This window comes from Duganella sp. Root336D2, from assembly GCF_001425005.1.
Classification (GTDB): Bacteria; Pseudomonadota; Gammaproteobacteria; order Burkholderiales; family Burkholderiaceae_D; genus Rugamonas.
In genome coordinates, this window is sequence record NZ_LMDB01000037.1 from 111,189 (window position 1) to 168,859 (window position 57,671).

A 57,671-nucleotide genomic window follows, 5' to 3' on the forward strand; every position below is an offset into this window, starting at 1 on the left:
ACGATCGTGCTTTTATTCGATAAGTGATATCGAATTCCAATATAATCTAGCCCACTAATTTTACTTATCTCTTTTTCAAAGGCACACCTATGAAAGTCCTGGTACCTGTCAAGCGCGTCGTCGACTTCAACGTGAAAGTGCGCGTCAAATCCGACGGCACTGGCGTAGATATCGCCAACGTCAAAATGTCGATGAACCCGTTCGACGAGATCGCACTGGAAGAAGCGACCCGCCTGAAAGAAGCCGGCAAAGTAACCGAAGTGGTTGCCGTATCCGCCGGCGTGACCCAGTGCCAGGAAACCCTGCGCACCGGCATGGCGATTGGCGCCGACCGCGGCATCCTGATCGAAACCGGCGTTGAGCTGGAGCCGCTGGCTGTGGCCAAGCTGCTGAAGGCTGTTGCCGATAAAGAGCAACCGCAACTGATCATCCTGGGCAAGCAGGCAATCGACGACGACTCCAACCAGGTTGGCCAGATGCTGGCAGCGCTGCTGGGCTGGCCGCAAGCGACCTTCGCTTCGAAGGTTGAACTGGGCGACGGCAAAGTCACCGTGACGCGCGAAGTGGACGGCGGCCTGGAAACCCTGGCGCTGCAACTGCCAGCTATCGTGACCACCGACCTGCGCCTGAACGAGCCACGCTACGTGACCCTGCCTAACATCATGAAGGCGAAGAAGAAGCCGCTGGATGTCGTCAAGCCTGAAGACCTGGGCGTTGACGTGACCCCACGCCTGAAAACCCTGAAAGTGGCCGAGCCTGCCAAGCGTTCCGCTGGTATCAAAGTGCCTGACGTAGCGACCCTGGTGTCCAAGCTGCGCGCCGAAGCTAAAGTCATCTAATTCACCGAATACTCTAGGAACTCAATCATGGTCGCACTCGTCATCGCAGAACACGACAACGCATCCCTGAAGGGCAGCACCCTCCACACCGTTACCGCCGCCGCCAAATGCGCAGGCGAAGTACACGTGCTGGTCGCTGGCTCGAACGCCGGCGCCGCCGCCGCTGCCGCCGCGAAAATCGCCGGCGTCACCAAAGTGCTGCACGCTGACGCAGCCCACTTCGCCGACGGCCTGGCAGAAAACGTCTCCGAGCAGATCCTGGCGATCGCTGGTGGCTATTCTCACATCCTGGCTCCGGCAACCGCCTACGGCAAGAACATCCTGCCACGCGTAGCTGCAAAACTGGACGTGGCCCAGATCTCCGAAATCACCAAGGTTGACGCGCCTGACACCTTCGAGCGCCCAATCTACGCCGGCAACGCAATCGCCTACGTGCAATCGTCGGACAAAGTCAAAGTCATCACCGTACGCAGCACCGGCTTCGACGCTGCTGCTGCCGAAGGCGGTTCCGCTGCCGTGGAAACCGTGGCTGCCGCTGCCGATTTCGGCAAGTCCGCTTTCGTTGGCCGCGAAGTGGCCAAGTCGGACCGTCCGGAACTGACCGCTGCCAAGATCATCGTTTCCGGTGGCCGCGGCATGGGCTCCGCTGACGCCTTCAAGATCCTGGAACCGCTGGCTGACAAGCTGAACGCCGCCATGGGTGCATCGCGCGCCGCGGTGGACGCAGGCTTCGTGCCGAACGACTGGCAGGTAGGCCAGACCGGCAAGATCGTTGCTCCTTCCCTGTACATCGCCGTCGGTATTTCCGGCGCGATCCAGCACTTGGCCGGCATGAAGGATTCCAAGGTCATCGTGGCCGTGAACAAAGACCCTGAAGCTCCAATCTTCTCCGTTGCCGACTACGGCATCGTAGGCGACCTGTTCGAGGTTGTTCCTCAACTGGTCAAGGAACTGGGTTAATTAAATAAATGTCCTGAAAAAGGACTGAGTACCGGGGCCACGCAAGTGGCCCTTTTACTACCTTGGAGAGGTGTCATGAGCTATCAAGCCCCAATGAAAGACATGCTGTTCGTGATGAACGAACTGGCAAACCTGGCAGGCGTATCCGCGCTGCCAGGCTGTGAAGATGCAAATGCGGAAACCGCGGAAGCCGTACTGGAAGAAAACGCGAAATTCGTGAGCGGCGTGATCGCCCCGCTGAACCACGCAGCAGACAAAGAGCCAAGCTCCTGGACTGACGGCAAGGTCACCACTTCGAAGGGCTTCAAGGAAGCCTTCAAGCAGTTCGCTGAAGCCGGCTGGCAAGGCCTGCAGCACCCGACTGAATTCGGCGGCCAGGGCCTGCCGAAGCTGATCGGCACCCCATGCGTGGAAATGCTGCACGGCTCGAACCTGTCGTTCGCGCTGGTGGCGCTGCTGTCCGACGGCGCGATTGAAGCGCTGCTGACCGCTGGTTCCGACGAGCAGAAGGCAACCTACCTGGAGCCGCTGGTGACCGGCAAATGGACCGGCACCATGAACCTGACCGAGCCGCAAGCCGGCTCCGACCTGGCAGCCGTGCGCACCCGCGCCGTACCGCAGGGCGATGGCACCTACAAAGTATTCGGCACCAAGATCTTCATCACCTACGGTGAGCACGATATGGCCGAGAACATCGTTCACCTGGTGCTGGCGCGTACGCCTGATGCGCCGGCTGGCGTGAAGGGCATCTCGCTGTTCATCGTGCCGAAGTTCATGGTCAACGCCGACGGTTCGCTGGGCGAGCGCAACGATGCGCACTGCGTGTCGATCGAACACAAGCTGGGCATCAAGGCTTCCCCGACCGCCGTGCTGCAGTTCGGCGACAACGGCGGCGCCGTGGGCTACCTGGTGGGCGAAGAAAACCGCGGGCTGGAATACATGTTCATCATGATGAACGCAGCCCGCTTCGGCGTCGGCATGCAGGGCGTGGGCCTGGCGGAAAATGCGTACCAGCAGGCGGTGACCTTCGCCAAGGACCGCGTGCAGTCGCGCGACCTGAACGGCTCCCCGGCTGGCGTGGCGATCATCAACCACCCGGACGTGCGCCGCATGCTGATGTCGATGCGCGCCCAGACCGAAGCAGCGCGTGCGCTGGCTTACGTAGCTGCCGGCATCCATGACGTGGCACACCACCACGCAGACGCGGAAGTGCGCGCGGCAAACCAGGCTGTCTACGAATACCTGGTGCCGATCGTGAAGGGCTGGTCGACCGAGATGTCGGAAAACGTGGCCCGCGACGGCGTGCAAGTGCACGGCGGCATGGGCTTCATCGAGGAAACCGGCGCGGCGCAGCACTACCGCGATGCCAAGATCCTGACCATCTACGAGGGCACCACCGCGATCCAGGCCAATGACCTGATCGGCCGCAAGACCGTGCGTGATGGCGGCGCGCTGGCCAAATCGATCATTGCGCAAGTGCGCGCGACTGCCGAAGAACTGGCTGGCGTGAACAGCCCTGATTTCGCCGCAATGCGCAAGCACCTGGCGCAAGGCGCCGACGACCTGGAAGCGGTGGTGGAGTACGTGGTCAACCACGTCAAGTCGGATATCAAGGGCGTATTCTCGGGTTCCGTGCTGTACCTGAAGCTGGCCGGTATCGTCTTCGGCGGCTGGCAGATGGGCCGTGCTGCGCTGATCGCGCAATCGAAGCTGTCGGCAGGCGGGGGCGATGCATCGTTCTACCACGCCAAAATCGTGACCGCGCGCTTCTTCGCGGATCACATCCTGTCCGGCTCCACCGGCATGCGCGCCGCCATCGTTGAGGGCAGCGCAGGTGTGCTGGGCCTGGAAGTCGAGCAGTTCTAAGTTGCAGCGGGGCGGCCCTTGCGCCGCCCTTCATGCGCAAGGAGCCATTCCTTGCGCGCCAATCCCCCGCCGTAGCCCGTCAGCGATCCATCCTTGCCGATAACCCGTGGCAGGGAATGATGATCGCAATCCGGTTTGCCCCATTCGCTCCAGCTACTGCCCGCACCGAGTTGGGCGCCCCCAGGCGCGCTGCCAGGTCGGCGTAATGCGTCACTTCCCCAAACTCCATTGCGCGCAGCGCATTCCAGACGCCGCGCTGGAAGTCGCTTCCCGACGCATCGAGCGCCACGCTGAATTGCCGGCGTTTGCCTTCGAAGTATTCTGCGATCTCTGTCTCGGCCTGGCGCGTATGCGCGTTTTCTCCGGCCAGGCGGAAGCCCAGCGCCAGCGCTTCCTTGATGTCGGAGAAGAAGTCGACATTCTCCGCCTTCGGCTCGCGTGCACGGCAGGTTGGCAGGCAGAAGATGCCGTGGTCTTGACCGCCGCATAAAATGCGCCGACATGTTCAGGCGAGCGTGCGACCAGTGCCTGGTAGCAGCGCTGGATGTCGGTGGGATCAGTGAATTTCATCGTCGAGGAGGGAAGCGGAGGATTGATGGCAGGAGCTTAACGAGGCTCCTGCCTGGGCTGCAACCGAAAATCGGACGACAATTTTTTGGCCTTACAGTCCTTTTTTCGCGAGTTCAGCGATCTCGTAGTCCCCATCATCCACCAGGCGCTCGCCGCCAGGCATCATTCCCAGTCCCAGTGTCCGCCCAAGCGACAGCAGCAAGCTCTGGCCTGCAACCTTGCGCACCGGCTCCAGCTGGTAGACCGGGTCGGCAAAGGCTTCTGCCGGCGTGACGATCTTCCAGCCCATCTGCCCGAATTGCGCCAGCACGTCGTCCAGCCATAGTGCGTTGATCAGGTTGTGGTGCAGCAGCAGGACCTGAGAGATATCGCGTCCTTGCAGTTGCTGCGACAGCTCGCGGTAAGCCAGTGCGCGCTGCTTGATATGGGCCAGGTAGGCAGTGCGGATCGCGCCGACATCGGCCTTGGGATCCTTCGCCAGTACCTGTTCCAGCTTTTCGTTCAGGCGCCAATCGCTGGTGTCCAGGCTCACCTGCGCATTGCGGTAGCCATGGTCGCGCAGGAATGTGCGCATGCCATCGATCTTTTCCGGAGTATTCCCTTCGCGCAGATAGGTAAAGCGCAACCATTTCCGGTAGCCGGGCTGGGTGCTGATCAAGCTGTCGCACTCCATCACCTGGCGCTGGTATTCGGCCAGCGGGACTTTTTCCAGGTCCGGATGCGTCACCGTGTGGTTGCCGATCGCGTGGCCGGCCTTGCTCCAGGCTTGCAATAGCGGCAGGCCTTGCTGCGTGTTGGCGCCGTAGCTTGTGGTGACGAACAGTGCCGCCTGCACGCGGTGCTTGGCAAGCGCAGCCAGGATAGCCTGGTTGCGTTCCTGCGCAGACATGCGGGGCGTGTTGCCGGCGTTGGGGCCGTCATCGATGGTGATCGCTACCGATTGCGCTTGCGCGGCACTGGCTGCGGCCAGGGCTGCTGCGGCGAGAAGGCGGCGCATCATGCCGCACCCAGGGCGTCAACGACCGCCTGGTAGACGCGGACTGGTTCTTCGGAGATGCGGTTCAATACGTACAAGAAGTACTCCTTCCCAAAAACTGCGTACTCGCGCGTGGCGAAGCCGCCGTCGCGCAGCTCGGAGATATTCTGCTCGCCCAGGCCGATCAGCGACTCGAATTCGTAGTGGCCGGCTGCGATGCCCTCGGCGCGAATCATGGCCGCCAGCTCGTCCTGGACCGGGCGGTCATGCGTCGCGATCGAGCATTTGTGGCCGCTGCGCAGCAGTACGGCTGCGTAGCGGCGATAGGCCGCAGCCAGTTCGGGGCTGTTGCGAGGATAGGCGATCTGCACCGGTTCGAACATGGCGCCCTTGACCAGGCGGATGCGGCCCGGATGGCGCAGCAGGGCAGGGAGGTCGTTCGCGGTGCGGTGCAGCTTGGCCGGCACCGTGATGCCGACGTTCGCCAGTCCGTCCTGCTGGTGCAAGCGGCTATAGGTCTCGTAAATGCCGGAGGTGCGATCGGAAGCCTCCATCGAAATCATCACTTCCTGGCCGATCTCCTGCGCTGCCCGCGCGATGCGGCGCGCATTGCGATAGCCGAGCTCCGGATCGACCAGCGAGCCGATATGCGACAAGTCGAACGAGATCGAACAGTCGAGGTGCTGCTCGCCGATGGCCTGCACCAGCTGCAGGAATACGCTGGTTTCCGCGTTGGCGAAAGCTTCGTCGCGTACGCTCTCGCCCATGTACTCGGCGGAAGCGCGGTGCCCGTTCTGGTTGATCATCGCGGCACGCACGATGACGTCCGCTACCGTGCTGCCCGCAACATAACGCTGCGATACGCGCTCCATGTAAGGGCGCAGCATCGGGTCCTCCAGGAAGCGGGCCTTGGCGTCCTCATTGACGGCCAGTTCGCGCAAGGCGCTGGCTGCGCGGTCCACCAGGGGTTGCCACTGGGGCGGGAAGTGGGGCGGGAAGTGGGGCGGGAAGTGGGGCGTGGTATTGTCTGTCACGGTGTCTCCTTGCGCGTTTTGGCGTTGTATATTAACTAAAATTTCCATATGGAGCCGGCCATGGATGCTTCAACCCTCATGCTGTTCGTGCCCGCCTGTTTTGCATTGAATATGGCGCCGGGGCCGAACAACCTGCTATCGGTCAGCAATGCCACGCGCTATGGCTTTCGCCGCTCGTGCCTGGCGGGTGCCGGACGGCTGGTCGCATTTGCAGGGATGATCGCGCTGGCGTCGGCCGGGCTGGCAGCGGTGCTGCATACCTCCGAGCTGCTGTTCTATGGGATCAAGACCGTTGGCGCGATCTACCTGTTCTACCTGGCGTGGCAGCTCTGGCGTGCGCCGCCGGGTGGGCAGGTGGCGGGCGCTGCGCCAGTTGCGGGCTGGTGGCAGTTGGCACGCCAGGAATTCCTGGTCGCTTCGGGCAATCCGAAAGCAATCCTGATTTTCACGGCTTTCCTGCCGCAATTCGTCGATCCTGCCGGGCCGGTAGGCGCACAGTTCTTCGTGTTGGGCGTATTGTTTTTGCTGCTGGAGCTGGTGGCGCTGGCGGCTTACGCCTGGATGGGCGCGCGCATGCAGAAGTGGTTCGCGCAACCGCGCGGCAAGAGGACGTTCAATCGGATTTGCGCCGGCCTGCTGGCCGGCGCGGGGATGGGGTTACTGCTGTCGCGGAGGGCTTAGTAGCGTTCCAGGCCGCCGTGTTCGCGGCGAACGTGGTCGCCATTGCGCAGGTTAGGATCGTTCTTCAGTACGACGGTGCCGACCTTGCCGGTTTCGTACTTGACGGTCACGTGCCATTCCTTGACCTTGTTCATTTTGCCTTCGATCTTCTTGCCAGCGTAGGCGCCGCCGGCAGCGCCAGCAACGGTGGCCAGGGTTTTGCCGGTGCCGCCGCCTACCTGGTTGCCCAGCAGGCCGCCAGCGAGACCGCCGGCAATAATGCCGGTCGCGCCGCCTTCGCCATCTTTTTCGACGACTTTAACAGCGGTCACAGTGCCGCAATCGGCGCAAACAGAGCGTTTCGGTTGCGCATTCGCGCCGGTAACCGTTACGGCCAGGATGGCTGGCAAGAGGAATTTAATTACTTTCATATGGGTTCTCCAAAAACGGTTGTAGTGTGGTGAGTATAGGTCAATAGTTGCCGAATGGAATGCAAATTTGTGACAAGACGTTAGCCGTACATGAGCCTGTGTCCCACCATGGGGTCAGCCGTAGATGCCGCCGGTGTAGAGCAGGTCGAACAGGCGGGCGATGGTGGCGATCAGGCTGAAGGCGCCGAACATCAGGCTGGCGACCAGTACGATCGCCAGCGGCCAGCGCGAACTCGATTGCTTGCCGGAGCCGGGATTGAAGGCGGCATCCCATTTCTCATCGGGCATGAGGCCCAGGACCAGGGCCTCGAGCACGCCGACCAGGATCGACACGATCAGTGGCAGCAGCAGGAAGTAGGGATCGGCTTTCGGCCACAGCGCAAACACGGCGGCGCAGCCGAGCAGGCTGGCCGCGTGCAGCCAGCCCCATTTGTCGGCCAGGCCGCGCAGGTAGAAGCGGTGCAGGCCGAGGCCGCCGGCGACGGCGGCGAGCAGGGCGGCAAAGGTTTTGTTTTTGTGTAAAACAGACATGATTGCTGCCGAAAAGTCCGAAAAACCGGCAGTATCGCACAACAAAGCTGTTGCCGCCGTGGCTAGTTCAGGGGATAATTTCGGATTGTCCAAGTCCCCACCAATTTGATTAATCTTGCAGGTCGGATTGAAAGCGCGCTATAATTTGCGGCTTTATCCGACTCAGCACTCTTTTTTGGAAATATTATGGTCGTTATTCGTTTAGCTCGTGGTGGCGCCAAGAAGCGTCCTTTCTACAACATCGTTGCAACCGATTCCCGCAATCGTCGTGACGGCCGTTTCGTAGAGCGTATCGGCTTCTTCAACCCAATGGCTACCGGCCAAGCAGAAACCTTCCGCGTTGCTGCTGACCGTCTGGCTTACTGGCAAGGCGTTGGCGCTCAGCTGTCCCCAGCTGTTGCCAAGCTGGTTGCTACCCAGAAAGCAGCTTAATTCAAGCTTTGAGCAGCAAGACCGCATCTGGGGTGCAAGCCCCGGCTGACCTGGTTCAGGTTGGCTTTGTTTTCGGTGCCTACGGCATCACCGGCGGGGTCCGTGTCCGACCCTTCAACTCCGAAGCAGATGCGCTGCTGCATGCCACCACTTGGTGGCTCGACAAGCCAAGCCTGCGTGACGTGGAAGTCAAGCGGGCTAAGCTGCATGGTGGCGATGTCGTCACCACTATCGTCGGGATGACGGACCGTAACGAAGCAGAAGCGCTGAAAGGCGCGGCCGTATTCGTCTCGCGCGCCGATTTCCCGCAGCTGCAAGAAGACGAATACTACTGGGGCGACTTGCTCGGCCTGGCAGTTCAGAATCAACAGGGCGAAAGCCTTGGAATAGTCGCGGACATGATGAGCAATGGGCCACAATCCATTTTGCGCGTCGAGTACGAGGCTGATGGAAAGGCGCAAGAGCGCCTGATCCCGTTTGTAAGCCAGTTTGTCATCAGGGTGGACAAGGACGCGAAGCAGATCATCGTGGACTGGGGCCTGGATTACTAATCCGGAACCGCACAATGCAATTCGACGTCATTTCCCTGTTCCCCGAGATGTTCGCTGCCTTGACGCAGTCCGGCGTAACCCGCCGTGCGTTCGAGCAGAAGCGCTGGGGCCTGTCGCTGTGGAATCCGCGCGATTTCACCACTGACAACCACCGCACCGTGGATGACCGCCCTTACGGCGGCGGCCCGGGGATGGTGATGCTGGCCAAGCCGCTGGAACAGACCATCGCGGCCGCTAAGCAGCGCCAGGTGGTTTCCGGCTTGCCGGCGCCGCGCGTGGTGTACATGTCGCCGCAAGGCAAGCAGCTCACGCATGAACGCGTGATGCAGTTGAAGCAGGAGCCCGGCCTCGTGATCCTGTGCGGCCGCTACGAAGCGGTGGACCAGCGTTTGCTGGACCGTTGCATCGATGAAGAAATCAGCCTCGGCGATTTCGTGCTGTCCGGCGGCGAGCTGCCTGCCATGGCCCTGATGGATGCCGTGGTGCGCCAGTTGCCAGGCGTGCTGAATACCGATGCTTCGGCAGTCGAAGACAGTTTCGTCAACGGCCTGCTGGATTCGCCGCACTATACGCGGCCAGAGATTTATGAAGGCGAGGCAGTGCCACCCGTGCTTTTGGGCGGCAACCACGCCGAGATCGAGAAGTGGCGCCGTGAGCGCATGCTGGAAGCGACGGCGCGCAAGCGTCCCGACCTGCTGGCAAAGGCGCGCGAAGCGGGCCTGCTCTCGAAGAAGGACGAAAAGTTTTTGGCGGGTTTGTAAACCCGTTGTAGTACCGTGGCAGGCATGTTGCCTGCCGTGTTTCAACCCCATCCTCTACCGGGCATCCCTGATCGCGCCGGCAAGATGGTAATAGGAGTCATACAATGAACCTGATCCAGCAACTGGAACAAGAAGAAATCGCTCGCCTGGGCAAGAGCATCCCTGAATTCGCACCTGGCGATACCGTGATCGTCAACGTAAACGTAGTTGAAGGCACCCGCAAGCGCGCCCAGGCTTACGAAGGCGTTGTTATCGCTCGTCGTAACCGCGGCCTGAACTCGAACTTCATCGTTCGTAAGATCTCGTCCGGCGAAGGCGTTGAGCGTACCTTCCAGCTGTACTCCCCGCTGATCGCTTCGATCGAAGTGAAGCGTCGTGGTGACGTTCGCCGCGCCAAGCTGTACTACCTGCGCGAGCGTTCGGGCAAATCCGCACGTATCAAGGAAAAACTGCCAAACCGCAAAGTTGCGGCAACCGCAGCGTAATCCATACTCCGGTATCGGATTCGGAAAAGGACGCCTTCGGGCGTCCTTTTTTTTCAGCTTGGTACAATGCCGCCTATGGCCAAAACTCCTTTCGACCCGACCCAGCTACCGATTGAAGCAATTGCCGGTGAAGCCGCGGTGCTGCTGGAGCGCCTGGCGCCGGATTGGCTGCGACGCCGCTTTGCCGAGCCGCCTGATTGGACGCCGGAACCGTCCGAGCCGCCGCTCGGCCTGCATCGCGGCGAACCGACGCCGGCTGCCGTGCTGGTGCCGCTGGTGCTGCGCGAAGATGGCGTCCACCTGCTGCTGACAATGCGTACCGCGCACCTGAACGACCATGCCGGGCAAGTGGCGTTCCCCGGCGGCCGCGCCGAGCCGACTGACGCCGATGCGATCGACACCGCCTTGCGCGAAACGGAGGAGGAGATCGGCCTGGATCGCCGCCATATCGACGTGATCGGCACGCTGCCCTTGTACTACACCGGGACCGGCTATGCCGTGACGCCGGTGGTGGGTCTGGTGACGCCGCCGTTCGACATGAAGGCCGACCCGTTCGAGGTGGCCGAGATCTTCGAGGTGCCGTTCCAGTTCCTGATGGATGGCGCCAACCACCAGCGCCTGGCAGCCGAGCTGCCGAATGGGCGCCGCACTTTTTACGCAATGCCTTACCAGAACTATTTTATCTGGGGCGCAACGGCCGGCATGCTGCGCAACCTGTTTCATTTCTTGCGCGCATAAGCTATCGTAGCGGGCATTGTGGTACTGCTAATCAAAGGATTTAGATGACTTTTCTCTCCATTCTCGTGGCCTTGCTGTTCGAACAACTGAAGCCCCTGCGAGCGGACAACCCGATCTGGGCGGAAATCAAGAGCCTGGCCGTACGCATGGAGCAATGGTTCAATGCCGGGCATGCGAGCCATGGCCGCATGGGCTGGTTCCTGCTGATCGGCGCGCTGACGCTGCCTGCCGGCCTGGTGTACTGGCTGCTGCTGCGCTACAACCTGGTGCTGGCGGCCTTCGCCTGGAACGTGCTGATCGTCTACCTGACGCTGGGCTTCCGCCATTACAGCCATTACTTCACCTCGATCCAGCTGGCCTTGAGTGCCGGCGATGAAAGCCAGGCGCGCTCGCTGCTGGCCGAGTGGTGCAAGATCGATACCGTGGGCATGGAAGTGAGCGAGATCTCCCGCATCGCGGTGGAGAAGGCGCTGGTGACCACCCACCGCAATGTGTTCGGCGTGTTTTTCTGGTTCCTGATGCCGCTTGGCCCTTGCGGCGCGATCCTGTACCGGGTGTCCGAATACCTGGCCCGCGCCTGGAACGAGCCGGAGCATATGCGCCAGGAAGCCTTTGGCATCTTCGCCCACAAGGCGTTCTACTGGATCGATTGGGTTCCGGCGCGCCTGACGGCTGTGGCCTTCGCCGTGGTCGGCAATTTCGAAGATGCGATCTACGCCTGGCGCAATTTCGCCCACCGCTGGAAGGATGAGGCGATCGGCATCATCCTGTCGGCCGGCGGCGGCGCCATGGGCGTGCGCCTCGGCACGCCGAATGAAAACGCGGCCAAGATCATTCCGTCCGACGCGGCAACCGTCGACATCAGCGACATGGAAGTGGACCAGCTGCCGGGCGATGAGCCGGGCGTGCGCGCCCTGCAAAGCACGGTCGGCCTGGTGTGGCGCGCACTGCTGCTGTGGATGATGCTGCTGTTGCTGCTGTCCGGAGCGGTGTGGCTCGGCTAAAATGACCTGAACCCGGAGCCCCGTTCAAGTCTTCTATAAGATATAATACTGGGGTTCCTCACAGCAACCGGGTTTCAGGTATATGGCCAGCGAGTTCTTCATTCTTGGGCTTACGACCGACGGCAAACAATTCCGTCCAAGCGACTGGGCGGAACGACTGGCCGGTGTACTGGCGTGCTTCCGCCCGGAAGGCTCCGGCGGGCGCCATGCCCACCTGCAGTTCTCACCCTACGTCACCCCGACTGTCGTCAACGGCATCAAGGCCGTTGTCGTCAACGAAGGCCTGCGCGAAATCCAGCCGATGGCTTATAACTTCGTTAAGGAATTCGCCAAGGATAACAAGCTGCAGGTGGTCGAAGCCTGCCTGATACCTGACGAAAAGGCTTAAGTGTCGTAGGATAGGGTTTTGCCAACATGAGCAGAACCCCATGCACATCAGATACGTCGCAGCGCTGCTGCTGACCACTTCTTCGGCTCTCGCCCAAACCTTGCCCGCCGGCGTCGCCAAAGGCCCCTCGGTCGAAGGCATTACCGAATACCGCCTGCCCAACGGGCTCAAAGTCCTGCTGTTCCCCGATGCGTCGAAACCGACGGTGACCGTCAACGTCACCTACCTGGTCGGCTCGCGCCATGAAAATTACGGTGAAACGGGCATGGCGCACTTGCTGGAGCACCTGATGTTCAAGGGCGCACCCAAGCATCGCAATATCCCGCAGCAGTTTTCCGAGCGCGGCATGGAGTTCAACGGCACCACGTCGCTCGATCGCACCAACTACTACGAAGTCTTCCAGGCCAGCCCGGAAAACCTGCAGTGGGCGCTGGACATGGAAGCCGAGCGCATGACCAGGTCCTTCATCTCGAAGAAGGACCTGGATTCGGAAATGACCGTGGTGCGCAACGAGTACGAAAGCGGCGAGAACAGCCCGTTCGAAGTGCTGTACAAACGCCTGGAAAGCGTGGCCTACGACTGGCACAGCTACGGCCGCTCCACCATCGGCAACCGCAGCGACATCGAAAACGTCAAGATCGAGAACCTGCAGGCGTTCTACCATACCTACTACCAGCCGGACAACGCGGTGCTGCTGGTGGCGGGCAAGTTCGATCCCTCGCAGACGCTGGCCTGGATCAGCAAGAAATTCGGCGCCATCCCGAAGCCGAAGCGCAAGCTGCCGCAGTTCTGGACCGTGGAGCCGACGCAGGATGGGGAGCGCCAGTACGCGGTACGCCGCAAGGGCGATGTACAGATCGTGCTGGTGGGCTACAAGATTCCATCGGGCCTGCATAACGATGCCGATCCGCTGGCTTTCATGGGGCAGGTGCTGGGCGACACGCCAAACGGCCGCCTGCACAAGCAACTGGTCGAAAGCGGCAAGGCAGCGCAGGTGTTTGCCATGAGCCAGCCTGGTTTCGCGCCAAGCCTGCAAGTGTTCGGCGCGGTGGTGAAGATGGGACAGCCGATCGAACCGGTGCGCGATGAACTGATCGCGGCGGTGGAGGGCTTTGCCAAGGCCCCGCCGACCGAAGAGGAAATGGAGCGCACGCGCCGCGAGTACGGCAACTCGATCGAAAAGGCGCTGAACAATCCACAGCAGGTCGGCGTGGCCTTGAGCGAGCATATCGCGCTGGGCGACTGGCGGCTGCTGTTCCAGGGCCGCGACGGCCTGGCGGCGATCACCTCCACTCAGGTGGCGGAAGCGGCGGGACGCTATATGAAGCGCGACAACCGCACCGTCGGCACCTTCATCCCGGACGACGCGCCGCAGCGCGCGGACATCGGCGCGGCGCCGACCGCGGCCGAACTGGTCAAGGATTACAAGAGCAAGGCCAGCGCCCTGACCTCGGAAAACTTCGATCCGAGCCAGGACAACATCATGGCGCGCACGGAGCTGAAGGAAATCGGCGGCCTGAAGCTGGCGCTGCTGCCGAAGAAGAATCGCGGCGAGACGGTGGCAGTGGACCTGCGCCTGCATTGGGGCGACGAGAAGAACCAGTTCGGCAAGCAGATGCTGGCAGCGGCCGCGGACCAGATGCTGGCGCGCGGCACCAGCAAGTATTCGCGCGCGCAGCTGGCCGATGCAATGTCGAAGCTGAAGATGTCGGGCAGCCTGTATCACTTCGAGACCACGCGCGAACACCTCTCTGCCGCGCTGCGCCTGGTGGCGCACGTGCTGAAGGATGCTTCGTTCCCGGAGGCGGAATTCGAGCAGATGCGCCAGCAGTGGATCGTCGCCATCGATGCTTCGCGCAACGACCCGCAGGCGATGGCGGGCAGGAAGCTGGCCGAGTACTTCGATCATTGGCCGAAAGGCGACCCGCGCAGCGTGATGACGCTCGACGAACAGATCGAGGCGGTCAAGGCGATGCAGCTGGCGGAGGTGAAGGCCTATCACGATGAGTTCTACGGCACTGCGCGCGGCGAGCTGTCCGTAGTCGGGGACTTCGACAAGGCGGAACTGGTCAAGGTCGCCAGCGAGGAGCTGGCCGGCTGGCAAAGCAAGGCCGCATACGCGCCAATCCTGGATAAACATGCGGAGAAGGCTGCGACCCGCCTCACGCTGGATGCGCCGGACAAGGAAAACGGCATGTTCGCCGCGCGTATGAATATCCCGCTGCGCACGGACGATGCCGATTATCCGGCGCTGGAGCTGGCGAACTACATCTTCGGCAATGGCGGCCTGAAGTCGCGCCTGATGGACCGGATCCGCCAGAAGGAGGGCCTGTCCTATGGCGGCGGTTCCTCGCTTGATGCCGGCGACCGTGACGACGCGGGCGGCTTTAGCGTTGAAGCGATTGCAGCGCCGCAGAATATGGTCAAGCTGGAAGCGGCTGTGCTCCAGGAGCTGGAGCGCGCGGTGAAGAACGGTTTTACCGCGGCCGAAGTGGCCGGTGCCAAATCGGGCCTGATGCAGCAGCGCGTGCAGAACCGCTCGAAGGATGACGTGGTAGCCGGCGCCTGGTCGCACTTCCGCTACCTGGACCGCACCTTTGTGTGGAGCAAGGAATATGAGGCGAAGCTGAAGGCCTTGACCGCGGAGCAGGTGAGTGCAGCCTTCCGCAAGCATATCGATCCGGCCAAATTGTCGGTGGTGATTGCCAGCGACGCTTCGAAGGCCAAGCGCTAAGTGGAAAACATGGAGCTGCAGCCACTGGCCTATCACGCGCAGGTCGTTGACCACTTGCGCCGCCACGAACCCGAGGTATGGCGTTGGGCCAGCGAGCGCCGCTCCGACGCGGAGCAGCGCGAGTCATTGCGCGCGCTGTTGCTGCGCGACACTTACCGCATCGAGGAACAAAGCCACGCCAGCGTGCACCGCACGCTGGCCCAAGCCATGGTCAGGCTCGGCATCCTGGCGCCGGCGACGCTATACCAGTCGCCTGGACAGGAAATGAACGCGGCGCTGGTGTTCGTGCCGGACGAGGTGCACATCGTCCTGCAAGGCCCCGTGCTGGAGCGCCTGTCGCAGGAAGAGCTGCTGGCACTATTCGGGCACGAGCTCGCGCATTACCTGCTCTGGTCGATGGACGGCGGCAGTTTCCTGATTGCGGATCGCATCCTGGCCGACACGCTGGCATCGCACAATGCCAGCGCCAGCCAGCGCGAGACCTATCGGCGCTATGCCTTGCATACCGAGTTGTTTGCCGACCGCGGCGGCGCCATTGCCGCGCAAGCCGTGGGGCCGGCAGTATCGACGCTGGTGAAGGTGCAGACCGGCATCGGCAGCGTCGATCCGGCGGCTTACCTGCGCCAGGCCAGCGAGATCGAATCGAGCGAGGCCGGCGCCAGCACGGCGCACAGCCATCCCGAGACCTTTATCCGCGCCCGCGCGCTGTCGCTATGGTGGGAGGGCGCGGCGGAGCTGGACAGCTGGATCGATTCGCGCCTGCATGGCCGCTTGTCGCTGCCGCGGCTGGATTTGCCGTCGCAGTTGCGTATGCAGGAAATGACGCGCGGCTTCCTCGCCTATTTCCTGGGCGGCACCGAGCTCGCGAGCGAAGCCGTGCTGGCGCAAGTACGCCTGCTGTTCCCCGACTGGAGCGGCAGCGAAGCCGTGATTGCGCCCGAAGCATTCGGTGAAGATGCCGTTGATGACGGCGTGCGCGATTACCTGAATGCGCTCATGCTCGATATGGCGCTGGCCGACAGCGAGCAGAGCGAGCAGGCGCTGCTGCGCGCCGGACTGGTGGCGCAGCAACTGGGCAGCCTGGAGGGCCTGCGCCGCAACTTGTGGCGCGACGCCGGCTTTGGCAAACGAGAACTGGACCGCTATAACCGTCAGCTGGCCAAGGAGTTGAATCAATGAGCGAGCATGACGTGCGCACCCTGCGCCAACTGATCGAGGCGCAAGCCGGGGCAGCACTGTCGACTGACGATGTGCTGGTCTTGCTGCTGCCGCTGTTTAACCAGGTCGCCGCCTTGCATGGGCAAGGCAGGGTCGCGGCCCTCGACCCTGGCGACGTGCTGGTCGACGGCGAGGGCGCACTGCGCCTGCGGCTGGCGGAAGGCCAGCAGCCGCGCATGGACCTCGCCGCGATTCATAACCTGCAGCCGCACCCGGCGTCGGGCCTGAATATCTTAGGGACGCTGGAGCAGCGGCGTATCGATGGCGGCGGGACCGAAAGCAACGACCTGGAAGTCCAGCTCGACCTGGCCGCCGCCATTACGCGGCCGGTTCACCTGCCGGGGCCGTGCAGCTGGGAGAAACTGGCCGGGCACCACGACGAAATCAGTGACGTCTACATGCTGGGCATGCTGCTGGCCAGCCTGGCCTGCGGCCTTGACTTCCAGGACGGACAGGACCTGCAGCAGTTTGCCGGATCGCGCCGCAACCTGTTCCTGGTGCACGACCGCCTGCATCCGATTGTCGCCGCGGTCATCGTCGAAATGACGGAAGTAAACCGCCATGAACGCGCTACCGACGTCGCCGCACTGGCTGCACGCCTGCGCACCTGGCGCGACCAGCCGCAAATACTGGACGTGCAGCGTGCGCTGGCAGGCGCCAACGGCGCCGCGCCGCGCCGCACGGCGGTGTTGAACCACTTGCGCGATCGCCTGTTCGATTTGTCGCGCCGCAACCGCCTGCTGTACTTCCGGCCGACCGCTGCCACGGTTAACCTGACTGTGGCCAGCGTTCCGCTGATGCTGCAGGTCGAAAGCATCGACGCGGAGCAGATCTGTACCTGGGGCGGCCCGTTCGCGGCCGAGCTGGTGGCGGGCAAACCGGTGGCGCTGCAAAGCTGGCTGCGTTTTGACGACCAGCCCTACCTGCCTGCGGCGCTCGACCAGTTGATCAGCGAGACGCGGCGCGACCGCGCTGAATACGGCTTCAGCAACCTGCGCCTGGTGATCGCCTTCCTGCGCTGGCACAACCTGAAAGAGGCGCCCGATGAACGCATCACGACGCCTCTGTTGTGGCTCCCGGTCGAACTGGTCAAGCGCAAAGGAGTACGCGACCAGTATGTGATCCAGTGCACCGGCGGCGAGGCTGAATTCAATCCCGTGCTGCGGCACCAGTTGAACCAGCTGTACGGCATCCGCCTGGGCGAAACCGTGGACCTGTCACGCACCTCGCTGGCCGAGGTGCACGCCGATATCCTGGCGCAGATTCGCCAGTCGGAACCGGCAGTCGAGTTGCGCCTGGTTGAAAAGGCTGCCGTACGCCTGGTGCGCCAGAAGGCCTTGCAGCGTTTGCAGCAGTACCAGCGCCGCCGTCCAACGGCTGGCGCAAAGCGCAGCGATGGCTGGCTGCCGCCGTATAGCTATGCCGCCGATGACTACCGGCCGCTGGGGCGGGCCTTGTTCGAACACTGGGTGCGGCCCAGCGTGTTGCCGCAGCGGTTCGAGGCTGGGGCGGCGCCGATCGCCGCGCCTCGTCTGGCGCACATGGGCGAGCCGGTGGCGCAAGCCGAGGAGCGCGCCGGCTACATGCTGGAAGAAACGGAAGGCCACCGCTATGCATGGGACCTGGACCTGACCCAGGTAACCTTGGCCAACTTCAACTACCGCAAGATGTCGCTGGTGCGCGATTACGCCCAGCTGCTGGACGATCCCGCGCCCAATCCCTCGTTCGACCGCATCTTCTCGATCGAGCCGCGGGCGCTGGAGGCCGGCGTGCCGCCGCCGCTGGGGCCGGCGGAACAATGGAATGTGGTGGCGGCTGACGCGACGCAGAATACTGCCGTGCGGCTGGCCCGCGCGCAGGGCAGCTTCATCATCCAGGGGCCGCCGGGCACCGGCAAGTCCCAGACCATCACCAATTTGATTGCCGACTACGCCGGCCGCGGCAAGCGCGTGCTGTTCGTATGCGAGAAGAGGGCGGCGCTCGACGTGGTGTTCCATCGCCTGAAGCAAAGCGGGCTGGATTCCCTGTGCTGCCTGATCCACGACTCGCAGGCGGACAAAAAGGCGTATATCGCCGACCTTCGCGCCTGCTATGAGAAATGGGTTGCCGGGGCGCCGGCCAGCGCAGCGCTGGCTGCACGCCGCGCGCAAATCACTGATGCCCTGGCCGGGCAGCAGGCCACCATCGATGCCTTTGAAGCGGCAATTGCGGGGGCGCCTGCGGAGTTGGGCGTTGCTGTGCGATCGCTGCTGCGGCGCCTGGCGCAAGCGCTGGCCATGCCGGAACTATCCCCGGCATGGCGCGAACGCCTGCCGTCGCTGGCGTCATGGGACCAGCAGCGCGAACTGGTGCAGCGTCTGCACCGCGCCATGCGCGAGCGCTTCGGGCTGGATAGCCTGGCGGCGCACCCGTTCGCACGGCTGGCCGCTGCAGTGGTGGCTGACGAACGTGCATACGGCAGGCTGGAGCAACTGTGCCAGGAGGCAGAAGTCCTGCTTGACACATTGGAGCCAGGTTCCGATGCGACGCTGCAGCAGGCGCTGCGCGACGCGACAGACAGCCAATGGCTGCTGGACACCGGTGTGGCAAACCATCTCTCGCTGCTTGAGCATGGATCGCCGCAGTTTGCGGCGCTGGGGGCGTTGCGCAGCACGCTGGCCGGCCATGTCCAGTCCCTGGCGACGGCGCAGGAGGCCACGGCAAACTGGCGCGACAAGCTTGCGCCAGGCGACACGCTGGCAGCCCTGGAACTGGCAGGACGCCTGGAAGGTTCCATCCTGCGCTGGCTGCAGCCGGCATGGTGGCGCATGCGCGGCGAGGTGCAGCGGCGCTATGATTTCAGCCGCCACGCCGTCCGTCCACGCTACCGGCAGGTGCTGGAGGCGCTGGCGGCTGAGCATGCTGCCCAGTCGAACCTGGCCGCTGCCACCGCGGCCGGCCAGCAGCAATACGGGGTGGGCGACTTGCAGGGCTTCCTGCGCGCACTGGATGACATCGAGCAGCGGCTCAGCGCGCCCGACGGCCTGTCGTCGCTGGTGGCGCGGCTGCGCCAGTCGGCCGATCCGCTTGCCCTGGCACGTGCCGGGGCTGCCTCGCGGCAGGCCCTGGCCCGCCTGGCGCAATGCCTCGGGCAAGAGCTGGTGCTGGACGCTGGCATGCGATTGGACGCGCTGGCCGAACTGCTGCGCGACTTGCGCGAAGCGCTGGATGATTTGCCGGACATGCTGCCGTTGCTGCGCGCAGTGCATGCCGCCGACCCGGCCTGCGCGCTAGCCCTGCAAGGCCTGGATTATGCGCCGCAAGGCCTGGACGCGCTGGTCGCCGACGAAGCGCTGCGCCGGGTCCTGCGCGCCGACCCGGTGCTCGCCCGTTTCAATGGCGCGGCACTGGCGCAGGCAGTACATGCCATGGCACTGCAGCAGCGCGAATTGCTGGCGCTGAATGCGCAGGTGGTGCAAGCCACGCAACACGCGCGCTTCAGCGAGCATGTCCGGGTGTCGGCCACGTCGGCCACCCAGCTCGATGACGATGCCAAGGCGTTCAAGAAGCTGTATGCAACCGGGCGCCGCGAGCTGGAACACGAGTTCGGCAAGAGCATGCGGCACCGCTCGATCCGCGACCTGAGCGATGACGAGACAGGGCTGGTGGTGAACGACCTGAAACCGATCTGGCTGATGAGCCCATTGTCGGTGTCGGATACGCTGCCGCTTTCCGCCGACCTGTTCGACGTGGTGATCTTCGACGAGGCCAGTCAGATTCCGACCGAGGAAGCGGTGCCGGCGCTATGCCGCGCGCGCCAGGTTGTAGTGGTGGGCGATGAAATGCAGTTGCCGCCCACCAGCTTCTTCAGCGCCAGCGCCGGCGAAGGCGATGACGAGATCCTGGTGGAAGAAGGCGGCGAACGCATCGCGATCAACCTCGATGCGGACAGCCTGCTGAACCAGGCGGCGCGCAACCTGCCGGCGACTTTGCTGGCCTGGCACTATCGCAGCCGACACGAGTCCCTGATCAGCTTCTCCAACGCCGCATTCTACGAAGGGCGCCTGGTAACCATTCCGGACCGTATGCTGGAGCAGGAATCGGCAACTGCCACGCCGCGCCGCTCAGACGACGAAGGTGTCGGCATCGCGGCGGCCGAGGCGTTAATGGCGCGCCCGGTCAGCTTCCACCAGGTGGCCGATGGCGTCTATAGCGGGCGCCGCAACGAAGCGGAGGCGCGCTATATCGCGCTTACCGTGCGTGAAATGCTCTTGCGCGAAACAGGCATGAGCCTGGGCATCGTGGCGTTTTCCGAGGCGCAGCAAGGCGCCATTGAATCTGCCCTGGAAGCCCTGGCAGAGGAGGATGCGGACTTTGCGATGCGCCTGGAGCGCGAGTATGTGCGTGAGGACGATGACCAGTTCAACGGCCTGTTCGTCAAGAACCTGGAAAACGTGCAGGGCGACGAGCGCGATGTGATCATCCTGAGTATCTGCTATGCGCCGGGCCCGGATGGCAAGATGCTGATGAATTTCGGCCCGATCAACCAGCGCGGCGGCGAAAAGCGCTTGAACGTGATTTTCAGCCGGGCGCGCCATCGCATGGCGGTGGTGTCGACCATCCACGCCGAGGCCATCACCAATGTCCACAACGACGGTGCGGCGGCGCTGCGCTCGTTCCTGCAGTTCGCACAGGCCAGCGCCATGGGCCAGTTCGAACGCGCCCAATCGGTACTGGGAGCGTTGAACCATGGGGCGCGCCATGCGTTCACCCGCGATATTCCGCAGGACAGCATCCGCGACGCGCTGGCGGCAGCTTTGCGCAAGCGCGGCCACCAGGTGCACTTGAATGTCGGGCGCTCGCAGTTCCGTTGCGACCTGGCCATCGTTGATGAATCGAGCGCAGGCTATGCGCTGGCGATCCTGCTGGATAATCCGGCGGAAACGGTCAGCGACAGCGTCGAGCGCTATGTATTCCGCCCCGGCGTGTTGCGCAGTTTCGGCTGGCGTGTGCTGGATATCCCGGGCAAGGACTGGCTTGATAATCCTGGCGCCGTCGTGCAGCGTATCGAGGCCATGCTGTCCGCGGGAGAGGACAGGGCGCTGGAGCAGATGGTTGATCCGGTGCCGTTCGCACCGTCTCCTGCGCTGGCGGCCGCCGTAGACGCGGCGCCGGTGGCCGAAGCGGCAACGGCCGTCGAGGGCGGGGGCCAGGCACGCAACCTGCATTTCGAACAGGGCGCGTCACGCAAGTTCTGGCGCGCTTCGCTGCGCGGCAGCGAGCTGACCGTCAGCTACGGCCGCATGGGCAGCGCCGGCCAGTCGCTGCTCAAGCAATTCGAAACGCCCGAGCGCGCGATGCGTGAAATGGCGAAGCTGGTCGACGAGAAGCTGCGCAAGGGCTACGTGGAAGGCTAAGGCGTAGAGAGTTCCGCGACGAAGTCGTACATGTCGCCGCGGAAGATCGAGCGGCAAAATTCCACTGCGCGGCCATCGCGCACGAAACCAAGGCGCTCGACGGCCAGCCCGGCATCGCCTTCCTTCGCCTGCAGCAGCTTGGCCTGTTCGCCTGTCAGCAGCAGGGCGGACAGGCGCTGCAGCGCGCGCACGGGCCGCTGGCCGGCCGCTTCCAGCGCCTCATACATCGACACGTCCACTGATTCCAGCGATGGCAGCGCATCGGCCACGATGGTGGCGTACTCCACGCACATCGGCATTTCGTCCGCAAAGCGGATGCGGTGATACCGATACACCGGCGCACCCGGGCTAAGCCGCAGGCGCAGGGCTTCTTCCGGCGTCACGGTTCCTTCCGATTTCTTCAGCCAAACGCTGCGCGGAGTACGCCCGCGCGAACGCATGTCTTCCGAGAAGGAAGTCAGTTTGGCGAAGTTCTTTTCGATGCGCGTGTTGATGAAATTGCCGGAACCCGGCCGGCGCACCAGCATGCCTTCTTCCACCAGGCCGTCGATGGCCTTGCGCACTGTGATGCGGGAAATTCCCAGGTCGGCCGCCAGCATACGCTCGGCGGGCAGGGCTTCGTCGGGACCAAACACATGCAGGTTGATTGCTTCACGCAAGGCGCGTTGCAGAAGCTGGTAAAGCGGCTGGCTACTGGTCTGCACCAGGTCTTCCATGATCTGAGCGAGCGATGCCATTTAGTCTCCCTTGTGGTGCGGCTGATAATACCAAAAAAAGACCTTCGGACCAGCGGTATGCTGCCACTCGCATTCCGCCGCCCCATAGGATAGCGCTAACAGTAGGCTTTTGTGCATGAAGTGGTATGTCTTTTCAGTACAACATGTGAAAAAAATATGTAAATTGGTAGTGATCTGGTATTCGATCGGGGTATATTGGCGTCCAATTGGTTTGAACGTGGTTTTAGGAACTGGTAACAATAGACCGGGCTTTGAGACAGCCCATACTTAGGGGGAGTAAATGAACCGCAATATGACACCGATCGCGACTGCAGTCGCCATCCTGACCGCAACCGCTGGCATGGCGCAAGCACAGCAGGCTGCTCCAGCCGAGCAGAACGTCGTGGTCGTGACCGGCGTGCGTGCCGCGCTGGCACAGTCGATCAACCAGAAGCGCAATGCCGACTCGCTGGTAGAAGTGATTACCGCTGAAGACGTGGGCAAGATGCCGGACAAGAGCGTGGCTGACTCGCTGCAGCGCGTGCCAGGCGTATCCGTTGCCACGGCCGGCGGTTCGGAAGGCGGCTTTGGCGAGAATGACCGCGTCAGCCTGAAAGGCACTCCATCCAACCTGGCCCTGACCACCCTGAATGGCCACACCGTATCGAGCGGCGACTGGTACATTTCCAACATCACCAACGGCGGCCGTTCCGTCAGCTACTCGATGTTCCCGTCGGAGCTGATCGGCCGCGTTACCGTGCACAAGTCTTCCCAGGCCAACCTGATCGAAGGCGGTGCTTCCGGCAACGTCGACATCGAAACCCGCAAGCCGCTGAGCTTCAAGGATCCGCTGACCGTGATGGGCGCCGTGACTGGCGTGTACAGCGAAGGCTCCAAGAAAACCGATGCGCAGTTCAGCGCCCTGGGCAACTGGAAAAATGAACAGAACAACGTGGGCGTACTGGTCCAGGTGTTCGACGAAAAACGCACCCTGCGCCGTATCGGCCAGGAATTCCTGTGGTGGGACAAGCTGAACGCAGGCTATGCGCCGCAGTGGGTGGCCGCCAATCCTGAAGTGGCAGGCAAGTACATCTCCCTGCTGACCGGTACCGCCATGTTCAACCAGGAGCGCGAGCGCAAGGGCGGCATGATCGACGTGCAGGTCAAGGTCAACAAAGAGTTCGACTTCGACATCAACGGCTTCTACACCCGCCTGGATGCGGACAATATCAATGCCAACTTCATGCTGGCGCCATACCAGCCGCTGACCAACAACTGGTCCGGCGTGGGCGGCGTCATCCCGTCCAAGTGGACCGTCACCGGCGATACCATCACCTCGATCACCTTCCCAAGTGCCTGCCCGGTGGCGGACTGCTCGAAGATGGGGCCATCGGTGCAGGACATCATTGCCCGACCTGGTTCGTATAGCGATTCGAAGTTCGTCAACTTCGACTTCAACTACCGTCCTTCCCAGGACCTGAAGTTCAAAGGCCAGATTGGTACCACACGCGGTACCGGCTACGCCCGCGACTACGGTTACGAAGCCTGGCTGGCTTACGCGGGCAACAGCCTGACCACCCATGGCCTGGATTCTCCTGCCACCGTGATCGTGGATAACGCCGGTACCTTCAACCCGCGCACCGGCGCCGACTTCTTCGGCGGCTGGGCCTCGGACGTGACCGCAAAGGACAAGGAAACCTACGGCCAGGTCGACGGCCAGTACAAGACCCAGTGGAACGGCGTGCCGACCCTGCATTTCGGCTTACGCAGCGCGAACCACGAGCGTGCCCTGACCTGGCTGGGCGGCACTGTCGCTGCTGCCGGTTCGCAGCTGGCCAACCGTCCAACCGGCCTGACCAACTTCCCGGACAGCCCACTGCCTAACTTGCTGAACAAGGCGTGGACTTTCGACGCCGAGTCGATGAAGGCCTGGGGCGACAAGTATGTCAGCTTCGCCAACCACGCCTACCAAAGCGAATTCCTGATCAAGGAAAAAGCCACGGCAGCATATGTGATGGGCGACCTGGAGTTCGGAAACTTCGGCGGTAACGTCGGCGTGCGCTTCGTGAAGACCAAGATCGATGTCGACAATGGTTCGCCGAACAACGTTTGGAATCCGACCCACAGCTCCAACACCTATAACGATTTCCTGCCAAGCATCAACCTGTACACCAACCTGACGCCGGACCTGAAACTGCGCGGTGCCGCCAGCCGCACCCTGGCTCGTCCTGACTTCGGTTCGCTGGGTGCACTGAGCCTGAGTGACCTGACCTTCTCCGGTTCCGGCGGTAACCCGAACCTGCGTCCGATCATGTCGAACAACGTCGATGTGGGCCTGGAATGGTACTTCATGCCGAAGTCCCTGCTGGGCATGAACATCTACAACATGCACATGGGCTCCTACGTGACCTTCGGTTCCTCGCAGGCTGACTTCTTCAACCAGTCGGCCGGCAGGGTCACCACGTACAACATGAGCTCCGCAGTGAACACCAAGGCCCGTGTACGCGGCGTGGAGCTGCAATATGTACAGGACCTGGGCAACGGTTTCGGCTTGAACGCGAACTACACCTACGCCGACGGCAAGGAAACCGAAGCGGCACCGAAATCGGCTTGTGCCGACCTGGGTGACTGCAGCATGATCGGTACTTCGAAGAATTCCTATAACCTGGGCGTATTCTACGAGACCAGCAAGTTCAGCGCACGTATCAACTACAGCTTCCGTTCGGCTTTCCTGAATGGCCTGGACCGCAACAGCGCAATCTACCAGGATGATGTAGGCACCCTGTCCGCCGCCTTCAACTACAACCTGACCGACAACCTGACGCTGTCGCTGGAAGGCAAGGACCTGAACGATCCGACCCTGAAGTCGTACGCTTCTTCCCGTAACCAGCCACGCGCGTTCTACAAGAACGGCAAGCAGTTGTTCTTCGGCGTGCGCGGCAAAATGTAACTGATCCCGAAGTGAGAGTGTTATGGCAGGGTTCCTCCGGGGCCCTGCCTTTTTTGTATCCGGAGTTTGAATGCGTAAAATAATGCTGGCGGTGCTCGCCGCCCTCTCGACTGCAGCCGCCGCGGCGCCGCCGGTTGTCCAAAGTCCTTATAAGTACCTGTCGCCGTGGGACCCGGCGCAGGGCGTGCAGACCTGGGCATTTGCCCGCGGCGAATGCGGCCAGGAGCGCTGGGGCGAGGCCGATGGCGCTGCGGTCGCTGCCGCCAATGTGCCGCGTTTCGTCCAGGCCGGTGTCGGCTATATCGTTTCGACAGGAGGGCAGGGCAATATCTTCACCTGCGCCACCGACGAAGGCATGGAAGCATTTGTGTCGCGCTACCAGTCGCCGCAGCTGATCGGTTTTGACTTTGATATTGAACACGGCCAGACGGCGCAGCAAATCGATGCGCTGGTCGGGCGCATCGCCCTGGCACAGAGGGCGCATCCGCACTTGCGCTTCAGCTTTACCATCGCCACCCACGCCGCCTCTGACGGCAGCGGGCGCAGCCTCAATGAGACAGGTGAACAGGTGCTGGCGGCGTTGCGCAGGCATGGCGTGCAAGAATTTGTGCTGAACCTGATGGTGATGGATTATGGGCCGGCAAGCCGAAAGGTATGCGTGGCGCGGCGCGGACGCTGCGATATGGGCGCTTCTGCCGTGCAGGCCGCGCACAACGTGCATCGCAAGTACCAGGTGCCGTATGCGCAGATTGAACTGACGCCGATGATCGGCGTAAACGACGTGTTGGAAAACGTGTACAGCCTGGAGGATGCGCGCGCCACTGCCGCAGCGGTGCGCAAGTTGGGCATGGCGGGAATCCATTATTGGTCGCTCGACCGCGACCAGCCGTGCAGCAAGCCGTCGAAGGCGGCGGAGGCGGCCTGTAGCTCGATGGGAGATGTACCGGCAGGCGCCTACCAGCGCATCCTGGCACCGGCTGATTCGCGCGTGCGCGAGGCGGCACAATGACTGCTGCCGCACGCTACCAATCGCTGGACGTCCTGCGCGGCCTGACGGTCGCCCTGATGATCATCGTGAATACGCCGGGCAGCTGGAGTCACGTCTATGCGCCGCTGCTGCATGCGCCCTGGCATGGATTTACGCCGACGGACTGGGTCTTCCCATGCTTCCTGTTCGTGGTGGGCAATGCGCTTGCGTTCACACTGCCGCGCTATGAAGGCATGGGTGGCAGCGCCGTACTGGCCAAGATCGCCAGGCGGACCTTGACCATCATCGCCCTCGGCCTGCTGCTATGCCTGTTGCCCAAGCTGGGCGGCCCGTTGGGCGAGGTACGACTGCCCGGTGTGCTGCAGCGCATTGGACTGTGCTTCGGCATTGCGGCGCTGGTGCTGCATTACCTGGGTGAGCGCGGCGCCGTGGTATTCAGTGTCGCCGCGCTGTTCGGCCATTGGCTGGTCATGGGGCTGTTCGGCGACTACACATTGGAAGGCAATGCTGGACGGGCCATCGACTTGTGGGTATTTGGCGCCGCTCACCTCTACAAAGGGGAGGGCATTCCCTTTGATCCTGAAGGCTTGCTCGGTACTTTGCCGGCAACGGTGAATGTCATCGGCGGTTACTTCGCCGGCCGATATCTGCGCGAGAGCAAGGCGACCAAGCGCACGCTCGGCATAATGGCCGCTGCCGGCGTGGCGCTGTCGGTGCTGGCCCTGTGCTGGGCGCCCCTGCTGCCGGTCAATAAGAAGTTGTGGACCGCTAGCTATGTACTGCTCTCGACCGGTAGCGCACTGCTCGTGCTGGTAGCCCTGGCGTGGCTCATCGAAGTGCGCGGCGTGCGGCGCTGGACGTATTTCTTCGAAGTGTTCGGCAAGAACACGCTGTTGATCTACATGCTGTCGCAGGTTGCCGTCGTAGTGCTGGACAAGACCGGCTCATACGCACCGCTGGCCGCGGCGCTGGAGCCGCTCGGCAGCCCGAAAGCTGCCTCGCTGGCCTTTGCGCTGCTGTTCATGCTTGCTTGCTGGCTGGTGGGCTACGGGCTGGACAAGCGAAAGATTTACATCAAGGTGTAGAGTTCTGGAACTCGATGCGGTTCGCGTCGTACGTCCATTTGTCGTGTGTGCCGAATGCGCGTACGTTGTCCGGATCTACGTAGCTCTTCTCGGCGCGCTTCAGGCGACGGATTAACGCTGCATCTTCCGGTGCGCCGTTGGCGGGCCCGTACACGTCGCGCCGGATGCTTCCTTTTCGATCGGAACCGCGCCAGATCACGGTAAAGATGCGGGCGGCCGGATCGAAATACATGCGGAAGAAGCCGTCGGTGTTCATATCCTGCAAGTAAAGGCTATCGTCGCGCCATTTTGCAAAGTAATAGTTATCGCACTTGGCTTTGGGTTCGTCCTTCCATTCGCATGACAGCAGGATCACCACGTGCTGTTCATCCAGCTTTCTGATCGAAATGTGGGCCTTGGTGAAGCCCCATTTGCTCACCGGTACGGCGGTCGATGAAGTGAGTTTGTATTCACCTTCGATAGCCGCTATCGGCGACTGTGCGGAGGCTGCGGTGCAGGAGGCGAGAAATGCAAGGGCAGCGAGGTTCATTTTCATGTTGAGTTCTACTGTTCTGACCAAATGGTCAAGTGAAGCAATATTCGGTCTGCGCGGGAGCAAACGAATCCTTCGAGCGGCTCGCCCGTTTTCTTAAGCGTGGTGGTGAACTTTCGGCAGTTGGCCTTGTTGGATAGGTCTACTTTGCCGCCCCTATCTTTATCCAGAATTTGACGGAGGTCTTCAGAGAGCCATGTTCGTGCCGATTCCGGTGCGATATAGATAGAGCCTGTTGGGTCCTTTTGTTCCTCGAACCAGGATTTGTCCGCCTGCAGTTCGGCGACGAGCGTAATGAGAAAGGTCGGTCCCGGCACGCCCCCTGTGTATTCAGGCGTGCCAAAGGTTTCCCAGCGCACGGACTTTGCCGGAATTTGCAACTCAATGATCCCGCGCAGCTTGCCCAGATCATCAGATACGCCCGGCTTTGAAACGTCGGGGCTACACCCAGCAAGAAGGAGAAGGGGCACGGCGATAAGATGGCGGCCGAAAGTCCCGATCATCACTGCTTGCCCTGTCCAGGCAGGACCGCGAAAGGATTTCCTATGTCGCGCGTGTTTATCGGGTTGGAACCCGCTGTCAGGGATACCAGCAGCGATACGGAAAGGACCAGGGTTTTCAATGTTCGGTTTCTTGGAATTCAAATTGGCGAAAATCGCTCGACAGCACGCCTGTCGGACGTCCCTCGATTTCCGGGTAATGACGGAAACTGACCGCCAACCTGCCGTCCACGACCGAGTATTCGGAGAAGGCCGTTTCCTGCTCCATGTTGGCAGGGACGATCGATAGTGAGCAGCTCTCTACCTGTACCTTACCGAGCACTCTGGCTTTTGCACCGCTGATGCTCATGGCATTCACAAATACCTCGCCCCCTGATCCGCACTGGCCCATGCCTTCGCCACCGCTGCTGCGCACAACGGAATTGAACAGGACCACGTTGCGCGACAAGTATGGCTGCAGTTCCATTGGCAGGAAGCGGATGTACTGTTCCATCCCGATCAGCTCCGGGCCAAAGTTCCTGTCAATCCGCTCGACCACGTGCGAGCTGCCGTTGATTGTGATGCTGACCGTGCGCGCTTTCGACCGATAGTCAATCGTCAGCGTCTTGCCGGGCAGGCATAGCGAGGCTCCTGGACGCTGGGTGCCTGGCTGGCAGCCGAAGTCTCTCGACCCGGCGGCCTGCGCAGAAAAGACCACGCAGCATGCGAATACTGCGAGGATATGCGCCAGAGACTTCGCAAAATGGATTGCAGTCATGGTTCGATGCGGGTTAGTCGCTGGATGGCGCAGGCGCCGGTGGAAATTACTTTTCAGGGAAATGTTAATAGACCCGAGCGACGACAAGCCGCTTCATCGATCGTTCACCTCGACATAGACTTGCTGCCAGACTTTATCCATATGGCGCTTGAACGCTGCTTTATCGCTTTCCAGCAGCGCTTTATCGGCTTTGTTCGTGCCGCCCATCGGTTCCTGGCCTTTGAATTTGATCAGGGATTCGCCGCGGATGGCGAACTTCTGCTTGCCTTGGCGCAGGATCACCTTGACGATCGAGGGATCGACGCCGCCGCCGCAGAAGGTCTTGTAGGCGACGGTGACTTCCGCTTTGCCGTCCTTATCCAGGTCGGTGATGGTGGTTGCGCCGGCGAAGAAGGAGGCTGCAATATCGAGCCCGGGGCAATCCACGCCGTCCTTGATGGTCCAGGAAGGCGCCCATTTGCCGTCGGCCTGATCGTAGTAGGCGGCGACCAGTTCGATATGCTCGATACGGCCGTTAGGAGAGGCGCGCGGTTTCTCGGTCAGCAGGAGGATATGCTCGCCAAGCGAGTCGTTCACCTTTTTCCCCAGTACGACCTTGCCGCTGGTTTCGAGGTGGAACTGGCCAATGTCTGACGCAGGTATGGTGACGGAAGCCAGCTCGCTGGCCTGGCTGCTTTGGCAGGCCAGCAGGAGCAGGAAGCAAGCGGAATAGGTGAGGGTGTTCGCAGATCTGTTCATCGTTATTTCCTAGCGAGTCGCGTCGCCTTCCTTCTTGTGCAGCGAGATACCGAAGGCCTTGTTCAAGTCAGCGCAGGAATGGTTGACCAGGCTCTTGCCATCCTTGATTTCCTTCTTTGCAAATTCCGAGTACGCGATCGGGACGAAGAAACGCAGGCTTTTCTTGAATGGCGTGAAGTTGACCTGGTCGGACTGGTTGCCGCCAAGGCAGGCGTAGCTGTCGCCGTCCTTGGCATAGACAAAGGCAACGTGGTGGGTACCCTGCAGCATGATCGCGCCGTACACCGGTTCTTTGATCTCAACGAAGGTGGCATCCAGCGCAACTGCACGGGCGCGGAATGAGTTCTTCCATTTCGAATAAGCCGGCTGGGCGTTGGTCAGGCAATAGGTGACGAACGATGCGCACCAGGCGTTGTCCTTGCCTTCCAGGGAAGTCAGGAATCCGGCACCGGTCAACTTGTGATAGTTGCTTGTCTTGGTAATCGTGCTTTCTGTTTTGCCTGCCCACTTCTTCGCTTCTTCGATAGCGACAGCCATCCACGGCGCGCGCTTCTGGTCAACCGGTATCAATGCCAGCGGTGCGCCGCTGCCTTCCTTGCTGCGTGCCGGCTCGGCAGGCTTGGCCGGGGCTTGCTTTGGCGGCTCAGGTTTCTTTTCCGGTGCACTCTTCTTCGGCGCCTGGGGCAGGGGCGCAGGCTTGGTGGCGCCACCAGCTTTGGCCTGCTTTGCGGACGCCTTGCCATGCACGGAAAGCTTATCGCCGGGGAAAATGCGAGCGATATTCTTGATGTGCGGATTGTCACGCTGGAGTTCGGCGACGGTTGTTTCAAAGTCCTTGGCAATGCGGCCCGCGGTATCACCCGGCTGGACCACATACTGGGTCGGTGTGCGTGCTGCCGGAGCTGCAGGGGCCTTGGTTTCCCCCTTCTTCTTGACTTCCGTCGTGCCCGAGAAAATGTCGAGCGAGTGGATCAGCGCCAGCGTCTTCGACTCCTGCGCCATGACGAACTCGTGTGCCTTCTTCCATTGCCCGTCGACTGCGGTCAGGAAAATCTTGACCTGTTCGCCGGGCGTCAGGTGGACGATGGTCGGCACGCGGCCGCTCTTGTCGGTCTTGGTCTCATGCGCCTTGCCGGCGATTTCCACCTTGACCGGAAGGTCGGCCTTGGGCTTTGCCCCATCGGTGACCACGATATTCGTGGCGGGAACTTCTTTTTCCTTGCGCGTCTCTTTCTTGCCGTGGAAGCCTTCGTGCTTCTCCATCGCATCCATCATGCTTTCGAGCTGAGCGTCCGTCATGCTGGACAGCTTGGTCGTCGTCGGCAAGCCGGTATGCTTGGAAATCACCGTGGCGTACTTTTCCGGATCGTTGCTGTCGGTCTTCGGGGCATAGCCGTAAATGAGCTTGCCCTTGCCGTCGTCGATACCGGTCAGCATGGTGTAAATCGTGCGGTCGTTATAGCGGCTGCGCAGCAAGGCTTTCTTCTGTTTCCGGCCTTCTTCGTAGCTGGAGAAGATCAGGAACGACTTGTTGGTCTTGGTGTCGCCGATGCCGATCGCGCCGTAAATCAACACCCCTTTCTTTCCGGGGCGCAGGTTGCCGGGATTGTTGAAGCGCCAGGCAACGGTGCCTCCGCTGCGAAGCAGGTGGCTGCCGTCGCCGGCGACATAGTCAACGGTCAGGGTGTCGGCGTCGTACTTCGCGCTCAGGAACTCTTTCGTCATGATGGTGCTCTCAACGCGCTGGCTTCAGGAGTGCTTCCTTGGCGAGTATCTCCTCGACGCCATTTTTGACCTTGCCATACGGGCGGGTGAATACCGGCTGCAGCGAATACGCCGGCTGGCCAGGATCGCTGCCATCGGTTTCGACGAATTGGTACCAGGTCGCGTTGGCCGCGCCTGCGGCGCTGTATCCCTTGTCGGAGTTCCTGCTGGCGACGACGAAGTAGGTCCCTTCCTGGCGCGAGACGACAATGCCATCGGCCAGGAGCACGTCGCCTCCGCTTGCGCTTTCCCAGGTAAATTCCATGCCGCTGTTTTTCGGCATCAGCGGAACCTGGTTCCAGTCCTGGTCGCCGTTGGTCTTGAAATAGAAGCTGTAGCTGCGGTGGAAGGAGGTCACATCCTGGTAGCTGCCGACCACCAGGATCAGCTTGCCGGAACTGGTCTGCCATTCATGCAGGCCCTGGCTCATTGGTACTACGTTTTTTGCGGCATATGCCGGCATCGTCATACTAAGGGCTAACAGGGCGCCTAAGAAAAGGCGTTTGATCATTCATCATCTCCAATTGGGGTGCCCATCAGGTGGGCAATCATGTCGGAGTCCAGGAACTGGACATCATCGTCATGCGCCTGCGAGGTGTAGCTCACCAGCAGTTCCGGGCTGTTGTGCATTTCGACGTAATGCTCGAAAGGCGTCGGCGGCACGCCGGCTGCAGCGAAATTAGGCTGTTCGCGCCAGGAGTCGTCGCCGATCAGCAGTTGCAGGTCTTCCTGCTGCGGGAAGTCCTTGCGTGGCAGGCGGCCATCTTTTGGCACCGTTCCTTCGGCCACGACCTTGCCTTTGCCATCCACCAGCTTGTACGGCTGGCCGGTAATTCCCATCAGGTCGCCCAGCTTGTCGCTGCCGGCGAAGGCGAAGCGCAAGCTGTGCGGGCCCGCCTCCGACTTGAATGCTTCCGGCATGCTGACCAGGCCATTTGGCAATGGGGGCAGTTCGGCAGCAGCGGAGCCGGCACCCTGGAAGTCATGCTTGGCCGCTTTGACGGTGAAGTTGCCCGGGCAGGCGAAAGTGATGTTGCCGCCCTCCAGCACGATCGAGGATTGGCCGGCATGCAGCACGATCTTCCTGTTGGCCTTGATCTCGATGCCGTCGTTGACCGACAGGACCACGACTTCCTTGTCGGCCAGGATTTCCAGTTCGCCGGCGTGGGCTTGCAGCGAGACGTCGCCATTGCCGGCAATGGCCTTGATGCCGCCTTCGCGCGTGAACAGGGTGGCGGCATTGCCGGCCACGCTGGAATAGGTCTGGCCGGCAGTCAGGTGCAGGTCGGAGCCGCTGGTCCAGTGCAGCTGCTTGCCGGCGAACAGCAGGGTGGAGGCGGGCGTGGCGAGGTTGATGCTGTCCACGCTGTCGATCACGGCGACCGCGCCACCGAAGCGTTCCACCGGCTTGGCGGGATCGAGGTCGCGTGCGCCATCCTGCGCGCGCTGGGCGGCGTGGCCGTTGACCGCACCGTCGTACTTGCCGTCCTGTTTCGGATCGAGCTGCTTGAGCATGTCCTGCTGCGCCTTGCTTGCTGCCGCGCTGTACAGGGCTTGCTGCTGCGCGGCGGGCTTGGCCAGGCTGTCGGCCAGCTTCTGGCCGGCGCGCAGGCGTTCCACCGCGTCCTCGGCATCAAGCTGGGTCGAGCTGATGCCGCTGCCTTGCGCGCTGCGGCGGCTGGTGGTCAGCAGCAGGCCTTCGCCCGAACGCAGTACGGCCCAGGCGTCGGTGCGCAGCTCGAAGCCGGTGCCGCGGTGCGCGCCGCGCGTGGCTGAATCGGGTGCCTGGTGCACGATATGGCCGAGGTTCAGCTGGCTGGCAGCCGTGCTGCTGGCTAGGCGCATGCGCAACTGCTGGCTGGTGTCGTCCAGCACCCATTGGTTGTAGCCGCCGCCGTCGAGGGCGTGACTATGGATGCCGGAGATGACGCCGGCGTGGTTGGCGGCGGAATCGACGCCGGCCGGGAAGGGCGGCCGGTCACTGCCGGTGTAGAGCTGGGCCACCACGATAGGGCGGTCGATATCGCCTTCGATGAAGTCGACCAGCACTTCGGTGCCGATGCGCGGCGTGAACTGGCTGCCGAAATTCGGCCCGGCCAGTGCTTCCGAGACGCGCACCCAGGTGCCCGAGCTATCGTCGCCCGGTGCATTGCCGTCGGTATCGGTATTGTGGCCGGCGCCGCCCGGATTGGCTCCCGGACCGCGCTGCCATGGGAACTGGATGCGGATTTGCTGGCCGCGCTGCGTGGTGTTGGCAGCGCCGGGCAGGCCGACCACCAGGGCCGTTTGCGCACCCAGCGCCGCGCCTTGCACGCGCAGGGCAGTGGCGGGCGGCACCAGCGGTACGGCGGAGCGCACGCAGGCAAAGCGGTTGCGGTAGGTGCCGGGGGCCACGCCGGGGCCGGCCGTCAACGAAGGCGTGAAGTTGTTGCGGGCTTCGTGTTCGACCCACAGCGCGGTGAATTCGTCGCCGTCGAAGCGGTCATGGCCGGTCAGCGCGAAATCGCTGCCGGCGGCCAGGCGGCGTGCCGAGCCTTCACCGGTGAATTGCTTGTTCGCCAGTTCGGCCGCCTGCAGCATCAGCAGGCTATGGCCGTCCGCCTCACCGCTGGCGGTGTAGCTGCGTTCTTCGCTGCCATCGTAAATCGACATCGATGGCAGTTCGCCGGCATCGAGGTTGCTGGTTTGCTCGGCGGCCGGCGCCGAGACCTGGGCCGGATCCCAGCTGGCGATGCTGATGGCGTTCGGCGCGATGGCGCGGCGCGCGGAAAACTGGTCGATCGAGTCGTCGCGTTCAGTAGCGCGCACGCCGTGGAAGCGCAGGGCTTGCACCACAGGGCGCTCTGCCTGGCTGTCGAACACCACCACGCGGTGGCGCGACTGGCCGTCCTCGCTGGCCTGCTCGTCCTGGTCGTGTTCGAAACGCCAGTTCAAGCCTTCCGACGCCAGGATGCGGCACAGGAACGCGAAGTCGCTTTCGCGGTACTGCGTAATGGTGGCGCGCGGCGCCAGTTCCTGCACCGCGTCGAAATCAAGCCGCACCTGGGTATAGTCGGCCAGCAGCTCCTGCACGACGTCGCGTACCGACTTGTCCTGGAAGATGTAGTTGTCGCGGCGCAGGCGCAGCAGGCCGAGCGCCGGTTCCAGGCGCAGGCGGTAGCGGGCCACGCCGCCATCGGCGCCCAGCCAGCTGGCCTGCGTGCACAGGCCGTGCCATGAACGCTGGCTGCCATCGGGCTGCAACAGGCGGATGGTGAGTTCTTCGCCGATGAACTGACCGAGATCCAGGTTGGTGGAAGTGCTGAGCGCATCGACGTCGAAGCAGAACAGCTCGTTCACGCCTTCGCGGCCGGTAAAACGTTCCGCCATCAGGCTTTCCGGCAAGCCGGATTCCTGGGCGCAGGAGAGCGTCAACAGGCGGCCGTGCTGGGCCAGGCCTGTCCCGAACAACGACCGCATCACGGCAGGGTGATAGTGACGTGGGCCTGGCGCGGCGCCATGCGCACCACGTCGTTATAGGCGCTCACTTGCTGCGCCGTATGGCTGGACAGCGAGGCGCGCAGGCCGATATAGGCCAGCGCCGAGATCAGTGCGAACACGGAGCACAGCACCCACAGCGGCAGGTCGCTGCGCAGCTTGTGCATTACCTGGTCGGGACGTTCGGCATGCGGCGCGAAGCCGGGGCGGCGGCCCTTCATATGGGCGATTTCGTCGCCCAGGCGGCTGGTCAGGTAGCCCAGTTTTTCCGAACCTTCCAGGATGTAGCGGCCCTGGAAGCCAAGCAGCAGGCACATATGGAACACTTCCAGCGCTTCCACGTGTTCGCTGCTGCGGGTGCGCAGCGCGTCCAGGCGGTTGAAGAAGTTCTCGCCGGCGAGCTGGTCGCCGAACAGCGTCAGCTGCAGCGGCTTGAGTTCCCATGCGTCGCGAATCGAGAAGTGGGAGCGCAGGATGATCTCGTCGACTGCGGCGCAGAAGGCGTATTTGGCAGCGTCGATATCGTCGGCGGAAACGTTCTTCTTGCGCGCATTGCGGCCGAAGTCGTCGAGGAAACGCGCCATGCGCGACTGGAATTCGGTGTGGTCTTGCGGGGCGCTGCCGTTTTTCAGCATGAAGAGGGCGTAGAAGCCGTCGTACATCATGTCCAGCAGGGAACCGTTGGCGGCCGGTGCGGCGACTGCTTCGGCGATCAGTGAAGGTGGGGCGATGGTGTTCATGTTCTGCTCTGGTTCAGGAGTTCACAGCGATCAATTCAAGGCGCAATTCGCGCATGCCGGCAGGGGCGTAGATTTCAATGGACTGGGCCTGCAGCATGCGCTCGTACAGCGGGCCTTTGGCATCGAGCGTGAAGTAGCAGGTGTCGGGGCGCACCGGCACTGCAGCCGGCACTTGCGGCGCGTGTGCCAGGCGCACGCCCGGCATGGCGGACAACACCAGCTTTTCCACGTCGTCCGGCGCGCCGACCTTGAAGCGCAGCGGCACCACTTCCACCAGTTCCACAGCCGGCATTTCGGCGCCGACGGCGAGGTAGAAGGTGGTGTCGTCGCTGATCTTGCCGGAATCGAGCATGCCGCGGTGGTGCGCCGGTTTCGGCTGCGACAAGGCGATGGCGAAATAGCGCGAAGAAATCACGGTATCGAGCAGTTCGCGCACGATCATGTAGAGCTGCGAAAACGCCGGACCCGGATCGTCGTGGCGATAGGGCGGCAGGTCGGACAGCGACCAGCTGCGCGAATACGTCATCAACGCGCCGGCCAGCGACAGCAGTTGTTCGTACAGGCGCTCCGGGTGCAGTTCCGGATTATGGTAGTAGTGCGACAGCGATGCGAAGGCGGTGCTGGCCGTATGCAGCAGCCAGAAGGTGGACATGTCGCCGCTGCGGAATTCGATCACGTTGCGGCTTGGCTCGCGATGGTGGCCGTACAGCGCATTGACCTTGGCCTGCAGTGCGTCGAGCAGGCGGCGCAGTTGCAGGTACAGGGGCTGGGCGGTACGGATCGTCAGGCTGGGCGGCACGAAGCTCGGGTCGAGTTCGAAGCCGCCGGTGGACAGGCGGCGCAGGCGCAGCAGCGGCAGGCACACATAGCCTTCGCGCGGCTCGGCATCGGACACCAGCCGCAGCGATTTTTTCAGGAAGGCCAGTTCGGCCTGTGCGGCTTGCGTGTACAGGTCGGGCGTGTCGGCATTGGTTTGCGAGAAGCGCGCGCCATTCGATGGCTGGCCGGCCTGCGCAAAATTGCCGCCGAAATGCTTGAACACGGGCAGGGCGGCATACCAGGTGACGCTGTGCTGCGACTGTGCGAGCTGGCCCAGGTCGATCGCTTCCGGCAGGTTGTCGTGGCCGGGCGCTTCGATCAGTTCACCATCCGGCAGTACCAGCGACAGGTCCAGCAGGCGCAGTGTGTTATGTGCCAGGGCTTCCATGTCGATCGTCAGCCGGTCGACGCCCCATGCATACGGGTGCACGGCTTTTACGCTGCGATGCAAACGGTGCTCGTGATAGCGGTCCTGTTGCTGGAAATGCTGAGGGCGCAAAAACAAGCCTTCGCCCCATAACACCTTGCTGGCCATCTGTGATCCTTCTGATAATTGTTTTCTGGTAAGTGCCAGAACAATAACACCTCCTTGAAAAGCCTGTACTAAAAGGCTCAATCGTGCGCGGGGGTGTGAATATTGGTGAGATTCAATTGTGCGTGGGTAATATTTTTTTTCTGCTAACGTTCGTCGGACGCAACTATTGTAAAAAAGCTATTTGTCCGTTTGATGAGGTTAGTTATGAAAAAAATCACTGTTATCTCCCGCGTTTTGTGCATCGCAGCAATCGCTGCTTCCCTGTCTGCTTGCCAGACCATGGATCCTAAAGTCGCCGCTCCGGTCAAGCCGAAGCTGGAAGACATGCTGGCCCGGGCAACCGAAGCCAAGGTCGCCGGCAAACAAGAGCAGGCCATCTCCCTGTGGAAGGAAACCGCCACCGCCTATCCTGCCGACAAATCGCCCTGGGTGAACATCGCCCAGTCCCGTTATGACGCAGGGCAATATGGCGAAGCGATCGTAAGCGCCCAGGAAATCCTGGTGCGCGACCCGTCCGACCAGCTGGCCAACAGCATCATTGCCATTTCCGGCCTGCGCCTGTCCACCCGCGCACTGGGCGACTTGAGCCGCCAGAACAACCTGTCCGGTTCGATCCGTACCGAATCGCAGGACCTGGCCAAGCTGCTGCGCGAGAGCCTGGGTGAATCCGTGCTGGTGCCGAATGCCGATAAAAAGCAGCAGGTTCGCACCAGCAGCAATGCCGGCAGCAACAGCAGCAACAGCACCGCCAACGCCGGCGGCCGTCGCGGCCAGACGGCAAAACCACCTGTAGCAGCCCCTAGCGCCGACCCGTTCGGCGCACTGAAATAACCACCAAGTCCAAAGAAGGAGAAGCCATGTCCAAAAACGAAAGCGTCCAGAAGCGCCTGCAGAAAATCCGTCCGCCACGGGTCCAGATGACCTATGACGTGGAAATCGGCGACGCAATCGAAAACAAGGAACTGCCCTTTGTGATGGGGGTTGTCGGCGATTTCGGCGGCAATTCCGAGGTGGAGAAGAAACGCCTGAAGGATCGCAGCTTTGTCCAGATCGACCGCGATAACTTTGACGAAGTGATGAAGGGCGTGGAACCGCGCGCCGCCTTCCGCGTGCCGAATGAGCTGGGCGGCGAAGGCCAGTTCGGCGTCGACCTGAAATTCAAGGCCATTTCGGATTTCCGTCCGGAGTCGGTGGTGGAGCAGGTGGAGCCGCTGCGCCAGCTGCTGGAAGCGCGCAACAAGCTGGCCGACCTGCGCAACAAGCTGGCCGGCAACGACAAGCTGGAAGACCTGCTGAACGACGTGCTGCGCAGCACAGAAAAACTGGCCGAACTGGGCCAGAAGCCTGAACAAGGAGAATGAGATGTCGGCCCAATTGAACGCCGCCGGTGCATTGGCCACCGCAGAAGTAAACCTGCTCGACCAGATCGTCGAGCAGAGCAAGGTCGCCAAATCGACCAGTGAGCACGCCCGTGCGAAAGACATCATCGCCGAGCTGGCGCAGCAAGTCATGGCCGGCACCGTGGTGGTGTCGGACAACCTGGCCGCCACCATCGACGCCCGCGTGGCGGAGCTGGATCGCCTGATCTCCTCGCAGCTGTCGGTCATCATGCACGCGCCGGAATTCCAGAAGCTGGAAAGCAGCTGGACCGGCCTGCATTACCTGGTCAAGAACACCGCCACCAGCACCGGCCTGAAGATCAAGATGCTGAACGCGACCAAGAAGGAGCTGGTCAAGGACTTCCAGGGCGCGCTGGAATTCGACCAGAGCTCCATGTTCAAGAAGGTCTACGAAGAGGAGTTCGGCACCTTCGGCGGCGCCCCGTTCGGCGCCTTGCTGGGCGACTTTGAAATCACCCGCCAGCCGGAAGACATGTACTTCATCGAGCAGATGTCGCACGTGGCCGCTGCCGCCCACGCGCCTTTCATCAGCTCCGCTTCGCCCGAGCTGTTCGGCCTGGAGACCTACGCCGACCTGGGCAAGCCGCGCGACCTGTCGAAAGTCTTCGACACCGTGGAATACGCCAAGTGGAAGTCGTTCCGCGAGTCCGAAGATTCGCGCTACGTCGGCCTCACCCTGCCGCGCTTCCTGGGCCGCCTGCCGTTCAACCCGGCCGACGGCGCCACCGTTGAAGGCTTCAACTACGTGGAAGACGTGGACGGTACCGACCACGAGAAATACCTGTGGTGTAACGCAGCCTACGCCTTCGGCGTGCGCCTGACCCGTGCTTTCGAGGACTTCGGCTGGTGCGCTGCCATCCGCGGCGTGGAAGGCGGCGGCCTGGTGGAAGACCTGCCAACCCACACCTTCAAGACCGACGAAGGCGAAGTCGCGCTGAAATGCCCGACCGAAATCGCCATTACCGACCGCCGCGAGAAAGAGCTGAGCGACCTTGGCTTCATCTCGCTGGTGCATTGCAAGAATACCGACTACGCGGCCTTCTTCGGCGCGCAGTCCGCGCAGAAGGCGCGCAAGTACAACACCGACGCTGCCAACGCCAACGCCGTGCTGTCGGCCCAGCTGCAATACATCTTCGCCGTGTCGCGCATCGCCCACTACATGAAGGCCATGATGCGCGACAAGATCGGCAGCTTCGCAGCTGCCGCCAACGTCGAGGATTACCTGAACCGCTGGCTGACCCAGTACGTGCTGTTGGACGATAACGCCAGCCAGGAGCAAAAAGCGCAGTTCCCGCTGCGTGAAGCCAACGTGCAAGTGTCTGAAGTGCCTGGCCGTCCAGGCGTGTATCGCGCTGTGTCCTTCCTGCGTCCCCACTTCCAGCTCGACGAGCTGTCCGTCTCACTCCGTCTGGTCGCGGAGCTGCCGCAATCGACCAAGTCTTAATTTTTATTTTTCAACACAGAAAGGAATACCATGGCAATCGACGTCTACCTGCAAATCGACGGTATCAAAGGCGAGTCCACCGATACCTCCCACAAGGATTGGATCGAAGTCAAATCCGTCCAGTGGGAAGTCCTGCAGCCAAAGTCGGCCACCGCATCTACTGGCGGCGGCCACACCGCGGAACGCACCGAGCACCGCGATATCGTTGTTTCCAAGCTGGCCGACCTGGCTTCGCCGCTGCTGCTGCAGAATTGCTCCTCGGGCAAAACCCTGCCAAAAGCAAAAATCGAGTTCATGCGTGCTGACGGCCAGGGCGACCGCGTCAAGTACTTCGAAATCGAACTGGAAAACGTGCTGATCTCCAGCGTGGCTCCAGAAGTCAAGCCAGGCGACATCCTGGCCGAAGACGTGGCTCTGAAGTACTCCAAAGTAAAATGGAAGTACACCCAGCAGAAAGTTGGCGGCGGCTCCGGTGGCAACACCTCCGGCGGCTGGGACCTGTCGTCCAACAAAGTAGCTTAAGCGGGGACTGAATGACGGTAAGGGGATTTGCACCGGGGCTGATGGACCGGTTGCTCCAGCCTGGCGACGGCTCCGGCAGTGCGGCCGTCTACCGGATGTCGCTCGACGAGATGAAAGACTCCGTCGCGCGCGACCTGGAAGCATTGCTGAATACCCGCACCGTCATCCCTGAGCACCTGCTCAAACGCTTTCCGGAGTGCGGTCGTTCCATCGTCACCTATGGGCTGAACGATTTCGCCGGCATGTCGCTGGCGAGCCCGGACGACCGCGCTGCCATTTGCCAGGGGCTGGAACGTGCCATCGCACGGCATGAACCGCGCCTGCGCAATGTACGGGCATCACTTGAAATGCAAGAGGGCGGCATCGACCGCCTGAATTTCGCCATTACGGCGCTGCTGGTGCTGCACGCAGCACAGGAGCCGGTCAATTTCGACGCGGTCCTGACACCATCCAGCCTGCAATACACGATTAGCAAGGCACGCCGCGCGCTGCCGGGAGCATGATTTGGAAGAGTTACTGCCGTATTACGAGCGCGAACTGGGATTCCTGCGGCGCTATGCGCGCGAATTCGCCGAGCGCTACCCCAAGATTGCCGGCCGCCTGCTGATTGGCGGCGAGGTATGCGAAGACCCGCATATCGAACGCATGATCCAGTCCTTCGCGCTGCTGAATTCGCGCGTATCGAAGCGGCTGGACGACGATTACCCCGAATTTACCGAAGCACTGTTCGAAGTGCTTTACCCGCACTACCTGCGCCCGTTTCCATCGTGCTCGATCGCGCGCATGGACTATGCCGCCACCGCCGCCCAGTTGACTGCGGCCAGCGAGATTGCGCGCGGGACGGTGCTCAATACGCGGCCCGTCAACGGCGTTGCGTGCACTTTCCGTACCTCCTATCCGGTGACGGTGGCGCCCCTGGCGCTGAGCCGCGCCTCGTTCACGGCCGCATTGGCTGCGCCGGAAGCGGTGCAGCTGCCGCCGGGCGCCGGCGCCGGCCTGGCGATCACGATCGATTCATTGTCCGAGCAGGTCGGCCTGCCGGCGATGGACGTGTCCAGCCTGCGCGTCTTCATCGACGGCGAGCCTTCCTTCTGCGCCGCCCTGCGCGATGCGCTGTTCATGCGCAGTGCCAAGGCCTGGGTCGAGTGCGACGGCAACGGCCGCTGGCTGCCCCTGGCGCGCATTCCGGTCGCCGCCGCCGGCTTTGACGAGGAAGACGCGCTGATCGATTTTTCGGCGCGCTCGCACCAGGCTTATCGCCTGCTGACCGAATACTTCTGCTTCCCCGAGAAATTCAATTTCTTCGATATCGACCTGGCGGCCCTGTGCGCGCTGCTGCCGCTCGGCGCCAAGCGCCTGACGCTGCATATCGCCATGGGCGGGATACGTCCTGATTCGCATGCGGCGCGCATGCTGTCGACGCTGTCGACCAATAACCTGCTGCTGGGCTGCACGCCGGTGGTGAACCTGTTCCGCCAGCGCGGCGAGCCGATCCGCATCTCGCATACCTCGGCCAGCTACCCGGTGCTGGCCGATGCGCGCCGCGCCTACGCCTACGAGGTGTATGCCATCGATGCGGTGCGCATGGTGCGCCAGACGCCGCAGGGCGAATCGATCATTGAATTCCGCCCGTTCTATTCGCTGCGCCACGGCGAGACGCCGGAAAAGCATGGCCATTACTGGGTCATGCGGCGCGATGAACAGATGGCGCACAAGAGTCCCGGCTATGAAACCGAGATCACCATTGTCGATATCGATTTCGATCCGGCGGCGGTGGAAACCGACACCCTGAGCCTGCAACTGACCTGCACCAACCGCGACCTGCCGGCTTCGCTGGCCTACGGCCTGCGCGGCGGCGACCTGTTCCTGGAAGGCGGTTCCAGCGTGCGCAGCATCAATTTCCTGCGCAAGCCGACGCCGTCCCAGTGCTTCGAACGCGGCCACGGCGCCCACTGGCGCCTGGTATCGCACCTGTCGCTGAACCACCTGTCGCTGTCCGGCGGCGGCCTGGAGGCGTTCCAGGAAATGCTGGGTCTTTACGACCTGCCGCGTTCCGCCGCTACGCAGCGCCAGATCCGCGGGCTGCAGGCGGTCGAATACAAGCCGGCCAACGCCTGGCTGGCAGGGAACCCGTTCGCCTGCGTGGTGCGCGGCATGGAGGTAAGGCTGACCATCGAGGAAGAGGCTTTCGTCGGCAGCGGCATCCATGCTTTTGCCCAGGTGATTGAGCGCTTCCTGGGGCTGTACGTACATGCCAACAGCTTTACGCAACTGGTCGTCGTGGCCGAGAGGACTGGGGAGGAGCTGTTGCGATGCACACCGCGAAGCGGCGATTTGAGCCTGCTGTAATCGAGCGCCTGTTCGCCGAGCCGTTCCGCTTCCAGTTCTTCCAGGCGGTGCGGATGGTGGAGCTATGGCTGCGCCGCAACGGCGTCGCGCAGGAAGGCGCGGTGGCGAACTTCATGCGCTTCCAGAACTCGGTGACGCTGCGCTTCCCGGCCAGCCAGCTCGAGACGCTGCACCCGGAACCGCGTGAGATCCTGCCGACCGCGGCGGCGCTGGCCGATGCCCTGCAAAGCAAGCAGCTGCGCTACCTGCGCATGACGCCCAATTTCATGGGCTTCCTGGGCAGCGCAGGCGCCTTGCCGGCGCATTACACGGAATCCATCGCATCGCACCAGCTGTACGCGAAGGACGAGGGCCCGCGCGCCTTCCTCGATGCCTTTTCGACCCGTTCGCTGTCGCTGTTCTACGAAGCATGGCGCAAATACCGGCTGGAGCTGAAATACCAGGTCGATGGGCAGGACCGCTTCCTGCCATTGCTGCTGGCACTTGGCGGGCTTGGCAACAAGGGCTTGACGCAAAGGCTGGCCGGCCGCGATGCGCAGGCATGCGGCGCCGTGCGCGACGAGTCGCTGGCTTATTTTGCCACCGCGCTGCGCCAGCGTCCCGCCTCGGCATCGACCATGGCGCGCGTGCTGGGCGAATACTTCCGCGTGGCGATCGCGGCCACCCAGTTTGTCGGTTGCTGGTGCGCGGTGCCGGCGCTGCAGCAAACCGTGCTTGGCGGCGAACAGGCGCAACTGGGCGCCACCGCCATGATCGGCTCGCGCGTCTGGCAGCGCGACTTGCGCATGCGCCTGACCATTGGCCCGCTGCGGCGCGCTGATTTCGATGCCTTCCTGCCCGGCGGCACCGCTGCGCGGGCGCTGGAAAAGCTGCTGTCGATGTTCACCGGCGTGACGCTGGAATACGAAATCTGCCTGGTGCTGCGCGCCGAAGACGTCGCCGGGGCGTCGCTTGGCGCGGGGGCAAGGCTGGGCTGGGACAGTTTTATACCGGACGAGGGTGCAAGCGAAGACCGCACCGATGTCCGCTACTTCATCCATGGATTAACAATGTGAGGACCGCTCGATGAGCATCAACCTGAAAACCCTGATCGGGAAACTGAATGACACCTGCCGCAATGCGGCGACCCGCGCGGCCAGCATTTGCGTTGGCCTTGGCCAGTATGAGGTGGACCAGGAGCACCTGCTGCTGGCGTTGCTGGAGAATCCGCGCAGCGACATGGTGGCGCTGGCGCGCCATTTTGAAGTCGACACCAGCCGCCTGCAATCGGACCTGCAGGCCGAGATCGCGCGCTTTCGCAGCGGCAACGCGCGCACGCCGGTATTCTCGGCGCGCCTGCCGAAACTGTTTGAAAATGCCTGGCTGATCGCATCGCTCGACCTGCAGGCCGGCCAGCAGGTGTTCATCCGCAGCGGCCACCTGCTGCAGGCCATGCTGACCGATCCGGAGCTGTCGCAGCTTGCCTACCGCAGCTCGGCCCTGTTCCACCGCTTTGAAGCGGACGATATCAAGCACCACCTGGACAAGCTGACCGCCAACTCGGAAGAAGCCGAGGCGGCAGCCGCCACGCGCGCCGCGGTTACCGGCGGCGAGGGCGGCCTGGGCGGCGACCCGGTCGGCGAAATGCAGCAGCCGGCCGGCAAGACCCCGGCACTGGACCAGTTCACCACCAACCTGACCGAGCGCGCGCGCGCCGGCAAGGTGGATCCGGTGATCGGCCGCGATGCGGAAATCCGCCAGGCCATCGACATCCTGATGCGCCGCCGCCAGAACAACCCGATCCTGACCGGCGAGGCCGGCGTCGGCAAAACCGCCGTGGTGGAAGGCCTGGCCTTGCGCATTGCGCAAGGCGACGTGCCGGACGTGCTGAAAGGCGTGGCGATCCACACCCTGGACATGGGCCTGCTGCAGGCCGGCGCCAGCGTCAAGGGCGAGTTCGAAAACCGCCTGAAGAACGTGATCGACGAAGTGCGCAAGAGCCCGACCCCGATCATCCTGTTCATCGACGAGGCGCACACCATGATCGGCGCCGGCGGGCAGGCCGGCCAGAACGACGCGGCCAACCTGCTCAAGCCGGCGCTGGCGCGCGGCGAGCTGCGCACCATCGCGGCCACCACCTGGGGCGAATACAAGAAGTACTTCGAAAAGGATGCCGCGCTGGCACGCCGCTTCCAGGTGATCAAGGTCGAGGAGCCGAGCGAGGAGCTGGCGTGCGCCATGCTGCGCGGCATGGCGCCGCTGATGGAGCAGCATTTCAACGTGCGCATCTTCGATGAGGCGATCACCGAAGCGGTGCGCCTGTCGCATCGCTACATCATGGGCCGCCAGCTGCCGGACAAGGCGATCAGCGTGCTCGATACCGCCTGCGCCAAAGTCGCCCTGGGCCAGAGCGCCACGCCGGCCCTGATCGAGTCGCTGCAGCGCCGCCTGGAGCGCATGGCGGTGGAAACGGGCGCGCTGGAGCGCGAACTGGCTGCCGGCGGCGCGCACCAAGAGCGCCTGCAGGAGCTGGCCGGCTTGCGCGGCGCCGCGCAGGAAGAGCTGGCGGCGCTGCAAGCGCGCTGGGAGCAGGAAAAGGCGCTGGCGGCGCAGATCGGCGAGGCGCGCGCCAGCGTCGAGGCGGCATCGGCCCAGCAGGACGGCGGCACCGCGAGCCAGGCGCACGACATCCAGGCCCTGCTCAAGGAACTGCGCGCACTGCAAGGCGAAGCGCCGATGGTGCCGGTGCAGGTGGATGGCAACGTGGTGGCCGAAATCGTCGCCGGCTGGACCGGGATCCCGCTCGGCAAGATGGTGAAGGACGAAATCCAGGCCGTGCTGAAGCTGCGCCCGGCGCTCGAAGAACGCGTGATCGGCCAGCCGCACGCCCTCGAAGCGGTGGCGCAGCGCGTGCGCACGGCGCGCGCCAACCTGGACGACCCGAACAAGCCGAAAGGCGTATTCCTGTTTGTCGGCCCATCGGGCATCGGCAAGACCGAGACCGCGCTGGCCCTGGCCGATGCACTGTACGGCGGCGAACGCAAGATGGTCACCATCAATATGAGCGAATACCAGGAGGCGCACAGCGTGTCCGGCCTGAAAGGCTCGCCGCCAGGCTACGTCGGCTACGGCGAAGGCGGCGTACTGACCGAAGCGGTGCGCCGCAACCCGTACAGCGTGGTGCTGCTGGATGAAGTGGAAAAAGCCCACCCGGACGTGCTGGAACTCTTCTTCCAGGTGTTCGACAAGGGCGTGATGGATGACGCCGAAGGGCGCGAGATCGACTTCCGCAACACCATCATCATCCTGACTTCCAACGTCGGCTCGGCCACCATGATGCAGGCTTGCCTGAACAAGGAGGCGGAAGAAATGCCAGCGCCGGAAGAACTGGAAGCGGCCATCCGCCCGCAGCTGGTCAAAGCCTTCAAGCCGGCCTTCCTGGGCCGCCTGAAAGTGGTGCCGTACTACCCGCTGGGCGACGACGTCCTGGCCAGCATCATCACCCTGAAACTGGACCGCATTGGCCAGCGCGTAGCGGCCAACCACAAGGCGACCTTCCATTACGACGATACCCTGGTGGAAGCCGTGCTGGCGCGCTGCACCGAAGTCGATTCCGGCGCCCGCAATGTGGACAATATCCTGAATGGCACGCTGCTGCCAGAGGTGGCGGAAGCAGTGCTGGCGAAGATGGCGGAGGGAAGTGCGATCGGCCGCATCGAAGTAGCGGCCGACCAGCAGGGGAACTTCAGCTACAGCGTAGCCTGATCAGTTGGACGGGGGGATGCCCAGCATCTCCTCGATATGCTGCAGCGAGTTGGAATCCTTCACCACGCTGCGCAGCCAGGTGTGCAGGTCCTGCTCGCCGGCGTCGGCAGCCTTGTCGGCGAAGTAGGAGACAGGACTGTGCGGCTCGGTGCGGCGGAAGAAGCTGGCGATCTCGCGCAACTGCGTGATGGCCTGGGCGCGCGACGCGACAGGGCCGCTGGCTTGCGTCACGACGCCGGCGGTCGGCTGCGCAATGATGATCTGCTCGCCCGCCGGCGCCACGCCAAGCGGCGTGCTGACCGTGGCCGGCAAGCCCGCATGCGACGGCATGGCATCGATCATGGCCTGCACGGCATCGCGCGCGGCCGCAAAACCCGGGCTGTCGTTGCCCAGGAATTCATCGGACACCTGCTCCAGTTCTTTCAAGGCATCCATGCAGTAACGGGCATCGGTTGCGAACTGTTCGCGGAAACGCGGCGAGTTGCGCGAGCGCGCGGTTTCCATATCGGCCAGCTTCGGCCAGCCCGAATTGCGCGCGTGTTCCGGCAAGCTGGCCTGCTTGCGCGCCATGTCGAAGTCGATGGCGGAAAAGGCCGTGCCCTGGCCTTCGGTCAGCGGCATTTCGCGCAGCAGGGTAGGGGTGCGGCCCAGGATCCAGGCCAGGTTGCCGACGCGCTGCTCCATGTCGCCCTCATCCGGCTCAGGGTACAGGCCGTTGTTCCAGAATTCGCGGATCAGTCCCGCCAGCAGGCGGAACGACTCGCCCAGGCCCTGCATGCGGTGCTGTTTGGCCGCGGCTTCCGCCAGCCAGACCGCCACCCGCAAGTCTTTGCTTTTTTCGCCCAGCAGGGTGCTGCAGCGCTTGACCACGAAAGCCCAATCGGCTTCTTTCAGTTCGGTGACCCACTCGCCCTGTTCCAGCGACGGGTCGTCAAAGCGGCGCGCCTGCGCGATGGCGTCGAAGTCGCTGGAGAAGGCCAGGTCGTTGCCGGCCGGTTGCGCCGGCGAGATCGGCGCCAGCAAGGTGTCTGCGTTAAACATGGATATCTCCTCGGTTACTGGGCCATGCGGAATTCGATACGGCGGTTGCGCGCGCGCCCTTCCACCGTATCGTTGCTGGCGATCGGGCGATCCGGGCCGGAGCCCGATGCGACCAGGGTCTCGGCAGGGATGCCCTTGCCGGCCAGGTAGTTGCGCACCGCTTCGGCGCGCGCCTGCGACAGGTTCTGGTTGCTGGTGCGCAGGCCGACATTGTCGGTATGGCCGATGATTTCGACCTTCTGGCCCTTCAGCTTCAGCATCGCCGAGCCCATTTCGTCGAGGATGGTCCTGCCGGTCGGCGTCAGCACGGCCTGGCCGCTTTCGAATTCGACGATGCGGTTGGCCAGGGTGCGGTCCAGCACGCCCTGGTCCGCCGCCGAGACGCGCAGGCCGTTGGTGACGGTGTAGGTGGGATTCAGGCGCGTGGCAAAGTCGCTGGCAATGCGCTGGCGCAGCGCTTCGTTGGCGACTTCGCCGCGTACGCTGACGGTGGTGCCGTCGACCTTGAGCTGGCCGCGGCTGACCTGCTTCAGGTCCGGCGTAATCAGCTTTTGCACGTAGTCGCCCCAGTTGGCCGGGGTGGTGACCTGGCCCACGGTGATCTGGTCGAGCACCTTGTCGGCGCCGTAGACTTCGCGCAGCTTGGCCAGTACGGCGGTTTTGCTGGCTTCATCGGCCACGGTGCCGCTCGCGACGACCTGGCCGGGTATTTGCGCCTGCACCGCAAAGGCGGCGCACAGCAGGAGAAGGGGAAGGTAACGCATATCAGTTTCCGATAAAGGAAGTACGCAGCGAGTCGTGCGCAGATTTCAGGGAAAGTCCGGGATTGGCGAGGTAGGCCGATACCTTCTGTATCGCATAGTCTTCATTGACCTGGTCCTCGACCCATTCGACGTTGTCGAAGGCGATGTGGTGGCCTTCGCCGACTTGCGGGTCCATGATGCCCAGCAGGGTTTGCGGCGATGCGCCGCTGAAACCGAGCACCAGCACCGGCTTGCCTTCCAGCCGCGTGACGAACAGCGACAGCTCGAAGTCGGCGCGCGCCAGGAACGGCGTCACCACATGCATCCAGAACGCCGCCACCAGGTAGCGGTACATCGGATCGGTAGGCAGCGGCAGCACCAGGCTTTTCTCCAGGCGGCTCGAGCTGCTTGCCATGACCGGCTGCAACAGGATGCCAAGTGCCAGCAGCACCTGGCGCACGCTGCCGGTAAAGCCGGCCTGCGCCAGCATGCCATCCAGGCCGGCGACAGTCTGCAGCTCGAGAAAATCGGCAAACGCCGCATCGTAGGCGCTGGCACGGGTGTCCAGTTCCACGGTGTTGCCGTTCAAGGCCTGCAACGGCGCTGCCGCATCCTCGGCGGACAACACCCCGCCGCTCAGGTTTTCCAGGCGATTCCACAGCCGGTTCAGCACCAGCGGGCTGTTGGCGGCGAAGGACGACGGTTCGTCGACGTCGATGCTGCCAGCCATCAGGAAAGGGAAGCGGCGGCTGGACTGGTCGCTGCTGGCCGCGATATGGCCGGCGATAGCCGCGCGCCGGCGCGGCCCGAACAGGGCGAAGTGCAGCGGTTGTACGGCGTCGTAAGTCAGCTTCCAGCGCGCGTCGATGCTCAGCATGTCCATCGAGCGCGCCATCCAGTCATCCATCATCTGCAGCACTTTCGGGTCGCTGCCGCCTTTTACAAAGTCAGCCCGGCTTGGGATCTTGCCGAAGTAACCGATAGCAGCAGCGCGGCTCATTGCGCACCTCCCGCCGCGGCAATCGCTGGCTCGCCGCCGGCGCCGGCCGGTGCCGGGCCGCCGACCACCGCGTCAGGCAGGCGCAGTTTGCGGAAGCCCTGGCTGGCCTGGACCGGCGCCGCAACCGGCGCCGGTGCGGAAGGCAGCAGGCGCAGGTTGGCCGCCACGGTCACACCGCCGTTGCTCCAGTTCAGCTCAAAGCTGCCGTCCGGACGGCGCTTGCGCTGCGCTGCATCGATCATTTTCTTCAAGCCGAAGTGTCCATTTTCTTCCAGCACCACCACTTTCCTGCCGTCCGGCGTGAAAGCCGTGATGCGCGAACCTGGAACGCCTTGCGGGTTGGGCCATACCATCGACACCCATGGCTGCTGCTGGCCTTTCCAGCGTACCGACTGGCCGTCGATTTCGATGGTGTATTCGCTGACGCCGGTCACGGCGACGGTCTGCAGCTCGAAGCGGGTTTGCGCTTCTTCGCTGCTGGCTGCCTGGTTGGCGACGCCGTTGGCGCTGAGCGGCGCGATCCAGCCCGGGAAGGCGTTAGCGACGGCAGGCGACAGGGTAATGCCCATATTGGCCCAGGTCTTGGCGCTCAGCGAGTCGCCGCGGCGTACCACCAGCGGGCCGATGGTGGTGTTGAAGAACTTCGCCACTGCGCCTTCCGGACCGAACACCTGGCCGATTTCGGCATTGCTTGCCTCCAGCTTGGATTCGGTCGCGAACGGGTACTTGGTCTGCAGGTCGCGGCGGAACGGCTCCAGCACCTGCGCCGCCCACACCTTGTTGATTTCGGCTTCGGTAGGCTGCACGATGACGGCGAAGGTTTGCATCAGCGGGCGCACCAGCAGCGGACGGATGGCCTGTTTCTGCGGATCGTTCATGCCCACCAGCATCTGCTCGTCGACATACTTCAGCGCGTCAGCCAGTTCGGAACCGCTGCCGTCCAGCGTCTGCTGCATCAGCTGCTTGGCGCCGGGGCCGGGATCGCCCTGGTTGCGGATCTGGTTGAAGCGGGCGCGCAGCTTGCCCAGGTTGTCCATATAGCCGCGCATCAGCGAGGCGTTGTTGTCCTTGACCACCACCAGTTGCGCTACGCCGGAGAATTCGCGGCCAACCGGGCCCAGTGGCAGCGGTGCGCCCGGCTGGCCTTGTGGATTGGCCGGCAGGTTGATGTTCACCTGCGAAGGCTTCTGGCGCAGGATGGTTTCGCGGAACCAGTCGCCGATGCCGCGCTGGGCGCGCTGCAGGCCGCTATCGAGCAGGGAAGGGTTGTCCCACGAGGTTTCCTGGTAGACGGTGGTGACCAGCTTGGAAATCGGCGAAGTCGCCGGATCGCCAAGTCGGTTCATTGCGCCGGCCGCCGCTTCAAAACCGTTCAGGTCCTTGATTGCCACGCCCTGCAGGAACTTCTGCCATTCCTTGGCATAGTCGTTCTTGTAAAGGTCGACCAGGGCTTTCTGGATCTGCTCAGGGCTGCCTTCCAGCGTCAGGTCGTCCTTGGCGGCGGTTTTGAGCACCCAGTCGGCGCTTTGCAGTTCATGGTTGGCGGCTTCCTTGAAGGCGTCGCGCACATAGCCTTCCCACGCCGCACGGGTGTAGGCGCCGGAAATCGAATAGCTGCCCAGCACCAGCTCGCGGTCCTGGTCGCCCACGATACGGGCCACGGTCATGGACGGGAAGCGGGTCGAGGCGCGCGCCTTGACGTCGGCGTACACGCGCTCGCGCGCCGGCATGCCGCGCACCACGCCGCGCAGGGTGATGCGCGACTGGTCGACCAGGGTCAGGCGGTTTTCGACCGTCGGCCAGGAGGGATCGTTGATCTCGGACAGGTAGAAGGCAATCAGGCGTTCCGCACTGCGGATCATCTGCTCGCGCGGCATGGCGCCGCGGTTCGATTCCAGCCAAACGCGCCAGAAGCGGGTCAACTGGTCGTTCAGGTGGCTGGCTTCGGCGCGCGATTTATCGCCCAGCATCAGATAGGTTTTCAGCGCGTTGTAGGCGTCTTCCACATTTTCCGGAGAAGCGTCCTTGAACTGCTGCGGTCCGGCTTGTGCGACGGCCGGCGCCGGGGTCGCGCCGGCGGCAGGTGCCGCGCCGGCCGCTGCCGCGGCAGGGGTTGCGGCGGCATTGCGCGCCAGCGGCTGCAGGCGTTCGGCATTGGTGTTGACTTCGCCGAGGAAGGTCTCCAGCGATTGGCCAACTGGTTTCAGCATCACTTCACGTACACCGGCGAAGTATTCCTCGCGCAGCTTGCGTTCCAGGTAGGCGCCCTGGTACAGGCCCAGGCTGACCGACAGCGGACGGTTGTCGCGGAAGCGGTCCAGCTGTTCGATACGGTCCTGCAGGATTTCCAGCGCCTCCAGGCGTGCCGCCAGGTCAGGGCGCTGTTTCTGCAGCTTGACTGCCTTATCCAGGTCGGCCTGCACATTGGCCACCAGGGTGCGGTTACCCATGTACGACCAGCTCCAGCCGCCCAGCAGCAGGCCGCTCAGGGCTACGGCGCCGAAGAAGGCGGCGTAGCGCATGCGGACCTTGGCCGGGCTGGCGTACTGCGCCACCAGGTTGCGGTCCGCAAAGATCACGTTGCGGAACAGTTTGAGCAGGAAGTAGCCATGCTGCTGTTCGCTGCCGTGGTGTTCCTGGCGTTGCAGGCTGAGGTCGAAACGCTGTGCCACGCGGTGCGATGTGGCGGAAACGCCTTCGCCTTCCTGCAGCGCGCTGGTGAAGTAGAAGCCGCGGAACACGGGTTTGAACTGGAAAGGATTTTCTTCGAACAGGGTCGCGATGAAGGTGCGCAGGGGCGCCTTGACCGAGTTGAATTCCAGCGGGAAGGTGAACACGCCGGACGGCAGGCGTTCGCGCCACTGCAGGGCCATATTGGCCAGGCTCATTTCCTTCAGGCCTTCGTACAGCTCGTCGAAGCGCGCGTCGAACTGGCGCAGCAGGTCTTCGTTCGGCTGGTTCTTGTGGTAGGGCAGGGTGGCGCCCCAGACGCGGTCGCGCTCACCGATTTCGGTATCGTGGAAGAAGTCGGTGAAGCCGTTGATCAGGTCCGCCTTGGTGAAGACGATGTAGACCGGTGCATGCACCTCCAGCTTTTCGGTCAGCTCCTGCACGCGCTGGCGCAGGTTCTTGGCCAGCTCGATGGCGAATTCAGGACGCTTGCCGGTCAGTTCGGCGATGCTGACGGCGATGATGATGCCGTTGATCGGCGCCTTCTTGCGGTACTTCTTCAGCAGCCCGAGGAAGCCGAACCACTCGGCGCGGTCTTCATCGTTGACTGCGTAGCGGCCCGCGGTATCCAGCAGGATGCCGTCGGTGGTGAAGAACCAGTCGCAGTTACGGGTGCCGCCCACGCCTTGCACGATGCGGCTGCCGGCCAGCGGGAACTGCAGGCCCGAGTTGGCGATTGCCGTGCTCTTGCCGGCGGCCGGGTTACCAATGATCATGTACCAGGGCAGCTCGTACAAGGCCGCGCTGCCGGAGCGCAGGCCCAGCTTGGAAGTCTTGATGGTCTGGATCGCATCCAGCATGCGCTTGCGCAGCGCTTCCGTTTCGTGGCGCGGCGCCGGTTCGGCCTTGGCCTGCGTGGTGACGGCCTGCTGTTCCAGCATGCTGCCCAGCTGGTTGGCGGCGCGGCGCGCGCGATAGCGGCGCCATGACCAGACCATTATGCCAAGCAGCAGCGCTGCTGCCAACACGGCAAAGGCCAGGGTGTATGGCAATTCCAGCAGTACCGCCGCGACCAGCAGGAATGCCGCGAAGGCAAGCCAGCCATAGATCAGGAAGGCGGTGCGCGAGGTCAGGATTTCCCGGATTCTGTGCATCATTTTTTACTCTTGCAAGGTTAGCTAAGGGATGGCGCTTTACTTGCCGGGGCCGGGAGCGGGCCGACCAGCAAGGCGTAACGTTGGGTTGGGTCGCTGTTGGCCAGCGCGAGCGCAATGCCGCTGCTGTCCATTGCCTGGTGATGGGCCAGCGCAATCGCCGCCAGGGCGCCGACAGCGCCCGTGTGGCCGCAGCTTGCACCGACGCAGGCCAGCGAAGTATTGGCGTCCAGCCCTGGGACTGCAGCCTCGACGCATTGCATCAGGTCCGACATCAGGGCAGCGCGGTGATCGGTATCGGCGGCAACATAGGCCGGCTTCGCGCCATCGGCCTGGACCAGGGCTTCCTGCGCCAGTTCGCGCAGCGTTGCATCTTCCTTCGCGTGCAGCGCGAGCAGGCGCAACTCTTCGCCAGCTTCGGGCTGCGACTGCAGCAGGATGCCCGCGGCACCTTCCGCCGGCATGCGCCCGTTCGGATTGCGCGCGCCGTACAGCTTGCCGTTGACAGCCAGGTTTTCGACCGCATCGGCATCGATATCGGAACCGCATGCCAGCAGCAGGTTGAGCGCGGGGGCGTCGGCGCCGGCCGCCTGGGCCGACACTGCGCGCAGCGCGGCAAGGGTGGTTGCCGGTGCTGGCGGTACAGCGCTTGCGAAGGCATGTGCTGCCGCTGCAGGCTGGCGCACAGCCAGCTGCTCCAGCGGCCAGCCCGCCTCAGTGATGGAATATTCCAGCCAGCGCGTAGCCAGCACCTGCGTAGTGGCCGGCCAGTCCTGTGGCAGCAGGGGGATCAGTTGCAGCACGCCATCGCTGCCGCTTTCCGAGGCTTGTGCAGCGAGCCTGGCGGCGATATCGCCGCCCAGCGCCATGGCGCGCAGGTGCTGCGCCGACGGCGTGCGCGGAGCCGGCTGCAGGGAAGACAGCCATTCTTCCAGCGGCCCCAGGGCAATATCCGCCACGCGCCCGGCAAGCAGCGGAAAGCCTTGCAAATCCGTGAGTTCAGGATCGAGGTCCAGGCGCGCTTCGCCCTCGGCGATGGCAGCCGCCAGTTCAGCCGGCGAGTCGCCGTGCGCCATGCGCAGGGCAGTGCCTGCGACAGCAAATTGCATCCACGGTGCGGCTGCATGCGCGACGTTTGCGGCGCCATGTGCGTCGCCCGAGCCCTGCGTCGCCCGGCCGGCCTGCAGCTCCGGGGTGGCTGGGGCTTGGGCGCCGCCGGCACCTGCCGTCACCGCCTCCGGTGCGGCGAAAGTCTTCCGCGCCAGCACGAAGCCCATGATAAGCGTGAGCGGCATGACCAGCATGGCCAGCGTCAGGTCGCCCGTGTCGGGCATGCGCGTGGTAGTGCGCCAGTACCAAACCGCCCCAATCCAGCAAAGACCGAATACACCAAGCACCAGCAAGCTGCGTTTCATCCAATTCTGCATGCCTGCCTCACACCGCGTCCGTCGAATTCTGCTGGCTCGCGATCAGCGTAGCGCCACAACTGGTTTTGTCGCCATGGCGCGCCGCCGGCTTGCCGTCGACGAGCAGGCTCTGGTCACCGCTGGTGATGGTGGTATCGCCGTGAACCGGGCAGGAAACCTTGTGGCCCAGGCCGGCGATCGGCTTGCCGCCGCTATCGCTCTGCTGCGAAGCTTCGACCACGGTGCCCTTATGTGTCGTCTTGTCGCCTAAAAGGATCAGTGCTCCTGGCATTTCGTACCCCTATTTCTTTCTCACGCCGTCCACACGCAACTCGGTGTGGCCGAAATCCATCATTTTCCAGCGGCCGCCCCAGGTCAGGCCCAGGCTTTCCGCCACTTCACCAAACAACTGGTAGCCGCGCATGGCCCACGGATCACGCTCCGAGATCACCAGCTTGCCCTCGCGCAGGAAGGCGCAGTCGGCGGCCAGGCCATACTGGTGCCAGCTCTGGAAGGCCTTGGCATTGGTTACGTTGCTGCCTTGCGCCGCCAGCGCATCCTGCCGTTCGGGGCTGCGGTAGCCTTCCAGGATGGCCATGTCATAGCCATGGCGCTCCTTCATGATGCGGAACGCCTGCAGCAAGCGCTGCGAATATTCCTTATCCAGCAAGGCCCAGTCGCGGCTCGCCGACACCAGGTTAGGACGCACGACTTCCACTTCCGGCGTCATGAACAGCACCGGCGGCAGGGCCGGCGGCGGAACGAGCTGCTCGCCCTGCAGCAGTGCCGATACCTGCTGGTTCGCTTCGCGCACCGGTGCATCGAAACCGCCCACCATGGTGCGGCTGCTCGCCATCCACGCCACGCCAGCGGGCAGCAGCATGATCACCAGCGCCGCAATCGCGGTCCATTTATGCTCGCGCAGGAAGTTGCCGCCCTGGCGTACGGCGAATGCCGATTCCGATCCCAGCGCGCCGGCCTGTGCGCCGCCGCGGCGTGCGATGTTTTGCATACTGCGCTGGACGCGGCTGCCTACCAGCTCCAGGCGGCGCGAGACATAGGCCCGTCCCGCAGGGAACAGGACCATCCAGCTCAGCGCGCAAGCCAGCAGGAAATACAGCACGACGGCAACGAACACCACTATTGACCTCTGGAATCTAAATTACCAATTTGATAACACTGCGGGCGCGTGTCGCCTTAGCAATAAGTTATTTGCGGGAAAGTATATCTTGAAGTTCTGATAATCCGCTTTTGCCGGGATTTCAATCGTGCGCACCCCCGTTAGCGGCTCTGCGCTCTAGAGTGCGCACCTTTTTCCATAGGTAAAGTATATTAATGATAACCTTTGCCAGGAGTAATCCATTGTCATCAAGCAACGAAACCCGGAAACCGGCAGGCCGTCCAAGCCTGCTTACGGCTGAGCAGCAAAATGCTCTAGAGAATCAACCAGCTTCCCCTGCGGAATTCGAGCCGCCGCTGGTCGCGGAAGCACCGCGCCGCAAGCACCTGTGGATTGCCGGCGGCGTCAGCGTGCTGGTTGTCGCAGTCGCTTTGGCGTTCGTGTCGTTCGGCGACAGCGAGCCGGCTGCCGAAACTTTGGCTGCCACACCGGCGCCGGCGCCAGCTACCCCGCCTGCAGTCACACCGGCAGCTGCCAACGCAGTGGTCGCGGAGACTGTGCAGCCAGCGGACAATTCCCCGCTCGCCGCGTTGACCGCGCCAGCGCCGCAAGTCGCGGCCATCATCGATGAATCGCCGCCGCCTGTCGCCGGCAAACCAAAAGAATCCTTGAAGCAGATGCTGGAAGGCGGTGCGCCGGCAGCATCCAGGCCTGTGGCAGCAAAGGCGGTACGCAAGCCAGCCAAGGAAAAGCCAGTCAAGGAAGCGGAGCCGGAAGCCACGCAGCCATCGGCGGAAGAAGAGAACGACTTGCAGCTCCTGGCGGCCCTGGTTGCCCACGCCAAGTACGATACTTCCGCGAGCGCCCGCGTCTCCTTGCCGAAGGCGCTTGACCAATGCAAGAAGCAGGGCAAGCAGGACGCCGCCCGCTGCCGTATTCGCGTCTGTGAAGGCCGTTGGAAGAAAAACGAATGCCGCGTGTACAGCCGCAGCAAGCTTGAGAAAACTGCGACGGGCGCATGAGACCTGGCAGCGGCTGGCGCCGCCCCGCGCCAGCCGCCTTTTGGGCTACCTTGCGTTTCTGCCCTTTCAGCCAGATTTGCTTGCGATCCGCGATATAACTGCTCACCAGCGACGACAATCCCTACGTGTGCCCTCCCGGCGGCACCTCGATTCCAACTTCAGGCTTGCTTTGAATCTGGATATGTCGCGTCCTCTGTAAAGCTGACGATTCCCACCATGTAATGCAAGGTGGCCATCTGTGCTTGGGCGTCGACATTGGCAAGGGCCGTGGCAAGCATCGCGGCTCCAAATCTGATTCGAGATTTCATTTTTCCGGTGCGCTGGACAATAGGGAGACCACCAGGGCGGAGACAGAATAGGTAGCTCTGTGAATCGTGCCGTCCGACGGCACCGTCACGGCGCCATCAAAACCGCATGCCAAAGTGGCGAAGCGGCGACCGCCTGGCATTTTTTTCACCGGCTTCTCTATCGTCAAACGCGTATCCTGCAACGCGAGGGAGGGAAGGGGAAACTCGAAAACCTCCGTCAGCACCAGTGTTTCTTCCGGCGCTGCCAGATGGAGCATGTCCCTCAGCTTTTCAGGCGAGCCGCAATGCTGTTGTACTAACTGGGTAAAGGAGTCGGCGTCGATGGTTTCCAAAGCGAACTTGGGCAACGCCGTGTACCTGATCGTCTCAAGCGCCGTGGAATCGGGTGCCAACCGCACACTCCAGCCCAAGGAGGCCTGGCCCTGCCAGTTTTCCAAGCGGAGGTCTTGCAAGCGCGGCAGCTTTTCGATTTTTCTCCAGTCGCCACTGTTCGACGGAATCGGATTCACACCGGCCTTACGAAGAAGCGCCGTGATGTCCCGTCCTAAGAAAAAGCCCCGATGGTGACGTGAG

General features: G+C 62.9%; 48 protein-coding genes and 1 pseudogene (1 of these 49 only partly in view). 26 read left to right on the top strand and 23 right to left on the bottom strand.

Translation table 11 applies throughout. The annotated features are described in order from the left end of the window. Window positions 1-89 precede the first annotated feature (89 nt). From ASD07_RS24930 to ASD07_RS24940, 3 genes are all read left to right on the top strand, one after another. A complete protein-coding gene (locus ASD07_RS24930) occupies window positions 90-839 on the top strand; it encodes an electron transfer flavoprotein subunit beta/FixA family protein (protein ID WP_055936748.1) in 750 nt (249 codons plus the stop codon). 27 nt (window positions 840-866) lie between these two features. Continuing rightward, window positions 867-1,799, top strand: coding sequence for an electron transfer flavoprotein subunit alpha/FixB family protein (locus tag ASD07_RS24935; RefSeq protein ID WP_055936751.1), 933 nt, complete (start codon window positions 867-869; stop codon window positions 1,797-1,799). Between the two features lie 75 nt (window positions 1,800-1,874). After that, entirely contained in the window at window positions 1,875-3,665 is a 1,791-nt protein-coding gene (locus ASD07_RS24940; RefSeq protein ID WP_055936754.1) for an acyl-CoA dehydrogenase, read from the top strand. On the opposite strand, the pseudogene ASD07_RS32435 reads toward ASD07_RS24940, so the two are convergent. The 3 genes and pseudogenes from ASD07_RS32435 to ASD07_RS24955 form a co-directional block, all read right to left on the bottom strand. Then, window positions 3,662-4,158, bottom strand: a pseudogene (locus ASD07_RS32435) (methylated-DNA--[protein]-cysteine S-methyltransferase). The gene ASD07_RS24940 and the pseudogene ASD07_RS32435 overlap by 4 nt on opposite strands. A 168-nt stretch (window positions 4,159-4,326) precedes the next feature. Next, window positions 4,327-5,235, bottom strand: coding sequence for a polysaccharide deacetylase family protein (locus tag ASD07_RS24950; protein WP_229207281.1), 909 nt, complete (start codon window positions 5,233-5,235; stop codon window positions 4,327-4,329). Continuing rightward, window positions 5,232-6,245 carry a proline dehydrogenase family protein gene (locus tag ASD07_RS24955; protein ID WP_229207282.1) on the bottom strand — a complete coding sequence of 338 codons (1,014 nt, stop codon included), beginning with the start codon at window positions 6,243-6,245 and terminating at the stop codon, window positions 5,232-5,234. The genes ASD07_RS24950 and ASD07_RS24955 overlap by 4 nt, the downstream gene beginning before the upstream one ends. 60 nt (window positions 6,246-6,305) lie before the next feature. On the opposite strand from ASD07_RS24955, the gene ASD07_RS24960 reads away from it, so the two are divergent. Continuing rightward, window positions 6,306-6,926 carry a LysE family translocator gene (locus ASD07_RS24960; protein ID WP_055937524.1) on the top strand — a complete coding sequence of 207 codons (621 nt, stop codon included), beginning with the start codon at window positions 6,306-6,308 and terminating at the stop codon, window positions 6,924-6,926. Here ASD07_RS24960 and ASD07_RS24965 read toward each other — a convergent pair. Both ASD07_RS24965 and ASD07_RS24970 read right to left on the bottom strand, forming a co-directional pair. Beyond that, window positions 6,923-7,336: a glycine zipper 2TM domain-containing protein gene (locus tag ASD07_RS24965; protein WP_055936760.1), complete on the bottom strand. Its 414-nt coding sequence runs from the start codon at window positions 7,334-7,336 to the stop codon at window positions 6,923-6,925. The genes ASD07_RS24960 and ASD07_RS24965 overlap by 4 nt on opposite strands. Before the next feature lie 114 nt (window positions 7,337-7,450). Next, window positions 7,451-7,867 (bottom strand): NINE protein, encoded by a 417-nt coding sequence (locus tag ASD07_RS24970; protein WP_055937527.1) that lies wholly within the window; start codon window positions 7,865-7,867, stop codon window positions 7,451-7,453. Window positions 7,868-8,053: 186 nt separating this feature from the next. Between ASD07_RS24970 and rpsP the strand changes: the two genes are divergently transcribed. The 10 genes from rpsP to ASD07_RS25020 all read left to right on the top strand — a co-directional run bounded on the left by rpsP (window position 8,054) and on the right by ASD07_RS25020 (window position 21,574). After that, window positions 8,054-8,299, top strand: a complete 246-nt coding sequence (gene rpsP / locus ASD07_RS24975) for a 30S ribosomal protein S16 (protein WP_055936763.1) — start codon at window positions 8,054-8,056, stop codon at window positions 8,297-8,299. 8 nt (window positions 8,300-8,307) lie between these two features. Continuing rightward, window positions 8,308-8,850: a ribosome maturation factor RimM gene (rimM, locus tag ASD07_RS24980; RefSeq protein ID WP_055936767.1), complete on the top strand. Its 543-nt coding sequence runs from the start codon at window positions 8,308-8,310 to the stop codon at window positions 8,848-8,850. Between the two features lie 14 nt (window positions 8,851-8,864). Beyond that, the gene (gene trmD / locus ASD07_RS24985) at window positions 8,865-9,611 is read left to right on the top strand and encodes a tRNA (guanosine(37)-N1)-methyltransferase TrmD (protein ID WP_055936770.1); all 747 of its coding nucleotides are present in this window, start codon (window positions 8,865-8,867) and stop codon (window positions 9,609-9,611) included. 104 nt (window positions 9,612-9,715) lie between these two features. Continuing rightward, on the top strand, window positions 9,716-10,096 hold the full coding sequence (gene rplS / locus ASD07_RS24990; protein ID WP_055936773.1) for a 50S ribosomal protein L19: 381 nt from the start codon (window positions 9,716-9,718) through the stop codon (window positions 10,094-10,096). 75 nt (window positions 10,097-10,171) lie between these two features. Next, window positions 10,172-10,834, top strand: a complete 663-nt coding sequence (locus ASD07_RS24995) for a CoA pyrophosphatase (RefSeq protein ID WP_055936776.1) — start codon at window positions 10,172-10,174, stop codon at window positions 10,832-10,834. Between the two features lie 44 nt (window positions 10,835-10,878). Further along, complete coding sequence (locus ASD07_RS25000) at window positions 10,879-11,838, top strand: CobD/CbiB family protein (protein ID WP_055936779.1); 960 nt, start codon at window positions 10,879-10,881, stop codon at window positions 11,836-11,838. Between the two features lie 82 nt (window positions 11,839-11,920). Continuing rightward, entirely contained in the window at window positions 11,921-12,226 is a 306-nt protein-coding gene (locus ASD07_RS25005; RefSeq protein ID WP_055936782.1) for a DUF3579 domain-containing protein, read from the top strand. A 40-nt stretch (window positions 12,227-12,266) separates the two neighbouring features. Beyond that, window positions 12,267-14,960 (top strand): pitrilysin family protein, encoded by a 2,694-nt coding sequence (locus ASD07_RS25010; protein WP_055936785.1) that lies wholly within the window; start codon window positions 12,267-12,269, stop codon window positions 14,958-14,960. A gap of 9 nt (window positions 14,961-14,969) precedes the next feature. Continuing rightward, window positions 14,970-16,139, top strand: coding sequence for a M48 family metalloprotease (locus ASD07_RS25015; protein ID WP_055936788.1), 1,170 nt, complete (start codon window positions 14,970-14,972; stop codon window positions 16,137-16,139). Continuing rightward, a complete protein-coding gene (locus ASD07_RS25020; protein WP_055936791.1) occupies window positions 16,136-21,574 on the top strand; it encodes an AAA domain-containing protein in 5,439 nt (1,812 codons plus the stop codon). The genes ASD07_RS25015 and ASD07_RS25020 overlap by 4 nt, the downstream gene beginning before the upstream one ends. On the opposite strand, the gene ASD07_RS25025 is transcribed toward ASD07_RS25020, so the two are convergent. Continuing rightward, the gene (locus tag ASD07_RS25025) at window positions 21,571-22,311 is read right to left on the bottom strand and encodes a GntR family transcriptional regulator (RefSeq protein WP_055936794.1); all 741 of its coding nucleotides are present in this window, start codon (window positions 22,309-22,311) and stop codon (window positions 21,571-21,573) included. The two genes, ASD07_RS25020 and ASD07_RS25025, sit on opposite strands and share 4 nt — an antisense overlap. 280 nt (window positions 22,312-22,591) lie before the next feature. Between ASD07_RS25025 and ASD07_RS25030 the strand changes: the two genes are divergently transcribed. From ASD07_RS25030 to ASD07_RS25040, 3 genes are all read left to right on the top strand, one after another. Then, window positions 22,592-25,240, top strand: coding sequence for a TonB-dependent receptor (locus ASD07_RS25030; protein ID WP_055936797.1), 2,649 nt, complete (start codon window positions 22,592-22,594; stop codon window positions 25,238-25,240). A gap of 70 nt (window positions 25,241-25,310) precedes the next feature. Continuing rightward, on the top strand, window positions 25,311-26,249 hold the full coding sequence (locus ASD07_RS25035; protein WP_156398177.1) for a glycosyl hydrolase: 939 nt from the start codon (window positions 25,311-25,313) through the stop codon (window positions 26,247-26,249). Beyond that, entirely contained in the window at window positions 26,246-27,313 is a 1,068-nt protein-coding gene (locus ASD07_RS25040) for an acyltransferase family protein (protein WP_055936802.1), read from the top strand. The genes ASD07_RS25035 and ASD07_RS25040 overlap by 4 nt, the downstream gene beginning before the upstream one ends. Here ASD07_RS25040 and ASD07_RS25045 read toward each other — a convergent pair. From ASD07_RS25045 to tssK, 9 genes are all read right to left on the bottom strand, one after another. After that, on the bottom strand, window positions 27,303-27,848 hold the full coding sequence (locus ASD07_RS25045; protein ID WP_055936805.1) for a hypothetical protein: 546 nt from the start codon (window positions 27,846-27,848) through the stop codon (window positions 27,303-27,305). The genes ASD07_RS25040 and ASD07_RS25045 overlap by 11 nt on opposite strands. 8 nt (window positions 27,849-27,856) lie before the next feature. Next, the gene (locus ASD07_RS25050; RefSeq protein WP_057245570.1) at window positions 27,857-28,348 is read right to left on the bottom strand and encodes a hypothetical protein; all 492 of its coding nucleotides are present in this window, start codon (window positions 28,346-28,348) and stop codon (window positions 27,857-27,859) included. A 115-nt stretch (window positions 28,349-28,463) separates the two neighbouring features. Further along, entirely contained in the window at window positions 28,464-29,102 is a 639-nt protein-coding gene (locus ASD07_RS25055) for a hypothetical protein (RefSeq protein WP_055936811.1), read from the bottom strand. Window positions 29,103-29,195: 93 nt separating this feature from the next. Continuing rightward, window positions 29,196-29,840 (bottom strand): M949_RS01915 family surface polysaccharide biosynthesis protein, encoded by a 645-nt coding sequence (locus ASD07_RS25060; RefSeq protein WP_055936814.1) that lies wholly within the window; start codon window positions 29,838-29,840, stop codon window positions 29,196-29,198. Between the two features lie 9 nt (window positions 29,841-29,849). Next, complete coding sequence (locus ASD07_RS25065) at window positions 29,850-31,565, bottom strand: LysM peptidoglycan-binding domain-containing protein (protein ID WP_055936817.1); 1,716 nt, start codon at window positions 31,563-31,565, stop codon at window positions 29,850-29,852. A 10-nt stretch (window positions 31,566-31,575) separates the two neighbouring features. Continuing rightward, complete coding sequence (locus ASD07_RS25070) at window positions 31,576-32,034, bottom strand: hypothetical protein (protein ID WP_057245568.1); 459 nt, start codon at window positions 32,032-32,034, stop codon at window positions 31,576-31,578. 77 nt (window positions 32,035-32,111) lie between these two features. Next, window positions 32,112-35,063: a type VI secretion system Vgr family protein gene (locus ASD07_RS25075; protein WP_055936824.1), complete on the bottom strand. Its 2,952-nt coding sequence runs from the start codon at window positions 35,061-35,063 to the stop codon at window positions 32,112-32,114. Further along, window positions 35,063-35,821, bottom strand: coding sequence for a type IVB secretion system protein IcmH/DotU (icmH, locus tag ASD07_RS25080; protein ID WP_055936828.1), 759 nt, complete (start codon window positions 35,819-35,821; stop codon window positions 35,063-35,065). Before icmH ends, ASD07_RS25075 begins: the two co-directional genes overlap by 1 nt. Window positions 35,822-35,834: 13 nt before the next feature. Further along, complete coding sequence (gene tssK, locus ASD07_RS25085) at window positions 35,835-37,175, bottom strand: type VI secretion system baseplate subunit TssK (RefSeq protein ID WP_055936831.1); 1,341 nt, start codon at window positions 37,173-37,175, stop codon at window positions 35,835-35,837. A gap of 204 nt (window positions 37,176-37,379) precedes the next feature. On the opposite strand from tssK, the gene ASD07_RS31900 reads away from it, so the two are divergent. From ASD07_RS31900 to tssH, 8 genes are read left to right on the top strand one after another with little or no spacing between them, the layout of a single operon-like run. Beyond that, a complete protein-coding gene (locus ASD07_RS31900; RefSeq protein WP_082507557.1) occupies window positions 37,380-38,006 on the top strand; it encodes a M48 family metallopeptidase in 627 nt (208 codons plus the stop codon). A gap of 26 nt (window positions 38,007-38,032) precedes the next feature. Continuing rightward, a complete protein-coding gene (gene tssB, locus ASD07_RS25095) occupies window positions 38,033-38,536 on the top strand; it encodes a type VI secretion system contractile sheath small subunit (protein WP_055936833.1) in 504 nt (167 codons plus the stop codon). A 1-nt stretch (window position 38,537) separates the two neighbouring features. Next, entirely contained in the window at window positions 38,538-40,019 is a 1,482-nt protein-coding gene (tssC, locus tag ASD07_RS25100) for a type VI secretion system contractile sheath large subunit (protein ID WP_055936836.1), read from the top strand. A gap of 30 nt (window positions 40,020-40,049) precedes the next feature. After that, on the top strand, window positions 40,050-40,541 hold the full coding sequence (locus tag ASD07_RS25105; RefSeq protein WP_055936839.1) for a type VI secretion system tube protein Hcp: 492 nt from the start codon (window positions 40,050-40,052) through the stop codon (window positions 40,539-40,541). A 41-nt stretch (window positions 40,542-40,582) separates the two neighbouring features. Then, window positions 40,583-41,044, top strand: coding sequence for a type VI secretion system baseplate subunit TssE (tssE, locus tag ASD07_RS25110; protein ID WP_229207284.1), 462 nt, complete (start codon window positions 40,583-40,585; stop codon window positions 41,042-41,044). 1 nt (window position 41,045) lies between these two features. Further along, entirely contained in the window at window positions 41,046-42,890 is a 1,845-nt protein-coding gene (tssF, locus tag ASD07_RS25115) for a type VI secretion system baseplate subunit TssF (protein WP_055936845.1), read from the top strand. Next, a complete protein-coding gene (gene tssG, locus ASD07_RS25120; protein ID WP_055937533.1) occupies window positions 42,854-43,945 on the top strand; it encodes a type VI secretion system baseplate subunit TssG in 1,092 nt (363 codons plus the stop codon). The genes tssF and tssG overlap by 37 nt, the downstream gene beginning before the upstream one ends. A gap of 10 nt (window positions 43,946-43,955) precedes the next feature. Beyond that, entirely contained in the window at window positions 43,956-46,634 is a 2,679-nt protein-coding gene (gene tssH / locus ASD07_RS25125; protein WP_055936848.1) for a type VI secretion system ATPase TssH, read from the top strand. On the opposite strand, the gene tssA is transcribed toward tssH, so the two are convergent. The 7 genes from tssA to ASD07_RS25160 are packed head-to-tail and all read right to left on the bottom strand — an operon-like array spanning window position 46,635 to window position 55,789. Next, window positions 46,635-47,675, bottom strand: coding sequence for a type VI secretion system protein TssA (gene tssA / locus ASD07_RS25130; protein WP_055936851.1), 1,041 nt, complete (start codon window positions 47,673-47,675; stop codon window positions 46,635-46,637). A gap of 14 nt (window positions 47,676-47,689) precedes the next feature. Continuing rightward, window positions 47,690-48,439 (bottom strand): OmpA family protein, encoded by a 750-nt coding sequence (locus ASD07_RS25135; RefSeq protein WP_055936854.1) that lies wholly within the window; start codon window positions 48,437-48,439, stop codon window positions 47,690-47,692. 1 nt (window position 48,440) lies between these two features. Further along, window positions 48,441-49,418, bottom strand: a complete 978-nt coding sequence (gene tagF, locus ASD07_RS25140; RefSeq protein ID WP_055936856.1) for a type VI secretion system-associated protein TagF — start codon at window positions 49,416-49,418, stop codon at window positions 48,441-48,443. Continuing rightward, window positions 49,415-53,242 (bottom strand): type VI secretion system membrane subunit TssM, encoded by a 3,828-nt coding sequence (gene tssM, locus ASD07_RS25145; RefSeq protein ID WP_055937536.1) that lies wholly within the window; start codon window positions 53,240-53,242, stop codon window positions 49,415-49,417. Before tssM ends, tagF begins: the two co-directional genes overlap by 4 nt. A 20-nt stretch (window positions 53,243-53,262) precedes the next feature. After that, window positions 53,263-54,657 carry a hypothetical protein gene (locus tag ASD07_RS25150; RefSeq protein WP_055936858.1) on the bottom strand — a complete coding sequence of 465 codons (1,395 nt, stop codon included), beginning with the start codon at window positions 54,655-54,657 and terminating at the stop codon, window positions 53,263-53,265. A 19-nt stretch (window positions 54,658-54,676) separates the two neighbouring features. After that, entirely contained in the window at window positions 54,677-54,940 is a 264-nt protein-coding gene (locus tag ASD07_RS25155; RefSeq protein WP_055936860.1) for a PAAR domain-containing protein, read from the bottom strand. Between the two features lie 9 nt (window positions 54,941-54,949). Next, complete coding sequence (locus ASD07_RS25160; RefSeq protein ID WP_057245564.1) at window positions 54,950-55,789, bottom strand: M15 family metallopeptidase; 840 nt, start codon at window positions 55,787-55,789, stop codon at window positions 54,950-54,952. A gap of 221 nt (window positions 55,790-56,010) precedes the next feature. Here ASD07_RS25160 and ASD07_RS25165 point away from each other — a divergent pair, with 221 nt between their 5' ends. After that, window positions 56,011-56,790, top strand: a complete 780-nt coding sequence (locus ASD07_RS25165) for a hypothetical protein (RefSeq protein ID WP_055936864.1) — start codon at window positions 56,011-56,013, stop codon at window positions 56,788-56,790. Window positions 56,791-57,094: 304 nt separating this feature from the next. Here ASD07_RS25165 and ASD07_RS25170 read toward each other — a convergent pair whose 3' ends face one another. Then, a protein-coding gene (locus ASD07_RS25170) for a hypothetical protein (protein ID WP_055936867.1) crosses the window boundary here: on the bottom strand, window positions 57,095-57,671 show its 3' portion. The gene runs 317 nt beyond the window's last position; 577 of the gene's 894 nt are visible here — the last part of the coding sequence; the start codon falls outside the window, past its right edge; it ends in the stop codon at window positions 57,095-57,097.

Excerpts from the sequence above, each read along its gene's own strand:
- trmD (WP_055936770.1), top strand. The coding sequence starts at position 8,865 with ATGCAATTCGACGTCATTTCCCTGTTCCCCGAGATGTTCGCTGCCTTG.
- ASD07_RS25015 (WP_055936788.1), top strand. The coding sequence starts at position 14,970 with ATGGAGCTGCAGCCACTGGCCTATCACGCGCAGGTCGTTGACCACTTG.
- ASD07_RS24930 (WP_055936748.1), top strand. The coding sequence starts at position 90 with ATGAAAGTCCTGGTACCTGTCAAGCGCGTCGTCGACTTCAACGTGAAA.
- ASD07_RS24950 (WP_229207281.1), bottom strand. The coding sequence starts at position 5,235 with ATGATGCGCCGCCTTCTCGCCGCAGCAGCCCTGGCCGCAGCCAGTGCC.
- ASD07_RS25050 (WP_057245570.1), bottom strand. The coding sequence starts at position 28,348 with ATGATCGGGACTTTCGGCCGCCATCTTATCGCCGTGCCCCTTCTCCTT.
- tssC (WP_055936836.1), top strand. The coding sequence starts at position 38,538 with ATGTCGGCCCAATTGAACGCCGCCGGTGCATTGGCCACCGCAGAAGTA.
- tssB (WP_055936833.1), top strand. The coding sequence starts at position 38,033 with ATGTCCAAAAACGAAAGCGTCCAGAAGCGCCTGCAGAAAATCCGTCCG.
- ASD07_RS25040 (WP_055936802.1), top strand. The coding sequence starts at position 26,246 with ATGACTGCTGCCGCACGCTACCAATCGCTGGACGTCCTGCGCGGCCTG.
- ASD07_RS25150 (WP_055936858.1), bottom strand. The coding sequence starts at position 54,657 with ATGAAACGCAGCTTGCTGGTGCTTGGTGTATTCGGTCTTTGCTGGATT.
- ASD07_RS24995 (WP_055936776.1), top strand. The coding sequence starts at position 10,172 with ATGGCCAAAACTCCTTTCGACCCGACCCAGCTACCGATTGAAGCAATT.
- ASD07_RS25075 (WP_055936824.1), bottom strand. The coding sequence starts at position 35,063 with ATGCGGTCGTTGTTCGGGACAGGCCTGGCCCAGCACGGCCGCCTGTTG.
- ASD07_RS25020 (WP_055936791.1), top strand. The coding sequence starts at position 16,136 with ATGAGCGAGCATGACGTGCGCACCCTGCGCCAACTGATCGAGGCGCAA.
- ASD07_RS25045 (WP_055936805.1), bottom strand. The coding sequence starts at position 27,848 with ATGAAAATGAACCTCGCTGCCCTTGCATTTCTCGCCTCCTGCACCGCA.
- ASD07_RS25060 (WP_055936814.1), bottom strand. The coding sequence starts at position 29,840 with ATGAACAGATCTGCGAACACCCTCACCTATTCCGCTTGCTTCCTGCTC.
- ASD07_RS24940 (WP_055936754.1), top strand. The coding sequence starts at position 1,875 with ATGAGCTATCAAGCCCCAATGAAAGACATGCTGTTCGTGATGAACGAA.
- ASD07_RS24935 (WP_055936751.1), top strand. The coding sequence starts at position 867 with ATGGTCGCACTCGTCATCGCAGAACACGACAACGCATCCCTGAAGGGC.
- ASD07_RS25070 (WP_057245568.1), bottom strand. The coding sequence starts at position 32,034 with ATGAGCCAGGGCCTGCATGAATGGCAGACCAGTTCCGGCAAGCTGATC.
- ASD07_RS25005 (WP_055936782.1), top strand. The coding sequence starts at position 11,921 with ATGGCCAGCGAGTTCTTCATTCTTGGGCTTACGACCGACGGCAAACAA.
- tssK (WP_055936831.1), bottom strand. The coding sequence starts at position 37,175 with ATGGCCAGCAAGGTGTTATGGGGCGAAGGCTTGTTTTTGCGCCCTCAG.
- tssE (WP_229207284.1), top strand. The coding sequence starts at position 40,583 with ATGGACCGGTTGCTCCAGCCTGGCGACGGCTCCGGCAGTGCGGCCGTC.
- icmH (WP_055936828.1), bottom strand. The coding sequence starts at position 35,821 with ATGAACACCATCGCCCCACCTTCACTGATCGCCGAAGCAGTCGCCGCA.
- tssG (WP_055937533.1), top strand. The coding sequence starts at position 42,854 with ATGCACACCGCGAAGCGGCGATTTGAGCCTGCTGTAATCGAGCGCCTG.
- ASD07_RS31900 (WP_082507557.1), top strand. The coding sequence starts at position 37,380 with ATGAAAAAAATCACTGTTATCTCCCGCGTTTTGTGCATCGCAGCAATC.
- ASD07_RS24970 (WP_055937527.1), bottom strand. The coding sequence starts at position 7,867 with ATGTCTGTTTTACACAAAAACAAAACCTTTGCCGCCCTGCTCGCCGCC.
- ASD07_RS25155 (WP_055936860.1), bottom strand. The coding sequence starts at position 54,940 with ATGCCAGGAGCACTGATCCTTTTAGGCGACAAGACGACACATAAGGGC.
- ASD07_RS24965 (WP_055936760.1), bottom strand. The coding sequence starts at position 7,336 with ATGAAAGTAATTAAATTCCTCTTGCCAGCCATCCTGGCCGTAACGGTT.
- tssH (WP_055936848.1), top strand. The coding sequence starts at position 43,956 with ATGAGCATCAACCTGAAAACCCTGATCGGGAAACTGAATGACACCTGC.
- tssM (WP_055937536.1), bottom strand. The coding sequence starts at position 53,242 with ATGCACAGAATCCGGGAAATCCTGACCTCGCGCACCGCCTTCCTGATC.
- tagF (WP_055936856.1), bottom strand. The coding sequence starts at position 49,418 with ATGAGCCGCGCTGCTGCTATCGGTTACTTCGGCAAGATCCCAAGCCGG.
- ASD07_RS25025 (WP_055936794.1), bottom strand. The coding sequence starts at position 22,311 with ATGGCATCGCTCGCTCAGATCATGGAAGACCTGGTGCAGACCAGTAGC.
- ASD07_RS25135 (WP_055936854.1), bottom strand. The coding sequence starts at position 48,439 with ATGCGTTACCTTCCCCTTCTCCTGCTGTGCGCCGCCTTTGCGGTGCAG.
- tssA (WP_055936851.1), bottom strand. The coding sequence starts at position 47,675 with ATGTTTAACGCAGACACCTTGCTGGCGCCGATCTCGCCGGCGCAACCG.
- rplS (WP_055936773.1), top strand. The coding sequence starts at position 9,716 with ATGAACCTGATCCAGCAACTGGAACAAGAAGAAATCGCTCGCCTGGGC.
- rpsP (WP_055936763.1), top strand. The coding sequence starts at position 8,054 with ATGGTCGTTATTCGTTTAGCTCGTGGTGGCGCCAAGAAGCGTCCTTTC.
- ASD07_RS25030 (WP_055936797.1), top strand. The coding sequence starts at position 22,592 with ATGAACCGCAATATGACACCGATCGCGACTGCAGTCGCCATCCTGACC.
- ASD07_RS25000 (WP_055936779.1), top strand. The coding sequence starts at position 10,879 with ATGACTTTTCTCTCCATTCTCGTGGCCTTGCTGTTCGAACAACTGAAG.
- ASD07_RS25010 (WP_055936785.1), top strand. The coding sequence starts at position 12,267 with ATGCACATCAGATACGTCGCAGCGCTGCTGCTGACCACTTCTTCGGCT.
- ASD07_RS25035 (WP_156398177.1), top strand. The coding sequence starts at position 25,311 with ATGCGTAAAATAATGCTGGCGGTGCTCGCCGCCCTCTCGACTGCAGCC.
- ASD07_RS25055 (WP_055936811.1), bottom strand. The coding sequence starts at position 29,102 with ATGACTGCAATCCATTTTGCGAAGTCTCTGGCGCATATCCTCGCAGTA.
- ASD07_RS25065 (WP_055936817.1), bottom strand. The coding sequence starts at position 31,565 with ATGACGAAAGAGTTCCTGAGCGCGAAGTACGACGCCGACACCCTGACC.
- ASD07_RS25105 (WP_055936839.1), top strand. The coding sequence starts at position 40,050 with ATGGCAATCGACGTCTACCTGCAAATCGACGGTATCAAAGGCGAGTCC.
- ASD07_RS24960 (WP_055937524.1), top strand. The coding sequence starts at position 6,306 with ATGGATGCTTCAACCCTCATGCTGTTCGTGCCCGCCTGTTTTGCATTG.